We start from the raw sequence: 56900 nt of genomic DNA, 5'->3' as shown, positions 1-56900 counted from the left end.
TGCAGACCCGCCGACGGCGCGGCCACGGCCCCAATGTTCTTGGCGTAAATGGTCTGGTAGCGCTCCTTATCGGCCGCTTCGGTGTCGCGGGAAATGAAGTCCTTCGGGATGGGCGTTTCGCCCAGGTTGTAGAGGGCCTTGTAGAAGTCCTCATCGGGGCCGTCGTAGAGAAACTTGATGGTGCGGCCGCGCGAAGTGGTGTTGTCAATCACCTCGGCTACCATGTCCGACTCGCCGAAGTAGAGCTTGTTGCCCACCCGGATTTTGCGGGCCGGGTCTACCAGCACGTCCCAGAGGTGAATCTCCTTGTTCAGCTCGCGGAGCAGAAACACTTCAATCTGGGCCCCGGTCTTCTCCTTGTTGCCAAACAGGCGGGCCGGGAACACCTTCGTGTCGTTGACCACAAACACGTCGCCCTCATCGAAATACTCCAGAATGTCCTTGAACATACGGTGTTCGATCTTGCCGCTGTCGCGGTGCAGCACCATGAGCCGCGACTCGTCGCGGTTTTTGGCGGGATGCTGTGCCAGCAGATTTTCAGGCAATTCAAATTTGAACTCAGAAAGCTTCATGGGCCAGACAGGGCAATAGGAGGGGAACCTAGGAAAAAAATCGAACCGCGAAATTACGCAGCTTTGGGGGATTAATCGTTATTTTTCGCCCGAAATCTGCTTATTGCCCCTCTTACGCCCTCCGCTCAACCCCGGTTCCTATGAAAGCCCTGCGCCTGACCCTGGAGAGCTTCCGCTTCGCGTGGCAAGCCCTCAAATCCAATCTGCTGCGCACCATTCTATCGTTGTTGGGCGTTACGGTGGGCATTTTTGCCATTATCGCCGTGTTCACGGTGGTCGATTCGCTGGAGAAAAATATCCGCGACAGTATGAATTTCGTGGGCGACAAGGTGATTTACGTGGATAAGTGGCCCTGGGTGTTCGAGTCGAATTTTCCGTGGTGGAAATTTTTCAACCGGCCCGTGCCCACCGTGCGCGAGTACCGGCAGCTGCAAAAGCAGCTTGGACCCAACAGCCAGGGTATTGCCATTTTCGCCAACAACCAGGGCAACACCCTCAAAGCCGGCTCCAACAGCGTGAGCGACGCCATGCTCCAGGGCGTGAGCTACGATTTCCGCAAAATCTCCGATGTGCCGGTAGTGACCGGCCGCTACTTCACCCCCCAGGAAACGGACGGAGCCCGGGGCGTGGCCATCATCGGGGCCGATATTGCCAAAAACCTGTTTCCCAATGGCTCGGCCCTCGGCCAACAGTTCAAGGCCCGGGGGATGCGCTTCGTGGTGATTGGGGTGATGGAAAAGGCCGGTAAGAGCGTGCTCGGTATCAGCGGCAACGACAACAACTGCATCATCCCGTTCGGGGCCTTCAGCAAGATTTTCGCCATGAGCCAGGGCTCCGGCGGCGGGGTGGGGGCCACCATCGGCATCAAAGGCCGCGCCGACGACCCCGGCCTGCTCGATCTGGAATATGAAATCAAGGGGCTGATGCGCAATATCCGGGGCCTCAAACCCCGAGAAGACGACAGTTTTGCCCTCAACCGGCCCGAAATGCTGGCGAATGCCATTTCCGGCCTGTTCTCTATTCTGGGCGTAGCAGGCGGCGTTATCGGCTCGTTTGCCATGCTGGTGGGGGGCTTCGGCATTGCCAACATCATGTTCGTGTCGGTGAAGGAGCGCACCAACATCATCGGAATTCAGAAGTCGCTGGGAGCCAAAAACTACTTCATCCTGTTCCAGTTTCTGTTCGAGGCCGTGTTCTTGTGCCTGCTGGGCGGAGCCGCCGGTATTCTGCTGGTGTACCTGATTACGCTGGTGCCCCAGGACGCGCTGCCCCTGTTCCTGTCGGCCGGCAATATCACCCTGGGCCTCACCGTATCGGTGGTGATTGGGGTGCTGGCGGGCATCATTCCGGCCGTGCTGGCCGCCAACCTCGACCCCGTTATTGCCATCCGGGCGAAATAAGGGAGCCGGCAGGCGGGTAAGGGCCTGCGCCCGGCCCAGGATGACAATTTTTATTGAGTGCCCCCGGAGTGGTCGTGTGTTAACAAATTGTTATCTTGCGAGTCGCTACCTGGGGTCGCCTCTCTTCCGTGAGGCGGCTTTCTTTTTGCTATTTTCTTACCATGTACCCCGGTGCGGACTGTTCCCACCCTGGCGCGCCTGCCTTAGGCCGTCGGGCCGGTCCGCGCCCGTTTTTCACCCGCAGCTCCTATGTCGAAGCTCAAAAAAAACAGTAGAACCAAAGCCTCGGATGAGGCTTTGAACGCCGGTAGCGGCCAGACCATCATGCAGCCCAACGTCAATGATAACAAGGTGAAAACCATCAGCGACATCCGGGAGCAAACCCACGGCGAGCGGACCGTGCAGCTCGACGACGAGCAGCGCATCCGCCAGGCTTTTGTGGACAAGGACTGGAACGAAATCAAGATTGCCGACTCCTGGCAGATCTTTAAGGTGATGGCCGAGTTCGTGGAGGGCTTCGAGAAGATGTCCAAAATCGGTCCCTGCGTATCCATCTTCGGCTCGGCCCGCACCAAGCCCGATAACCCGTACTACCAGATGGCCGAGGAAATTGCGGCCAAGCTGGTGCGCCACGGCTACGGCGTTATCACGGGCGGCGGCCCCGGCATTATGGAGGCCGGCAACAAGGGCGCCCACTCCGAGGGCGGCAAGTCGGTGGGCCTCAACATTGAGCTGCCCTTCGAGCAGTTCAACAACATCTACATCGACCCCGACAAAATCATCAACTTCGACTACTTCTTCGTCCGCAAGGTGATGTTCGTTAAATACGCCCAGGGCTTCATCGGCATGCCCGGCGGCTTTGGCACCCTCGACGAGCTGTTCGAGGCCATTACCCTGATTCAGACCAAGAAAATCGGCCGCTTCCCCATCGTGCTGGTGGGCAGCAAGTACTGGCAGGGCATGTTCGACTGGATTCAGCAGGTGATGCTGGAGGACGAGCACAACATCTCGCCCGAGGACATGGACCTGGTGCAGCTGGTCGACACGTCGGAGGACGCGGTGAAGATCATCGACGACTTCTACAACAAGTACCTGCTCTCGCCCAACTTCTAAGCCCTGATTAGGGCTGAATACGCGTGATTTCGCTGATTTTTTGACTGGCCGTAGGGTGAAGCAGGTCTTCGTTCCGGCATTTTAGTAAGTCAGGCAAGAAAAGCCGCTGCTTCGGGAGCGGCTTTTTTGTTTGTAGTTTGGTCGGGTTTTCCGGCCCGAATTCCCGCTTATCGCCCATGCCCCGCCCGCCTGCTCCGTCTGCCCCGCCCGAAGAGTCCGCCCTGATCCGCGACTACGATTACCTGATTGTGGGCGGGGGAGCGGCGGGCCTGAGTCTGGCCTATCATATCAGCCAGGAGCCCCGCCTGGCCGGCAAGCGGGTGGTGCTGGTTGAGCCGGAAGAAAGCCCGCGCAACGACCGTACCTGGCGCTTCTGGTCCGATGAGCCTAGCCCGTATGAGGCCATTATTGCGCACCAATGGAACCACATGATGTTCCGCACTCCCCAGCTAACGCGGCGTATTGCTTTGGGCCAATACCGCTACCGAATGCTGCGGAGCCTGGACTTTTACCAGCTCGTGTACCGGACCCTGGACGAGCGGCCCACACAGTTTGTGCGCCTCGTGGGCCGGGTAACCGGCTTACAGGAAGTATTGTCAGGCTCTCAGGCCCGCGTGTTGGCAACGCTGGCCGACGGTACCCAGCTCCAAGCCCGGTATGCCTTCGATAGCCGGCTCCCCAAACTGGCTCCCGATCCCCGGCGGCATCTATACTTACAGCAACATTTCGTGGGATGGGAGATCGAAACGGACGAGGACACCTTCGACGTGTCGACTATGCAGTTCATGGATTTCGACATCGAGCAGCACCAGCAGGTGCGGTTCGTGTATTCGCTGCCCTTCAGCCCGCGCCGGGCCTTGGTCGAGTTCACCGTGTTTTCGCCCGAGTTGCTGGCTCCCGCCGAGTACGATGAGGCCTTGCGGCAGTACCTGACCCAGCACCTGTCGGGCCAGCGCTACCGCATAACGGGGCGCGAAAGTGGCTCCATCCCCATGACCAGCCACCCGCTGCCCGCGCGCGTGAGTGCCCGCATCCTGAACCTGGGCACCCGCGCCGGCCGGGCCAAACCGAGCACTGGCTACACCTTCGCCCGCATTCAGCGCCACTCTGCCCACCTCGTGGCGGCCCTGGCTGCTTCGGGCCACCCGCCCGCCAACCCCACTACCGATCAGTGGCAGTTTCCTTTGTTCGATACGCTGCTGCTGGACATCATGCAGCGGCGCGGCGAATCGGTGCGCGACATCTTCCAGCAACTGTTCACTCGTAACCCGGTTGAGCGCATTTTTCGCTTTCTGGATGAGCGCACTACGCCCCTGGAAAACCTCCAGATCATGAATTCCGTCACGCCCTGGCCCTTTCTGCGCTCCATCTGGCATTTGGTGCGCCGCCGCCCGGGGCAGCGCGGTGAATGACTGAGGCTCTTCGCACTCATTCACTCATTCTCCGGGTGAGCCAAACTTTCCTCACTTTCCAGAAAAGCGCGTTCGGTAGCGACCAGGGCGGCTGAAAGTACCTGCAACGTGGGTTCGGGGCGGGAGAGGTTGAGCAGGTAGCCGGGCAGCTCGGCCAGGTTGTCGAGGTCGTGGGTGATGCAGAGCACGGTTTTGTGTTCCTGCTGCACCCAGCGCAGCAGCAGCTGAAACACCCGGCGACGGTAGTACACGTCGAGCTGCTGGGTGGGCTCATCGAGCAGGTAGAGGGCCGCATCCTGAAGGCTGAGCTGGGCCAGCCACACCAGCTGCTGCTCGCCGCCCGAGAGCAGCGTAAAATCCTGGTGGGCGAGGTGGCTGGCCCCCACCTGGGCCAGGGCCGCATCGGCCCGGGCGTAATCGTGGGCGGAATAGGCCCCCAGGAAGCGGTGGTGGCGGAAGCGGCCCATGACCACCAGCTCGCGCACGGGCAGCGAGAACTCCACGCTGGCCCGCTGGGGCAAATGCGCCAGCAAGCCGCTGGCCGCCGGCCGCCGCACGGTGCGCAAATCCTGGCCCATGACCCGGGCAGTGCCTTCGTAGGGCAACTGGCCGGTGAGGGCACGCAACAGGGTGGTTTTGCCGCAGCCGTTGTGGCCTACCACGGCCACAAAGGCCGCCCCGGGCACCGTAAAACACAAATTGCGGAGCAGGACTCGTCGTCCATACCCCGCAATCAGGTTGTTTATCTGTAGTGCTTCGTGCATAGTGGTTAGTGCTTCAAATAAATGTTATCAGCGGGGTAGCAAAGCCAGTTCACTCTCCCCTAAGCACTAACAACGAAGCACTATCAACTAAACGCTAGTACTCGTCCTCGTTGAACATGAAGTCCTCCTTGGTCGGGTAGTCGGGCCATACCTCCTCGATATTCTCGTAGGGCTGACCGTCGTCCTCCAGCGCCTGGAGGTTTTCTACCACCTCCATCGGGGCTCCCGAGCGGATGGAGTAATCAATGAGTTCATCCTTGGTGGCAGGCCAGGGAGCATCTTCCAGGTATGAAGCAAGTTCCAGAGTCCAGTACATAGTCGTGTGTGCTACTAAAAAGAGTGGTCAAAAGTTGAAGCGCCGTCAGCAAAAATCCGGCCGATGATGAGGGCATGACACCATTACCGTTCCGGGGTTGCATCCTGCTGACGACAACGTAAGATACGGCGCAGGGTTGAGCCCGTCTACTGCGGCGGCTGGTACATGGCAATCAGGTCGTTCTTGGTGCGGATCTTCCGGTCGAATGCCCGAATCTTGCTCTGCAACATGCTCCGGAAGGCATCATTGGCCGCCGACTCACTAAGCTTGTTCAGGTTGGCGGTCAGCACGCCGCGCTCCTGCTCGTCGTACTTGATGAATTCGCGCAGGGCCTGAATCCGGAGCGTGGCCTGGTCGGCCCCGGCCTCGCTGACTTCGGCTCCGGGCTGCCGTTTGCGCATGTAGTGCTCCAGGGCACTCATTTCAAACACTTTGTCGCAGGCCAGGATAAACTGCTCCCACACCCGGTCCGACTCCTCGCCCCGCACGGGACCCACCTGTTTCCAGGCCGCCTGCAACTCCTTGGCCCGGGTTACGGCTTCCGACATGGGGCGCGTGAGCAGGGCCTGGGCCTCCGCTACCAGCGCCCGCTTGCGGCTCAGGTTATCCTCGCCGCTGCCGGAGCCGGGCGTATGTTGCTCCTGGCGCTTCTTGGTTTCGATGTGCACTTTCAGGCGCTCAAAAAAGTGGTTGTGCGCCGCCCGGAAGCGGGTCCAGAGGTCGTTGGCCTGCTTGCGGGGCAGGGTGCCTTCGATGTCCTTCCAGGCCTGCTGCAACTGCTTGAGCTTGCGGGTGGTGTCCTCGAATTCGGTGGAGTTCTGCAAGCCCTCCGACTTATGAATCAGGTCCTTGTACTGGTCGTACACCCGGTTGGTCATGGCCTTCTTCTCGGCCAGGAATTCCTTTTTGCGGGCGAAAAATTCGTCGGTAGCGGCCTGAAAACGCGCCTCCAGCTCCTCAATAAGGTGCTTGTCGACGGGGCCGGTCTTGATCCAGCCCTGGCGCAGATCCTTGAGCTTCTCGGTGCCTTCCTGCCAGTCGTAGGTGTCGCGCAGGGCCTCGGCTTCCTGAATAAGGCCGAGCTTGGTGGCCAGATTCTTCTCGCGGTTGCGGCCAATGGTGACGCTGATGGCCTCTTCGGCTGCGGTGAGACGCTGGTGCAGGCCGGCGAAGTCACCAAGCGCGTCGTATTTGCCCACCTGCTCGCGCAGGTGCAGGGCTTTCATCAGAAAAGAACCCTTGTTCTCAGACTCCTCAATTTTTTGGAGCAGATCCTCCACTTTGGCGCGGAAGAGGGAAAACCGCTGGCTGAAGTAGATGAGGGAGGCGTCAGCGGAGTCTTTTACCTGGCCCACCTGGCGGGCGGGAAGGTCGAGCAGGGGGCGAAGCCACACCTGGTCGCCCTCGATGTAGCCATAACGGCGGGCTTCGGCCAGCAAGTGGTCTTGTGGGTCCATAATCAGATAGTGGGAGCGAATAGGTGGAAAGGAGGGGTTCAGACCGGAAAGATGTACAAGTTTACGGGTTGTACGCTAATTATGACGCTTTCCCGGCCCGTGCGATGTTGGCAGCCCGTACCTACCTTTGGCCGGCGAACTGCCGCCGCCAGGCGGCGGGGCCGGTTACCGGTGGGCAGCGATGCTGCTGCCAGAAGCTACGAACGGGCCGCCCACGTGGTTCTGGTGGCCCCGGGGGCGGCCCGGATGACTATGCAAAATAGAAATCAACGCGGAACTCGCAAGTGCCCGACCCCGGCCGGGCTGCCCTCAACCACTGATTCTACCTAATCTGTTTTCCAGTTCCCCTTCCCATGAGCGACCAACCCACCATTATTTTCTCGATGGCCGGGGTCACGAAAGTGTACCCGCCCCAGAAACAGGTTCTCAAAAACATCTACCTCTCGTTCTTTTATGGGGCCAAAATCGGCGTGCTCGGCCTCAACGGCTCGGGTAAGTCGAGCCTGCTCAAGATTATTGCCGGCCTCGACAAGCAGATTCAGGGCGACGTGGTATGGTCGCCGGGTTACTCGGTGGGCTACCTGGAGCAGGAACCCCAGCTCGACGCCGCCAAAACCGTGCGCCAGGTGATTGAGGAAGGCGTGGCCGAAACGGTGGCCCTGCTCAAGGAGTTCGAGGAAATCAACGAAGCCTTCGGGGGCGAAGACCCCGACTTCGACAAGCTGCTCGAGCGCCAGGGCACCGTGCAGGAGCGCCTCGACCAGCTCGACGCCTGGAACCTCGACAACAAGCTGGAGCGCGCCATGGATGCCCTGCGCACGCCCCCCGAGGAGGCCATCATCGGCACCCTCTCGGGCGGCGAGAAGCGCCGGGTGGCCCTGTGCCGCCTGCTGCTCCAGGAGCCCGATGTGCTGCTGCTCGACGAACCCACCAACCACCTCGACGCTGAATCGGTGCTCTGGCTGGAGCAGCACTTGCAGCAGTACAAGGGCACTGTGATTGCCGTGACCCACGACCGCTACTTCCTCGACAACGTGGCCGGCTGGATTCTGGAGCTCGACCGGGGCGAAGGTATTCCGTGGAAGGGCAACTACTCTTCGTGGCTGGAGCAGAAAACCAACCGCCTCTCGCAGGAAGAGAAAACCGAGAGCAAGCGCCAGAAAACCCTGCAACGGGAGCTGGACTGGGTGCGCATGGCCCCCAAGGCTCGCCAGGCCAAGAGCAAGGCCCGCCTCGCCGGCTACGACAAAATGATTAATGAGGACTCGAAAGAGAAGGAGCAGAAGCTCGAGCTCTTCATCCCCGACGGCCCCCGCCTGGGCGCCCAGGTGATTGAGGCCGAGGGCCTGACCAAGTCGTTCGGCGACAAGCTGCTGTTCGAGAACCTGAGTTTCTCGCTGCCCCAGGGCGGCATTGTGGGCATTATCGGGCCGAACGGCGCCGGTAAAACCACCCTGTTCCGCCTCATCACCGACCAGGTGCAGCCCGATGCCGGCACGTTCGTGGTGGGCCCCACCGTGCAAACGGCCTACGTGGACCAGCAGCACGACACGCTGGAGCCCAACAAATCGGTGTTCGAGACCATATCGGGCGGCACCGAAACGATGCTGCTGGCCGGCCGGGCGGTGAACTCGCGGGCTTTCGTGAGCAACTTCAACTTTAGGGGCGGCGACCAGGAGAAGAAAGTCGGCTCCCTCTCGGGCGGGGAGCGCAACCGGGTACACCTGGCCACCACGCTCAAGCAGGGCGCCAACCTGCTGCTGCTCGACGAACCGACCAACGACCTCGACGTGAATGCCATCCGGGCCCTGGAAGACGCGCTGGAGAACTTCGCCGGCTGCGCCGTCATCATCAGCCACGACCGCTGGTTCCTCGACCGCCTGGCCACCCACATTCTGGCCTTCGAGGGCGACTCGCAGGTGGTCTGGTTCGAGGGCAACTTCTCCGACTACGAGGAGGCCAAGAAAAAGCGCCTCGGCGACGTGGAGCCCAAGCGCGTGCGCTACCGGAGTTTGGGGTAGGGGTTCGTTTTTCGTTGCTTGTTTTTCGTTATTCGGGCCTGTCGGGTGCACTTAGGTGTCATTCGGCAGGCCCGAATAACGAAAAACAAGCAACGAAAAACGAAACCATGACCTTTGCCGAATACGACCAGCTCGATGGCCTCGCCCAGGCCGACCGCTTGCGCCGGGGCCAGCTCACGGCCGCCGAACTGTGCGCCGCCGCCGTGGCCCGCGCCGAAGCCGTGAACCCGCGCCTCAACGCCGTGGTGCGGCCGCTCTACGAGGCGGCTGCGGTGCGGGCTGCGGCGGGGTTGCCGGCGGGGCCATTCGGGGGCGTGCCGTTTCTGCTCAAGGATTTCGGGGCCGCCTACGCGGGCGTACCGCACAGCTCCGGCAGCCGGGCGCTGCAAGGCTTCGTGCCGGCCCAGGATGCCGAGCTGGTGCGGCGCTGGCAGGCGGCGGGCCTCAACATCCTGGGCAAAACCAACACCCCCGAGTTTGCCCTGATGGGCGTGACCGAACCAGCGCTGTTTGGGGCCACGCGTAACCCCTGGAACCTGGACCACACGCCCGGCGGCTCCAGCGGCGGGGCGGCGGCGGCCGTGGCGGCGGGCATCGTGCCGGTGGCCGGGGCCGGCGACGGGGGCGGGTCCATCCGCATTCCGGCCGCCTGCTGCGGGCTGTTCGGCTTCAAGCCCAGCCGGGGCCGCAACCCCACCGGCCCCGAGCAGGGCGAAAAGTGGCAGGGCGCGGCCGTGGAGCACGTGCTCAGCCGCTCGGTGCGCGACAGCGCGGCTTTGCTCGATGCCACCGCCGGACCCGACCCCGGCGCGCCTTACTTCCTGCCCGGTCCGGCGCGTCCGTATCTGGAAGAAGTGAGTCGCCCGCCCGGCCGCCTGCGCATCGGCTTCAGCCTGGAGCACCCGCTGAGTGGCAAAACTCTGCACCCGGAGTGCGCCACGGCCGTGCGCGACGCGGCCCACCTGCTCGAAAGCCTAGGCCACGAGGTGGAGGAAGTGCCGCTGCCCTTCGACGGGCCGGCCGTGGCGCGGGCGTTTCTGATGCTGTACTTCGGCGAAACCGGGGCCAATATCGCGGCGCTGGCCCAGCACCTGGGCCGCCCCGCCCGCCCCGCCGACGTGGAGCCCACTACCTGGCTGCTGGGCCTGCTGGGTCGCACCTACTCGGCGGCCGACTTCGCCGCCGCCCGCCACTCCTGGAACGACTGCGCCCGCCGCCTCGGCCACTTCCACCACACCTACGACCTGCTGCTGACGCCCACCCTGGCCGTGCCGCCGGTGCGCATCGGGGAGCTGCAACCCAAACCCACCGAGCAGCTACTACTCAAGCTGGTAAATACCTTCGGGCTGGGTGGACTCCTGCGCCGCTCGGGCCTGGTAGAGCAGCTGGCCGAGCAGAGCCTCGAAAAAACGCCCTACACCCAGTTCGTCAACCTCACGGGCCAGCCCGCCATGTCGGTGCCCCTGCACTGGACCGCCGCCGGCCTGCCCTGCGGCGTGCAGTTTGTAGCGCCGCTGGGGGCCGAGGACGTGCTGCTGCGCGTAGCCGGCCAGCTGGAACAGGCCCGGCCGTGGTTTGGGCGGCGGCCGGCTTTATGAGCTTTTAGCTGACAGCTATTGGCAATTAGCTTTCATCGTGGATGAAGAGCCGTGCTATATCACTCGCGCAGTGGGTTATGAAAACGGCGTAGGGTGCGGGGCTTGTCCCCGCCCGCCATTGAAAAGTAACGCTTGGTTACGCTCAGTGGGGCAGGGTGCGGGCACAAGCCCCGCACCCTGCCCCGCGGTTAATCGTCAATAGGCTCAAAAGTCTTTGTAAAGAAAATGGCGTTTTCTTTACAAAGGCCTGGGTGAAATTGCCCTTCCTCAACCGTTTCCTCACCGATGAATACGCCCTGGCAACCTACCGCATTACCCCCATCAGAGGATTTGGAGACGCGGGCTGTGCTAAGGAAACTGCCGGCGGCCCGGAGTGCGCTGGCGGGGGCTCAACTACGGGGGCGGGACTGCTGCCCACGGTACCCCGCATGCGGCCACCGGCACCGCCACGTACTGTTTGGGGTCATAAAACAAGTATCCTTCCAAGCCCCGCAAAGAAGCTGTTCGCTTGATTCTGATGCTGTGTATAGGCCAGAAATAAAATAACGGGTGCTATACACGCTAAGTATAGAACTCATTTTTTAATCCCAGTACTATACCTGACGTGTATAGCGTCCGTTATTTTATTCCTGGCCCATCCATTCGGTTCGAGTATGCTCCAGCCCGCCTATTCCACTCATTTAGCGGCCGAAGTACGGCGCTTCTTCAGCCTGAGCCCGGCCGAACTGGGCCGCTACCTGGGCGTACCCGCCATGCAGGTAGCCCACGTAGAAGCCGGCCGGCGCGGCCTTACCACCCGCGCCGAAAGCCGCTTGCTCACCTTGGCCCAACTGCTGCCGCTGCCCCACGGGGCGGGTGCGCCGCTGGAGTTGCCCGTGAGGCCCGCCGAAGCACTGCCGGGCGACGGTGAGGCCGCCACCGGGCCGCTGACCGCCCGCCTGCGCCGCTGCGACTACCTGGCGGCTCGCGCCCGTTTCGAGCTGGAAAACCAGCAGCAGCGGACTGCCGCCGCCGCCCGGCGCCGGGCGGCCCTGGTGCGCCTGCGGGCCGATTTGCTGGCTGCTACCCCCGCCGCGCCCCCCGATCCGGCCTTTGACCCGGCCCACGCCGCCCGCTGGCTCGCCCGCCTGACCGCCGATACGGCCGCCGCGCCCGCTCCACCCACTGCCGCCGAGCTAACGCTGCTGGCCGTGCGCCTCGCCGCCCTGGAATTTGAGGCCGACCAGCTTCGGGAGGCGCTGGGCGGGTAGGGGGAATTGGCGGGCAGGTAAAAAGAGAACGTCATTCCGAGCATGTGGCGCATCAAGCCAGTGTGCGGAGCCACAGCCAAGGAATCCCGCGTGCTGACGTTGAGTTACCATTGCAACGGCAGCACGCGGGATTCCTCGGCAGCCTGGCTCGGAATGACGGTCTTCATGTCGAAGCTGTTTAGAAAGTCCGCTTTATTGGTCAGCGGTCATCCTGCGCGGGCGAAGGACCTTATTACGCGGGCGTATTCCGACGTATTTCCGAGTTGCGCGGACTTGACAAGGTCCTTCGCCCGCGCAGGATGACCGCCTTTTTGACTTGCTCACTAGCTTCATCAGCTAGTGAGCATACTAAAACCGGACGGGTAAGCGTTAAGCGCCTATCAATTCACTTAACCCCTTACCCTTATGAATTACTCCGTTGCTTTATTGACCACCCCCGCCGAGTGCGACGCCGCCCTCGCCCTGGCCCAGGACCGCCAGCGCGTACTCCGGCAGCGCGAGCTGGTAACCGGCTACCAGCGCGAGAACAAGGAGCTGAGCGCCACCGAAGTCAGTGCCGAAATGGCCAGCCTCGCCGCCGAAATCGACTACCTCACGCCCCTGATCCCCACGCTGCCCGTAAGCGTCATCCGGACCAAGCGCGAAGACACCCTGCGCCGCCTCACCGACCGCCGCGACGAGCTGGTGAGCCGCCAGGGCTCCGTAGGGCCGGTAGCGCTGCTCACCCGCGAGCTGGAACAAGGCGAAACCACCGCCCGCCTCGCCGAAATCGACGACTTCGTGGCCGCCGTCACGGCCCGCAAGGCGGTGTTGTAGTCGGTTTTCAGAAGCAATGCCCGTAACAACGGCCCGCTCCGGAGTATTCCGAGGCGGGCCGTTCTGGAGTTGGGGGAGGAGCATCTGACTGCGCTTCTTGTGAGGCCGAACATGAGTTGTCAGGCGGGCCGTTACCGGGTTGCAAAACGTTGGCCGTTCTGAATAGAGTATTTGATGCTGGATAATGCAAACACCTGCCCTCTCTGCTGACCTTGAGGATAGGTTTTGCCTAATCCAAATTCCAGCCAAAGCTTCTCAACCAGACGGGCTTCAACTCCGAACGCGTAGCTGTTCCACGTAGTGCTAAGCGTTTGGCCCGCAGTATTTGCTCCGTCTTTCGCCTCCTGCGAGTAAGAGAGGAAACGCTTCGAAAACTCGCCGGAAACCCGGAAGTATTGGCTGCCAATCAGCCAGCGTGCCCCTACCCAAAGTTGGGTACGGAGTGAGTCGGTTTGCGCCATTGGTTTGCGCTCAGCAAACCGAGGCTGATCATGATAATTATTGTAGCGCAACGTTGTAACCAGTAAGGCATGGTGGGCCAACGCATAGCCTAGCGGGGTTTTGCCTTTGCTACCAGTGCCCTTGCTATCAATGCCCGGCCGTAAAGCCATGCGGGCGAAAAAGCCGGTTGAATTCGCGGAAAGACTCGACCACTCCTGGGCTGTGCTGGCCCATATGGAGCCAACGCCTACCTGGATGATAGTGGCGTTCCAGGTCTGTCTATCGAACTCCTCATTTGCTTTCTTCACGGCGCTCGTGGTCTGAGTAACCAACGCGGTGTTTAGAGCGCGGTAAGAGCCATACATAAGCTGGCCTTGTAGGGCCAGTAAGCGGGCTCCAGTCATAATATCGGCAACAGCCAGCTTTGGCAGCAATCCATCGGTAGAACTTGGGTGGGCAGTTTGTAAAGAATCCAGGGTTTTTTGAAGTTGTGCCAATAGCTTTTTCTGACTTTCCTCAACTTCTGTCGCTGTTGGTATTTGCGCATTATCGCTTGGCGTTTCCCCCAGCGTCGCAATTCGAGTATTCAACGTTTTGTATATCGCATTAGTAGCGGATGCCTTGTCTGCTAGTGACTGCCGAATACCGTTCTTCGCTAACAATGAATCCGCGTAGGCTGATGCGCGCAGTGACGAAGCCCTTGTTAGCTGGCTCAAATCATGGCCTGCCTGTATAGCATCCAGTTCCCGGCTAAGTTTGCCGACGAACTTACTGACCCGCAATCGGTCGGTGCCGTCGTAAAGCGTTAGCGCCAGCCCGCCCGCTACCTTGGTGCCGGCTGAGTCGCTAACGGTGGCACCTGAAAGGGTCCAGTTGCGCAGCAGGGCATTGCCGAAATTCTGGTATTGCTTTAAGGATTCAGTGCCGGTCAAGGCTCTCGCATTGGGAAAAAACAGCACGGGGGCTACTTCCAGGGCCAAGCCGGAACTGACTTTGGGAAAGGATTTCGCGGGCTGAACAAGGCTGGCACTTAGTGCTTTTACGGTGCTGGGCTTGGATACTTTACTGGCATCCACCCCCAGCAGGGTAGCCGCCGTAAGATCAGCCGGCGCAAAGTCACCATACAGCTCATTGAGGGCTTGCTTATCGTTGGTTTGGGCTACGGCGGCAAACGGCTCACTCCATCCCAGAAAGAGCAGCGTGGTCAAGAGAAGTGTCGCGTTTCTCATTAGAGTACGAATTTGAGTCCTTCACTTAGATTACGCGGATTCGGTTTCGCTTCAGCGGTGGTACTAGGGTCGAACTCTACCTTCTTTTTGAAAACGTAGACATCCGTTTCCTGCCCTCCGGGTGCTACCTGGTAGATCCGCACCACTGCATCATAGGTGTGAGGGTTCTTGTCCAGATTGTTGATCAGTAAATTCCAGGCAGCAGTAGAACCAATTAGCGCCCCGGGCGCTGCTAACGGACGCTGGGCGGGGCCGTCCTGAATAGGTGGAATATCCTTGGTTACGTTGCGGGTCGCCGTCAGATCCATGTTGAAAACCCAATGGCATGGTCTCGGATCCTTATCAGTGGTGGCAGGTGTCACTCTGACTTCCAGCCATACCTCACCTTTGGCGAGATCGAGCACAATATTTTTCATTGGTTGGAGGCTTGCGGCAGTGAGAAGAGTATAAAATATTCTTTAGGAGAATCTGGCGAGGCATTTAGAGTGCACTTGAGGTAGCCATTTTACGGCCACGCTACCCCCAGCTTCTTTGCTGTGAGCGGCCCCACTACACCATCGGACACTAGCCGGTTGCGGGCCTGAAACGCCGCCACCGCCGCCACCGTGTGTGGTCCGTATTCCTCATCGAGCACTCCGGGGCTGAAGCCGGCGGCCTTCAATGCGTGCTGCACTTTACCCACCAGGGCACTTTTGATGTTGGGTTGTTCGAGCGTGAGCAGGAAGGGTAGCGGCTTGGAAGGTGTTACCACGCCCGTGTTCTGGTACGCGACGCCTGGAATCTGCACGCAATAGTGCCAGAGGCGGCCCTCCACCTTATCCCGCCGCACGTGAAGGCCCCGGCCGGCGGCCTCCACCGTGCCGCCTTTCCCGTCGGTCAAGGCTACATGGCCCATCTGCCCAGGTAGGGGCGGTTTGCGCAGTAGTACAATGCCGGCCATGGCGTTGGCCAGCGCTTGGGTGGTAGCAATAAGCAGCCCGGCCGCCGCATCGCGCACCCAGTAGCCGGAATAGGCATCAACCAGGGAGGGTTTGCCGTGATTGAGGTCGCAGCCGTAGAGTACGTGGGTTTGCTGGTATACTACCCAGGAAGCAAACTCCGCGCAATCCCAGGGACCGTGCCAGTGGGCGTTGTCTTTGGGCACGAGCACGTTTTCGTACTTCTCGCGGAGGCGTGTTTCGGCCAGGTGCAGAAGGTCGGTTCCGGTAGGCATGAGCTAGAAGGGAAGGAGGTGGATGAAGAACCGAGGCATCAGGCCAGTGGCGCGGCGTTTAAGAGCGGAGGCTCCGTAACCCGGCATCCTGACGGCAAACTTGTTCCTCGGCCTTACTCAGGCCCGGATTCAGCAAGCCATCCTCGTGCAGCGCCAGCCACAGTTTGGCTCGTACCAGCCGGATCGTTTTTTTTCGCAGCCAGGGCTCAATGGGCCAGGAATAAGCCAGTCGGAACAGTGGGTTGTCGGGCAGGTCCTGCTTCAGCAGGCGGGTAAGCCAGCCAATGTGCCGTGCCAGACTTGGTTCAATTTCCTGGCGCAGTTTTGCCTCGGGCATTCGGGCGGCCTGCCAGTTCGGGATGGCTATTTCTTCATTGAGTTTAGCCCCTATCAGCGGAATAATAGGTAGGTGCAGCTTCGCGTCTGGCCCTGTTTCGCCGGGGCGGAGGCGAGCCAGTTCTTTGCGCTTGTCGGTGGGCCAGTTGGCGAACAGCCAGTTGTTATCGGCCGTGTCGGGCAGCATAAACCACTCCCGCAGAAAGTGCTGGCAGTTGCGCTGGCCCAGCCAGAAATCGTGCTCCCGGAAAGGCTCGTGTAAAAAGCCCCCGAAAGCGTACACCGAACCACTGGCCAGACTGGGGAACACCGGGGCGGCGTTACCGGCCGTGCGGCGAACCGGAGCGACGGAAAAGCGGGAGTATTCTCCCAGGTTAAGAGCCTGTAACAAATCGCTCGTGCGGTAGCGGGCCTGGTTACGGAACACGGTGAAGAGCTTGGACAGTATTTCGTGCAGGCCACCTTCCAGCGGCTGGTAGTCTTGGGTGGCAGGAGAGTCCGGAAACGGATCAATCATCAGGAGCCCGTAGGAGCCCTTACGGGGTCTGTTTTTCCCACCAGGGTTGAGGGTAACGCGGACAAGCTCCAGGGGCTCATTATTCGTTACACCGCCGTCCACGAACAGAAAAGGGGCCGGATAGGCGTAGGGCGGTTGCGGCGGCTGACGTAACTGCTGCGGCTGTTTGCCCGCTGGCTGCGGCAGGCCGGCATACACAAACTGCACGCGGCGGTTCCGGGGCCTTTTCCCGAGGCGTTCTTCATAATATTCCTTGTCGAACCGGAGTTCCCGGTGCCGGAGTGCCACCGGGAAAGAGCCGGTAGCCAGCGCGGCTCTTCCCAGTTCCTGCCACGTCGCACGTTCAGCCTCAGAAAGCTGGGCTTTCGGCTCGGCGCGCAGAATCCGGAGTGATGGTAGGGAAGGGGTATTTTGTACATCAGGTACCGCAGCACCTGGTTTGAGTAATCGGTATTGAATCTGGTCGGCGTGGTCGGTGAACCGCTGGAGGGCCCCATTATGTTGCTTCACCTCGTATACCAGGCCGTTGAGGTTGGTCAGGGTGAGGTAGAAGTTCAGGTCATTACCGAGCCAGCCCGGCCACTGGGGCTGGTCGGGTAACTCCATCGCTTCTTGAGCAACCCGGTCCAGCTGGTCACAGTTAAGCAGGCTCGGCAAATCTGCCAGCGACGTGGGAGGAGCAGGATCTGTGTGCGGCCGCAATAGATGACGCACATCAATATCCTTTACCCAGGCCCGGTAAAACTGGCTGGTATCACCGCCTTTCAGCGCTGACACCGCCGTCAGGGCCGCACACATGCCGCCCGCCGAGGCCCCGGCCATCGTTTTGAGCTTCACCTGATGCGGCGGCTGGGGCATATCGGGCCAGCCATCCTGCTGCCGCTGGTCCTGGTCGTACCAGGCATTCAGGGCCTGGAACAGGAACGTGACCACCCCGGCGGTGTAGGCCCCCGCCGAAACAGCTCCGGCCATTACCAGCCCGATATCAAACGTTGGCTCAGCCAACGTTTCGGGAGTAGGCGGGCTCACGGGCGTAGTGGCACCTGCCGTAGCCGCAGTTGGGGCACTTTCTACCATGATAGTGGCCGGCCGTACTGGTTGGCTTTCAAAAGACATCTGCACCGGAGGGGGAGGAGGTGTAGTCATGGCAGGAAGACAGTGAATGGAAGATGATGAACACGGACTGTCGTGGCCAGTCGACGCGCCTACAGTGTCTAGTTGTTGTGGGTGCGCCGGTCCAGAATCAGCGGCATCCATTCCTGGGTCAGCACATAGCTCATAATGCACCCCCACACGAAGAAATAGGCCAGACTGAAGCTGATTGCCACGCCCCGCTCAACACCTTGCTGAGTAGGATCGAAGGGAATAGCCAGGCCTGCCCCTAGGTCAGTGGAAACCCGCAGGATAGTGTGAAGTATACTGTGGTATTGAGTCAGACCGGCCCCTAATAATAGCTTCAGGAGCCAATCGGCTATCTCAACCAAGTTGGAGGTGGAAGTCATAATGGTGGCCCGTTGGGCCACGGGTTCGGCAGTATTGGCTGCGGCAGTAACTCCTATTACCGCAGGAGGCGCTACCCTGGGCACGCCAAACAGGAATCCGAGAAAAGCACCACCCGCGAAAGCTGCGCCGGCGGCCAGAAATAAGAGTGAAATAGCTTTGATGGCTAGTTGCCAACTGTGATACACGCTATTGGCCGGGGAGTAGGCTGTGCACCCAAGAGACAGCAGGCAGAGCAAGCCAAAGGTTATTGGGCTGCCAAAAAACCACATCTCGTAGGAAGAAAGCTTAAAGGCCTGATTATCATCAACGTTTTTCATGATGAGAGGCAGTAGGCGTAATTGCTCTAACCAACTGGTCGACACCTGCTAAGCAGGCGATCAAATGAGGTAGCCAAAGGGCTTCCGAGTATAGGTGCCGCCCACTTGGTCGGAGCTTTTCACGCGAGGAGGCAGCAGAACAAGTGCTTAACGAAGATGCTCTTTCTGGTACCCGATTACCTCCGTGCCAGCACTGAACTTTACACCCCCACCCACCCTTCCCGCAGGGCCTGTACCACCAGGCCCACCAAAGTCTTCGCGCCGGTTTTATGGAGCAGGGCGCGGCGGTGGCTTTCCACGGTGCGCACGCTCAGGCAGAGCTGGTCGGCAATTTCCTGGTTGCAATGGTCGTCCACTACCAGGCGCAGTACTTCCAGCTCCCGGCGGCTGAAGGCGGTGGCGGGCCGGGGGTGGCGGGCCAGCGAAACTGGCGGAGTATCGGCCGGCCGGCCCTGGCCGGATAAGTAGGGCGTGAGGCCGGCCACTACGGCGGCCGGGGCTACGTGGCGGGGGAGCCACGAGAGCCAGGGGCCGGCCTGAACCAGGTACTGCCGCAATGCGGGGGGCAGGCGGCCTCCCGTAAAAAGCAGCAGTGGCTGGTTGCTGCGGATGGTCCGGAGCTGGCTCAGGTAACGGTTGGCCAGACAGGTCAGCAGTTCCGCATCGAGAATGACCACGGCATAGGCCCGCTGATAGAGCAAACGGGGCACCGTTGCGCAGTCGGTGGCCAGCGTGATGCCCAGGTTGGGCCAGACTTCCCGCAGGGTGCCCACCAACCCTTGCCGATACAACGTGGGCGGCGCGACTACCAGCGCCTCATAGGACGGGACATACATAACCACCTGACGTAAAGTGAATACGACACTACTGCAACGGGTAGCAACAGGTGGGAAGGGCCGGGGCGCGCAAAGCTGGGCGAACCCCTCAGAACAATAAGCTAAAGTAACCAGCCGGCACCGGGCAGGCAATACCTATAAATAGGTATATTAATAGAATAACTGCAAAAAAGACTGTGGTGTAACCGTGGCAGCAGGCAGGCCCAGGTGGGCAGTCAAGCAAAGCAGATACGACGCTCATCGTTGCAAGAAGCAGCAAAGTGGGGAAGGGCGCGCAGTAGCGGCCCGCCGCTACTGCGCCCCGGCTACCCGCATGGCCAGCAGATACACGCCCTCCGAGGCCGTAATGAACAGGGTTTTGCGGTTGGGGCCGGCGAAGCAGACGTTGGCGGTCCACTTTTCTGGCACCGCAATGTGGGCGATGCGCTGGCCGGCGGGGCTGAAGACCGTCACGCCCTCGCCGGTGAGGTACACGTTGCCGGCGCGGTCGAGGGTCATGCCATCGGAACCCAGGGGCGCGAAGAGGCGGCGGTTGCTGAGGCGGCCGTCGGGGCCGATGGCGTAGCGGTAGGTCTGGTTGGCTTCGATGTCGGCCACGTAGAGCATGCGGCCGTCGGGCGTGCCGATGAGGCCGTTGGGCTGGCGGAGCTGGTCGGCCACCCGCACGGGTGGCTGGCTGTGGTGGCCGGGGGGCAGGTAGTACACATGCCGGCCGCCGAGCAGGCTGTCGGGGGCCTGGCGGGTCCAGTAGGGGCGCGGGTAATAGGGGTCGGTGAAGTAGATGCCCTGGGTTTTGGGGTTCACCCATAGGTCGTTGGGGCCGTTGAGGGTATGCCTGCCCGCGTCGCGCAGCAGCACGGTTACGGTTTTGCCGGGCGCGCTGGACCAGAGCTCGTTTCGGCCGTCGGCGCAGGCCAGCAGGTGGCCGCGGGCATCGAAATACAGGCCGTTGGCGCGGCCGGCCGGTGCCAGAAACAGGCTCAGCTGTCCGGTGCCGAAGTCGTAGCGCCAGATCTGGTCGTTGGGCTGATCGGTGAAGAACGCATTGCCGGCCCGGTCGGGGGCGGGGCCTTCGGTGAAGCCAAACTGCCGGTCTACCACCCGGGGCGTGGCCCCCGCGGCTACCGGACTGGCGGCGGCGGCCATTTCGGCGGCCGTGGAGGTAGCGCGGGGTGTGCAGGCTGCTGCCAGCAACGGGAGCATGAGCGTGCCGCGCACGAGCAGGAAGTGGAAAGCCGCCATCAGTCAAAGACGGAGAAGAAGGAAAGCGGAACGCCCTAAATGTAGCACCCCCGGCGGCACCCCCGGCGGGCAGTGGCCTGGCAAGTTCGTATCTTCGGGTGCCGGCGGCATCGGGTGCCGCCGGGGCGGGGCATCCGCCAGAAGCTGCCTGGCCGGTGTCCTGAGGCCGCCTTCGCCGGCGCCCTCCCGAGTAGTGGAACTACTGCGGCGCAATGCAGTTGTGGGGGAAGCCCGGCTTTCCGAACCTGCGATTACCTCTTTTCCTGTCTGCCTGATGCATGCAACCGCTACGCCTTCTGCCACTGCCTTACTGGAGCCGCTGCTCCAACAAAGCCAGCAGCTTTTTTTTGTGTTCCATCTCGAAACCCACTGCCTGACCTACGTGAGTCCGGCCAGCGAAGGGCTGCTGGGCCAGCCGGCCGACGACTTTCTGGGGGGCGACGACGCGGCGGCGGCGGCCCTGGCGGCGGTAGTGGCCCGGGTGCATCCCGACGACCAGACCTATGCCGCCCGCTGCTTCCGCCACCTGCTGCGTAGCGGCTACCTCGAAGGCGTGGAGCTGCGCCTGCAACGCGGCCCCGACCGGGCGCCCCAGTGGCTTACCGTTTCGGTGGCCCGGGCGGAGTACGGCCCCGGCCAGACCTACCTGAGCGGCTCGGTACTCGACCAGACCGTGCTGCGGGAGCACCTGGACAATACCGACCGCTTCAACAAAAAGAAGAATGCCACCCTCGAAATTCTGGCCCACGACTTGGCCGGACCCTTCGCCATGATGCAGCAGCTCACGGATTTCGTGACCGATAAGGTGGAGCCCCTGCACGACCCGAAGCTGGAAGAGCTGCTCCAGGTGATGAAAACAACCTGCCAGGACAGCATTACCCTGATTCACGACTTTGTGGACAACGAGTTCATGGAGTCCTCGAACGTGGTGCTGCGGCGCGAGCGGGTAGACCTGGTGCCGGGTATGCGGGAGATGCTGGAGGAATACCAGCGGGCCGAGGCCAGCCTGGGCCGGCAGTTCCACTTTGAACCCCTACAGCCCACCATCTGCCTCGATCTGGACAACAACAAGTTCATGCAGGTGATGAATAACCTGCTCTCCAACGCCCTCAAATTTACGCCCCCGGGCAGCCGCATTACTATCCGCCTGGAAGAAGCCGGGCCGGACGTGCTGATCCGGGTTGCCGATAACGGGGTGGGCATCCCGGCCGCGCTGCTGCCCCGGCTCTACGAGCGGTTTACGCCCGCCCGCCGGCCCGGCCTGCGCGGCGAACGAACCACCGGCCTGGGCATGTCCATTATCAAAACCATCGTAGAGCTGCACCACGGCCGCATTTCGTGCCAGAGCACCGAGGGCCAGGGCACCACGTTCACCATCCGTCTGCCCCGGCCACTGGTGGTAGAGGAGGAGGAAACGGAACAGGGCTAGCCCAGACAGGCGCGCCACAACTACCCGGTTGTCCGCGCAACGGGCCGCCTGGTTGTTCCCCGGCGGCCCGGTTTGCGTAGGGGGTACGTATGATCCGACTACTGCTCTTGCTGAGTGGGCTGCTGCTTTCGCTGGCCCTGCCGGCCCAGCCGCCCACTACCCTGCCGCCCTCGCCCCGGCAGCTGTTTCCGGGCCTGTTCGAGGCCGTGCAGCTGGGCCGCGTGTTTCCCGACAATAAGACGTTCGTGGATGCCGAGCCCCGCGACGAGCCGGCCGTGATTCTGGCCGCCTACGCCCAGTTCAAGGATCAGCCTAATTTCCGGCTCCGCGACTTCGTGGAGGCCTATTTCCGGCTGCCCGCCACCACTGGCCCCACCTACCGCACCCACGTAGCGGCCGGCCTGCGCCACCACCTCGACACGCTCTGGACGGTGCTGCGCCGCCCGGGCCAGGATTCGGTAAGCCGCTACTCGTCGCTGCTGCCCCTGCCCCAGGCCTACGTAGTGCCCGGGGGGCGCTTCCGGGAGGTGTACTACTGGGATTCCTACTTCACCCTGCTGGGCCTGCGCGAAAGTGGCCGCCCGGAGCTTATCCGGGGGATGGTCGATAATTTCGCCTACCTCATCAGCCGCTACGGCTTTATTCCCAACGGCAACCGCACCTACTACCTCACCCGCTCCCAGCCGCCCTTCTTCGGGCGCATGGTGGCGCTGCTGGCCGGCCTGCAACCTCGCCCCGCCGCCGCCGACTCGGTGCGCCTGGCCTACCACCCGGCCCTGCTGCGCGAGTACCAGTTCTGGATGGCCGCCGCCGACTCGGTGGCGCCCGGCCAGGCCCGCCGCAGCGTGGTGCGCCTGCCCGATGGCACCCTGCTCAACCGCTACTGGGACCGGAGCGCCCAGCCCCGGGAGGAGTCGTACCAGGAAGACGTGGCCGTGGCCGCCCGCACTACCAGCCGCCCGGCCGCCGGGGTGTACCGCGACCTGCGCGCCGCCGCCGCCTCGGGCTGGGATTTCAGCAGCCGCTGGCTGGTACCGGGCCAGGGCCTGGAGTCTATCCGCACCACCGAGCTGGTACCCGTGGATCTGAACTGTTTGCTGTATGAGGTGGAGGGGCAGCTGGCCCACACCAGCCGCCTGCGCGGGGAGCCGGCGTTGGCCCAACGACTGGAAACCCGCGCCCGGGCGCGTCGCCGGGCTATCCGCCGCTACTGCTGGGACGAGCAGGCCAATTGGTTCGTGGATTACGACTGGGTCCGGCGGCAACCCGCGCCGGTGCGTACGCTGGCCGGCGTGGTGCCGCTCACGGTGGGCGTGGCCTCCCGGAGTCAGGCCCGGCACGTGGCCGCCGGCCTGCGTCAGAACTTCCTGCGGCCCGGCGGCCTCGTCACCACGCTCAGCACCACCGGCCAGCAGTGGGACGCGCCCAATGCCTGGGCTCCGCTGCAATGGCTGGCCGTTACGGGCCTGCGCCGCTACGGCGAGACGGCGCTGGCCCAAACCATCGTCGGCCGTTGGACCGGCCTCAACGAGCAGGTGTTCCGGCAAACCGGCAAGCTGATGGAGAAGTACGATGTGGACCACCCCGCCACGCCGGGCGGAGGCGGCGAGTACCCCCTCCAGGATGGTTTCGGCTGGACCAACGGCGTGCTGCTGGATTTTTTGCGCCCGGCCGCCCCGCCCCCGCGGTAGCTGCCCGGCCCCCGCACACAGGGCTTCTGCCGTAAGCGCAGGTAGCCAGCACGCCTGGTAGTATCCATCGTAAAACAGCCGTGCCCCGCAGCGGGGCCAGAAGTTTTTCCCAACTCCTGGCCCCGCTGCGGGGCACTCTTCCTTCGGCTGGAGGGGGATTCTGCAACCCGCCCACCGCTCACCGCTGTTGTCGCTGCTCCGTCACGCGCGCCGGCTACCGTCGGTCAGCGTGCGCTAGCGGAACAGTTCGTTGCGCTGGAGGGCCCGCACGTAGGCGGGCTGCTGCTGCTTGGCCTGCTTCTGCCGGATTTTGGCCATCAGCCCCGACGTCTTACGGGCCTTCTTAACCTTTTCGGCTTTCGTGGTAGCGGTGGTGGGGTCGGGAGTGACGGCGTGTGCCGGGGCGGCGGCCAGCAGGCCGGCCGTGCCCAGCATGAGCAGAAGCGAGAGGACGTTTTTCATGGACTGGGGCCGGAAGGAAGCTGGGAGAGTTGGAGCAAGTGGCGCGGGGCGGCCGCCGGTTAGTGGCGGCGCTTGCGCAGGCGCTGGTAAGCGGCCTGACGGCGCTTCTTGCGCTTGAGCTTGCCCCAGTCGGGGGTGTTGGCCGTGGTGGTGAGGATGGTGGAACGGGTGGCCGGAGCCGCAGTAGGGGCGGCGGGTGCGGCCAGGGCAACTTCGGCCGTAAGCAGGGCGGCTACGACCAGGAAGGAGGGTAGGAGAATTTTCATAAGCTGAATCATGGTTTTTATTATCTCGGTGCAAGTATAAGTTAAATTAATTATGGTTAAAATTATAAACAAAAATTATGCACGAAAAAACCCTCTCCCGGAAGGGAAGAGGGTTTTTGAAGGGCGACTAGGGTACCCGAAACAGTGGCTATTCTTCGTCGCTGGCGGCCTCGGCGGCTTTGGCGGCGGCAAATACGGCCACGCTCGCCAGCACCGCAATACCCACAATAAGCTGGGTGGTGGTGAAGCGGCGCGAAGCCTTGCGCAACAGGGCTCCACCATGCTTCAGCAGGTCTTCCAGCTGGTCGGCTTCGCCCTGGAAAACCTTATAACCGCTTTGCAGGGTGTTGATAATGTCTTCGGGAAGAATTTTTTCTACTTCGGAGGAGAGTTGATTGCTCATGGCTGAGAGAAAGGAGCGTCAGAATTAAAGATGAAATCAGATGAAGTGGCCGGCACCGGGCCAGCCGAAATCCTCTACGCAAGTTACCCGATTTTGATACCTGCCCGCGAAAAGAAGGCCCGGATGCTCTGGCGGCCGGCCGCCGGATCTGCCTTGCTTCGCCGCTCCGGACCCCGGCAACGAATCGGGCGGCAAGCCCAAAAAGCAGCCCTGGCGCGCGGGCACCAGGGCTGCTGACAGTCTTTCGGAAAAGGCGGGCGGCCTACTCGTACACCTTCACTACGAACACGTAGTCCTGGAGCTTGCGGATTTGCTGGGGGCGGGAGGTGCCACTGAGCTGGTTGCCCCGGGGCAGGTTGTAGGGCCGGCCGGATCCGGCCGCGCTCAGCGAATCAACCAGCCGCATGAGGTAAGATGATTTAGTAGCGAAGGCCGCGCTCTGCACGTCCATCTGCCGGCCGCTCACTACGCCAATCAGGTTGCCGCGGTCGTCGAGCAGGGGGCCGCCCGAGTTGCCGGGGTTCACCGGGATGCTCACCTGGTAGAAGCCCGTATCGCCCTCGAAGCCCGAGTGGGCACTCAGGGAGCCATCATTGAACACGAGGTCTTCGCGGGGGTAGCCCAGCGTATACACCTTCTCGCCCAGGTCCGATTCGCCGCGCTTGAAGGCGTAGGGCAGGCGGCCGAAACCGATGAAGTCCTTGTCTTTGATTTGCAGAATGGCCAGGTCGTGGGCCACGTCGGTAAACACGGGCTCGGCCCGGAAGCGCTGGCGGGCGCGGTTCTCAATCAGTAGCGAGTCGGCCCCCTGAATCACGTGGTAGCTGGTTACCAGGTAGCCGTCGGCGGTGAGGGCGAAGCCCGTGCCACTGAACTTACCGGGATTAATCCGCTCCCCGGGCTGGGTAACGTCAATCTGGTTGAGGGTACGGTTCATGGTGCGCTGGGTGCGCTTGATGCGCTCCACCTCGCGGCGCAGCACGGTGTAGCCGTACAGGGAAGGCTTCTGGGCCGTGCGGTACATTTCCATGCCCAGCAGCGTGGCGAATACGGCCAGTACGGCAACGGCGGCCGCCACCATCATGGTGGCGCGGTGGCCCTGCCAGAAGGCACGCAGCTTCTGCTCGGTGCGGGAAATGCGCAGCAGCGGCCGGGGGGCGCGGCCGGTGGCAAACTGTTCCCGGCGCTCATCCTCCTCGGCTACTTTGGCCAGGGGCAGGTGGGCGGCCTGGTCGGCTTCCATCGCGGCATGGATGGTTTGCAGGCGGCGGCGCAGGGCCAGCCGCCGCCCATAGGCCGTGAGCGTGCCGGTGAGGTCCTCAAATTCGCGCAGCCGCCGGGCCAGCTCCGGGTCGGCGGCGAGGCGGTGCTCCAGGGCGGTGCGCTCCTCCTCGGCCAGTTTGCCGGCCCGGTAGGCCTCGAACAGAGCGTAGTAGTCGGCTTCGGTTTTCATTCTTGGGGAGAAGTGAGCGGTGAGAGAGGAGAAGTGAGAAATACGGAGTGCGAAGTGAGCTTTCCGTGCTGCCGGCTGGGCCGTCGGAACGTAGTCTCATACCTCTCCTCTCTTACTTCTTCATTCTTTCACTTCTCATGTTCTAGTTCAGTTCCTGATACTGATTGAAAAAGAGCTTTTTCAGACGAACCAGGCACTTGTATTTTTGATTTTTGGCGTTGTCGGCGTTGGTGTAGCCAAACTCGGCCGTGAGCTGCTGCATCGATTTATCGAGCAGGTAGAAGCCTTCCAGCAAGGAGCGGCACGGCTCCCCGATCAGGTCCAGCGCCTGGCTCATGGTGCCCAGTTGCCGGTCCCGCTCCTCGGCCAACTCCAGGTCGGCTTCGGCTCCGGTTTCGAGGTAGGGCTCGTAGTCATCGAGGTGGCCGCCGAAGCGGGTTTTCTCGGTGAGCCGTTTGAGCCACAGGCGGCGGCACACGGCGTAGAGGTAGGTTTTGATCTGGCAGCTGAGCTCCAGGGAGCCGTCGCGGACCTTCTCATAGAATACCATCACGCCCTCCTGGTACACGTCCTTGGCTTCGTCTTCGGTGCCGCTGTTTTGCAGCACATAGTGCGAAATCATGGGAAAATGCAGCCGGTAGAGCTGAGCCAGCGCCCGGTCGTCGTCGCGGCGGATGGCCGCCACAAACTCCTCATCGGTGTAGGAAGCAAGTCCCTTACCCATTCGCTTTGTTGCTTAATACGTGAGGTCCGCTTCGGTAACCCGCAAAAAAAATATTTTTCAATGGGGGGTTACCTATGGTCGATTTCCGGATGAACGACGTTTTTCGGACTAAAAATTTCAAACTCCCCTCCCCATGAAGAATTTCCTGAAGGTATCCGCCCTGGCCGTTGTATTCGCCGCTACCCTCGCTTCGTGCGAGCAGAAAGCGGTGGAAACCACCACCACGACCGAGGTAACGGCTCCCGAGACTACCACCACGGTAACCGATACCACGGTAGTTGTGCCCGCTGATGCGATGGCTCCGGCGGCCACCACTACCACCGAAACCACCACCACGGAGGCTCCGGCAACCACCACTACTACCACGGAGGTTAAGTAATTGCCCGCCGGCCCGGCCGGTGCGCAGTGGCTATAGCCCGGATTCCGCCCAGCGGAACCCGGGCTATTTTTTGGCCCTTCGCCAAGCCGCAAGATACGGGTATCGGGCCTATTGGGCTGGGCCGGCGAACCGGGCAACCGCTGCCTCGTGCTCCGGCCCGGTTGCCGGGGGATTATAGTTTCTCCTCCAGCCATAAGAAGCCCGCCGCCAGCAGAAACAGGGCATAGCCCCACCAGCGGGGCCAGGTGGTGCGCCGGCCGGGCACCGCTACGGTAGTGGCCGCCTCGGCCCCCGGCCCGGCCGGGGCCAGCGCCGCCGCGCGCTGCCACTGCTGCCGTCTCGGCCCCGCCCACTGGGGAGAGCCATACACGTAAAACCACTGCCGTACCGTGCCCACCCGGGCCTGGTGCCACCCAGCGACGGCCGGCCAGTACGTGGCCGTGGCCCATTCCGCCACCCAGGCATCTGGCCGCTGAGCCAGCCGGAGCGTATCGGTGGCGGGGGCGGCCAGCCACAAGGACGCACTGCCGGCTCCCACGGTGCGCAGGTGCAGGGGCTCGTTGGGAGTGGGCCAGGAATTCAGCCCCTGAATGGCCCCGCTCATTCGCCGGACCGGGCGGGCGGCCGTGAGTAGCCGGCTCCAATACGCCGCGTAAGTGGCCGCCTTGTTTTGCAAAGCCCAGGGAAAGCTTTCGGTGATGGTGCTCACGACCACCGTGCCCAGGCCCAGGGCCCGGGCTGCCGCCACGGGTTGCCGGTCAGGGCCGCTGATGAGGGCGCGCAGAGCCGTGGTTGGGCGCAGGGTAGCGGGCACGAGGGCCGCCGCCGCCGGAGCCGCCGGCCAGCGCAGGGGCTGGGCCACGAGGGCAGCGGCGGCCGACCGGAGCTGCACCCGGAAAGCGCTGGCCCCGGGCAGCTGGCGGGGCAGGGTGGGAGTATCCGCTACCAGCAGAACGCCGCAGGTGCCTTCCCGCACGGCGCGTTGGAGGGTGGCGGCTTCCGCGCCGCCCAGGCCAGCCAGGGAGGCCGCATCGGTTACCACTACCTCGAAGCGGGCCAGCAGGGCGGGCGTGAGGCGGCCGAGGGCGGGCGGGTTGGGCAGGTTGAGGAATTCGGTCTGGGTGAGGCCCCGGCTCAGGCCCGTGCGCACCGCCACCGTGTGCTGGTGGGCGGCCAGATACTCCTTCAGAAACCGCAGCTCAAACGACGGGGCGGCCGCCAGCACCAGCACCCGCAGCGGCTGGGGGGCCTGCACCTCCACCGGCACCGGCTCCCGGGCGACAAGCCGCGCGCCTTGCCGCGCTTCCAGCCCGTACACGGCCCGCCCGGTGGCCCGGGGCACAAACCGCAACTCAAACGGGCCGCCGCCCGCCGGCAGCCGCACCGAGTCGCGGACTGCCCCGGCGGCGCGCAGCCGCACCCACACCGGCCCGTTGCCCACCTTGGCCAGCTGCCCGGCCACGCTCCAGGGTTGGCCCAGCTCGGGCTGGGCATCCCAGGTGGCCTGCTGAAAACCAGCGGCCGGCGCATCGGCGTGCAGCCGCAGGGGTAGTCCGGGCAGGGCCGGCACGTCGGCCGCTGGCAGGCCCCGGCCCAGCACATGCAGCTCGCGCAGGCCGGGTAGTAGCAGGCCGATGGCCGTGGCGTTGGGCAGCGTGAGCGTATCGTTGCCGGCCGGGGCGGCTGCGCCGTAGCGGCGGTACACGGGTGTGGTCGGGCCGAGGCGGCGCAGCAGGGCGCGGAGCGTATCGGGCGAATAGCTGGCCGTCAGCAGAATGGCCGTAGTGGGGCGGGCGGGGCCGGCCTGCTCCTGCACCGGCGGAAACGCGGCCAGCCCCAGCCCCGCCACGGCCCCCAGTCCGGCTGCCACGCGCCAAACCCGTCGCCGCGCATCGGGCCGGCGCAGGGCCAGCACCGTGAGCAGAAGGGCAAGCAGCAGACCGGAAATCAGGAACAGCATAGGGCGAAGCAGGCGGCAGGTTGATGTTGGGAGGAGAGGTGTTATCCGGCGGGAGTTACCTCATCACCGGTTCAGCTCCTGAAAATAGCGGCGGGTGAGGGCGCTGGCGGGCGTAGTAGTGCGGGTGGGCGCGGGCGGCGGCACGGGCAGCAGACTGGTAAAGGCCTGCTCCAGGGCGGGCAGCCCGGCCCGGTCCGGGGTTCGGTTGGCGCGCAGAGTGGCCGTGAGCGTCCGGAGCTGCCGCAGCGCCCCCAGGTAGCGGCCGGGCTGGTTCAGGGCGGCCCGGGAGAGCTCCGGCCCCGCCTGCTCCAGCACCGCCGCGGCCCCGGCGGGCACCGAACCGGCGGCGCGTAGCTGGGTGAGCACCCGCAACGCGGCCCGCACGGCGGGTTGGGTGGCCGGAGCCGGCCGCTGCCGCTGGCGGCGGGGGGCGGTGGCCCCCGCCAGGTCGCCGGTGAGGCGGGTGGTGGCCTCGGGCATGGGCGGGGGCGTGAAGCCGGCCTTTTTCACGTAGGCCCGGGTTTGCTGCTGCACCTCCTTGAGCAGGCGCAGCGCCCGGTACTCGTAGGGGCGGGCCTCCCGGAGCCGGCCGGTGCGCAGGCGCAGCTCGGCCTCCCACATTTCACTGAGCACGGCCTGGAGCTTGGCTTTCACGGCGGGCTCCAGGAAGTCGGCGGTTTCGGCGTCGTCGTGGCGGTGGATGTAGGGCTCCAGCAGCTCGGCGGTGCGGGCCTCGTAGCCCGACTGGCCCCCGGCGGTGGGGGCGTTGTGGCCGTGGTCGTGGCCGTCGTTGGCCGAATGGGCTTCGGTGGGCGCGGGCGCTGGTTCGGGTTCGGTGTGGTCCTCGGCCACTACGGAGCCCATGCCCGGCGGCTCGGCCTGGGCGGCTTCATCGGCCTCGTCGGGCCGGGTAGCCCCACCGATGCTTTCGTCGGTTTCCTCGCCCAGAAACTTGCCGTAGCGCATGCGCAGCAGCTTCTGGTCGACGCCGATGCTGTTGGCCCGGTCCTGCACCGTGGCGGCGGGCAGCTTGCTCTGCTCGGCCAGCAGCTTTTCGGTGTCGATGATAATCTGGCGCTGGCTGCGGAAGTAGGCCGGGGCCGTGCTCACGCCCAGGGAGGCATCGAGGGTGCTGGTCTGCACCGTCGTGTCTTCCCACTGCACCAGGTAAGTATCGGAGCGGGTGAGGTGCTGGTGGTTGTCCCAGGCCTGGAGGTAGAAGTACACCTCGTCGCCGTAGGTGAGGCCCAGGGCGGGCAGGTTGAGTATGGGCCGAAGGGTGGCGGTGGCGGGCTGGCCGCGCAGGGCGGCGCTCAGGTCGGTGACTACTTCCCGGAATTTCACGGCCTCGCCCTGGCCCTGGGCCACGGTGGCCACCAGGCGGGCCCGGATCAGGCCGTAATCGTCGCTGATGCGCGCATCAATCGTCACCCGGGGCGGCTGGCCGAATTCTATCAGCGTGTAGGCTTTGGGGCTGATGACGCGGATAACCGGAGCCTGGTCGGGCACCACTTCGATAGAATAATCCTCCGAAACCTGCCCCCCCAGCCGTAGCCGGTAAAGCGTGGAGGTCAGCAGCGTTTCCTCCCGCTCGAAGGCGGTGGAGTCGCCCGGCACCGGCCGCAGGGACAGGCGGCGCGCGCCCAGCTCCAGCACCGGGACCGTACGGGTGGCCCGGCTCACCGTCACGCGCCAGCGCACCCGGCTCTCGCGGGGGCAGCGGAACGAGGCCCCGGCGGGGGTAAAAGCGGCTTGGCGGGTGTAAGCGGGCGGCTGCACCCGCAACCGGGTGGCCACCATGCGCGGGGCCGCCGCCGGCGTGGCGGGTGGGGCGTTGAAGTGCATGGGCACCGGTGCGTCTTCGGTAACCGCAGCTGCCCGTGCCGCCGGGGGGCGCTGCCACCAGACCAGGGCCGCCAGGGCCAGCAGCAGGGCCGTGGTTCCCAAGGCCGGCCGGAAGCTCACGGGTAGCAGCGGGCCGGCCGCCGCCAGTTCGGGCAGGCGGGTAAGCAGGCGCTGCTGTTGCAGGTTTTCCAGCAGGTTCAGCTCCGAGGCCGGGCGCAGCAGTAGGGCGGTGCTGTCTTCGAGGGGCGGGTGCAGGCGGTTGAGGCGGGCGGCCACGGCGGCCGGGGTTTCGTGCCAGATTTGCCAGAGCCGCGCCCCCAGCAGTAGCAGGCCCGCCAGTGCCGCGCCCGCCAAAGCCGGTGCGGCTCCCGGCCAGGCCCGCGCCGCCGCCACCAGCAGCAGCACAATGGCCAGCGCCGGGAGCAATAGCACCAGAGTACGACGGCGGGCCTGGCTGCGGCCGGCCGCCGTCACGAGCCCGGCCGGAGCCGTTGGGGCCACGGAAATAACAGCGGCACTCATGGCGAAAGTGGGTTAGCAGGTGAAGTCGGGCGGGCGTTGCGGCGGGCCGCCAGCAGCCGCTCCAGCGCAAACAGCAGCCCGGCCCCCAGCACCAGCCACGGGGCCAGCGGCCGGGTCGGGCCAGCCGACGATAAGACCCCGGCCGCCGCCGCGACGGGGCTGTGGAGCTGTGCCAACGGCAGCTGGCGCGAATCGGGCTGGAAGGCGGGCGACGTTTCGGGCAGCACCAACGGCAGCAGCAGGGCGGGCAATTCGGGGCTGTCGGCAAGGCTGCTCCAGGCGGCATCGAGGCGGGTGTGCAGGTGGTAGCGGCCCGGGGCCTGCCAGCTCAGCAGGGGCCGCCCGGCGGCCGTGAGCCAGAGGGTGGTAGTGCCGCCCGCCGCAACGGTATCGAGGCGCGCAAGGGCCAGCGCGGTGCCGGAGCCGGCGGGCCGGAACCAGGTGGCCGTACCTTTGGCCGCCGTAGAAGCCTCCTGCCAGGTCCGCAGTCCGGGGGCGTTGGCCCAGCGGGCCGGCAAAGGCGCGTCGCGGAGCCAGAACAGCCAGTCGAGCGAATCAGGGGCGGCGGGCAGGGCGGGGCTGCTGCTGAAGCGGGGGCGCAGGGGCAGCACCGGGGCCAGGGCCCGCAGGGCCGCCGCCAGCACCCGGGCAGAGGCGGCGTGGGCGGCATCGTAGCTCAGCTGCCAGCGGGGGGCACGGGTGAGCAAAGGCAGCCGGCGGCGGCGGCCGCTTTCGGTCACTACTAGCTCCTGCTGAGTAGTCAGCTGGATTTCACTCCCCCCCCAGCGGCTCGGCAACATCTGCCCCACGGCCGGCCGCCGGAGACGCACCTTCTGGTAGGTAACCGCTGATTCCGAGCCCGTCGCCAGCAGCACCACCATACTATCGGGGTGGGGCTGCCAGGCAGCTACGGGCCAGCGGCTGGAATCGGGTGGGGGCAGGGGCAGCCAGCGCACGGCGGCGGGCAGGGCGGGCCGCGTGCCCCGGAACGAGGATACGTCGAGCGAAGTCACGACCACCACAGGCCGGCCGGGCAGCGAGTCGGTGGCCAGTTGCACGGTGTTCCAGAGGTTGGGTGCGGGGGCCAGAACGGTATCCATGGCGAGCCGGGCAACGGCCTGCGTGGTGTCGCCCAGCCCTACGGCCGCCCAGGCGACCGGAGCCCCCAGCGGCCGGCGCGCAAACAGCTGGCGCAACTCGTAGCCCTGGCGGCGCAGGGAATCGAGCACGTCACGGACGGGGGCCAGGGCCGTGGCCGTAACGCCCGGGGCCAGCAGCACCTGCCCGCGCCGGGGCGGGCGGGGCAGCTCCTGAACGGGTTCGGCCAGGGCCAGGGCGAGCAGGCCCAGCACGGCGGCGCGCAGCAAAAACAGCAGCAGCTGTTCGGGCCTGAGGCTGCGCAGGCGCTGGTTGGCCGCCGCTGCCAGCCACCGCACGCTGCCCACCCGCACCACCCGCCCCGGCCGGCGGTTCCAGAGGTAGATAGCCAGCGGCACCGCCAGCCCCAGCAGGGCCAGCCAGCCAGGGGCCGCAGAGGAGAAGAAAATCGGGAGCAAGGAGCAGCGGTAAGTTTCGGGAGAGCAAGGTGGCAACGCCGCAGTACAGACGCAACTTTGGGCGGGCAGTTGTTTTGAGCGTTGGTTTTTAGTGAGTGATTTTTGGTTGTTGGATAGTTAGGACGAGATTCTTCGCTCCGCTCAGAATGACGTTCTAACCATCCAACAACCAACCGGCTCACCCCCGGGCGCGGCGGCGCAGGAACTCGCGCAGGGCGTCGGTGAGCGGCTCGGCCGTGCTGAGCTGGTGGTAGTCGAAGCCGTGGGTGCGGGCGCGCTGGGCGGTGGCGCGCAGCCAGGGCTGCAATTGCTGCTGCCAGGCCCGGCGCTGCTGGTCGGCGTTGAGCTGGAGCTGCTGGCCGGTTTCGAGGTCCTCAAACGTAATGGCCCCCCGGTAAGTGAATTCCAGCTCATTGCGGGCCATCAGGTGGAGCAGCAGCACCTCACCCGAGGCAGCCCGCAGGCGGGTGAGCAGGCGCTCAATCTCGCCGTCGTCCTCGTACAAATCACTCACGCAAATGGTGAGGGCGGGTTGGCGGCGGGCGGTGAGGGGAGCCAGGGTGGCGGCGTCGGGGAAGCGGCCGGCGGCTTCGGTCGTTGCCAGGGCGTGGTAGAGGCGGGGCAGCTGGCGGGCGTCGGCGCGGGGCGGCAGGTGTAGCAGGCCGGCGGGCCGTAGTACCGTGAGGGCCACCGCGTCGGCCTGCTGGGTGGCCACGTAGGCCAGGGCCGCGCACAGCAGGCGGCCGTACTGGAGCTTGGTCAGGCCGTTGTCGTCCTGGTGGTTCATGCTGGCCGAGGCGTCCAGCACCAGGTGCACCGTCAGGCTCGTATCCACCTCCGATTCGCGCAGGTAGTAGCGGTCGGAGCGGGCGGCCAGGCGCCAGTCAAGGCGGCGCAAATCGTCGCCGGGCTGGTAGGGGCGGTACTGGCTGAACTCCATGCCCGCGCCCTTGCGCCGACTCAGGTGGGCTCCGTGCAGCAGCCCTTCGGCGGCCAGCTTGGCGGCCAGCGGCAGGTTGTGCAGGGCATGCAGGTATTCGGGGGTGAGCATAGTGAGTTGTCAGTTGCTAGTTGCCGGTTGTCAGTCGTTGGTGCCTTGGTTCAGGGGTTGACAAGCTGACAACTAACAACCGCCAACTGACAACTCAAACCGCCACCGCCGTCAGCAGCGCCGCTACGGCATCTTCCGTGGTCAGGCCCTCGGCTTCGGCGTTGAAATTGAGCAGGATGCGGTGACGCAGCACGGCCGGGGCCAGGGCGCGCACATCTTCCTGCGTAGCAGCGAAGCGGCCCTGGAGCAACGCCCGGGCCTTGGCGCACAGAATCAGGGCCTGGCCGGCGCGCGGGCCGGCCCCCCAGCGGCCGTAATCCTGGATAAACTTGACTTCCGACGTGGCCGGGCGGGTGGCCCGCACCAGCCGGTTCACCCGCTGCACCAGCTCCTCGCTGATACTGACCTGGCGGGTGAGGGCTTGCAGCTGGCGCACATCGTCGCCGCTGAGGATGGGCTGCACTTCGGGGCGGGCGGTGCCGGTGGTGCCCGTCAGCACGGCCAGCTCCTCCTGCTCGGTGGGGTAGCCGATGCGCACGTAGAGCAGGAACCGGTCGAGCTGGGCCTCAGGCAGCGGGTAGGTGCCACTCTGCTCAATCGGGTTTTGGGTGGCCAGCAGAAAGAACGGCTTGGGCAGCGCGTGCTCCTGGCCGGCATAGGTAACGTGGCCTTCCTGCATGGCCTCCAGCAGGGCGGCCTGGGTTTTGGGCGGCGTCCGGTTGATTTCGTCGGCCAGCACCAGACTGGCGAAAATGGGGCCGGGGTTGAATTTGAATGAGCGGTGGCCGGTGCCGTGGTCTTCCTCCAGAATCTCGGTGCCCAGAATGTCGGTCGGCATCAGGTCGGGCGTGAACTGGATGCGGCGGAAGGGCAGGTCGGTGGCCTGGGCGAGCGTGCGCACGAGCAGGGTTTTGGCCAGCCCCGGCACGCCTTCCAGCAAGGCGTGGCCGCCGGCCAGCAGGGCTACCAGCACTTCTTCCAGCACCTGCTGCTGGCCCACAATCACCTTCCCGATTTCAGCTTTGAGCAGCGGGATTTTGGCCAGCAGGCGGGTTACATCTTGTTCGGTCACGAAAGCGAAAGTTGAGAGTCAGGGAATCAGGCAAAACGAAACGGATCAGCCTAAAGTCTACCGGAGTGGGCCGGGGCTGCTTGCGTCCGGCATTTTCGGCAGATTTTTCTGGGAACGATAAAGTCTGATGAACCCGGCGAGTGGTTTGCCGATGACCGCCGCAACCGGCTATTTCGAACCATGATACGCAACCCACTCCGCATTCTTCGTCCCGGCTGCCTGCTGGCCGCCGCCCTCCTGTTCAATGCCGCCCTGGCCCGCCCGGCCAGCGCGCAGACCACGCCTACTACCGAGTCTGCGGCTCCCGTGGGTTTCCGCCACGCGGTGCGGCTGGATTTGGGAGGGGTTCTCGCCCGTAATATGGCCTATAACCTGCTCAACAACGAACCGCAGGTGCTACTGCCGATTCTGGTAGGGTACGAACAGCAACTGGGCCGGCGTACCAGCGGCAGCGTGGAAGTGTTGCTCAACGGCGGCGAGCCCGATGAACGGCTCAAGGGCCTGGCCTTGCAGGGGCGCTACTATTTTTACCAGCGCCGCCCAACCGGCCTGGCCGGGTTCTACGTGGCCCCCACGCTCAGCTACCGGGCGGTGCAGCTGAGTCCGTATTATGGCCCCACAATTGAAAAACGCCAACTGGGTGGGGCCGGCATGTTGCTGGGCGCTCAGGTGCCGCTGGGCCGTCAGCGGCGGTTTCTGCTGGATGTGGCCGCTGGCAGCATGAGCTGGACCAGACTCAGCCCCGAGCGGCCCAGCAACAGCGGTTCTTATTATTACCAGGAGACGTACTACGAGAACAATTCGGCCGTTTTCGATGGCCGCCTCAGCCTGGGCTACCGATTCTAGCCGGGGCGTCAGGCCAGGGAAGCGGATGCTTTAGTTTGATATCGAAATAAGTTAAGCGAATGATTATGAAAGTAGTATGCCTTGCATCTATTGGGGTAAGTAGCCTCGCAATCAGTCTTTTCAGTGGTGTCGTCCACTGTCAAACGGTACCTGCCGATTCGCTGACCCGCGGTAAGGTGCGGTACCAGAACGCGGTGCGCTTCGATGTGGGGGGAATAGTGGCGGGTACCGTCGCCAGCACGGCGCTGGGGGGCAGCAGCCTGATCTTCCCGCTGCTGGCGTCCTACGAGCGGCAACTGAAACCCCGTTTCAGCGTGGTAGCGGAGGGCCTGCTCAACGGCGGCGATGATTATGAGCGCAAAGCCGGAGTATCGTTGCAGAGCCGATACTATGTGCGCCCCCGCTGCGGCAGTAGCCTGGCCGGCTTCTACGCGACTCCCGCGCTGGCTTATCGGGTGGTGCGCCTGCGTAGCGATTATGCGCCTGAAGTGCGCCGCCGATTTGTGGGAGCCGGTGTGCTGGTTGGCTGGCAGGGAGCCCGTAAGGCAGACAGCCGCTGGTTCTGGGACGTATCGGCCGGCATTATGCGCTGGCAGAAAACAGGAGCCGACAAGGTAGCCGCCCCGGCCTACGGAGCCTTCCCGACAAGCAGCAAAGCGTACTACGAAACCCACCGCTCCGATTTCGACGGCCGCTTAGGGGTTGGCTATCGGTTTTAAGCCGTAAGCGCATACAGGATAATATTGACGCCGAACTTGGTGTTGTCTTCGGCCAGGAAGCGCTTGTTGCGGAAGTCATAGTCCCACTCGCAGCCGTAGTCCTTGTTGGAGTAGAGCACCCGCAGGCGGCCGTCGATTTCGATGCCCTTGAGGTAGTCGTGCACCAGGTCGTCGCCCCAGCCGTTGAGCTCGAAGCCGGTGTTGGGCGGGCCTTCGGGGAAGGGGAAGAATTGCGAGTAGATGGGGTGGGAGCCCGGCAGCTTCTTCAGCGCCCCGGTCCCGAAGCAGACGCGCATCTGCTCCTCAAAAGAGCGCGCAAACAGCCCGTCGATGTCGTGGTTGCAGTCATCCACAAACACGAAGCCGCCGCCGCGCACGTACTGCTCGAAGTTCTTTTTTTCGGCGGCCGAAAACTGCACCAGCCGGTGCCCCGAGAGGTAGCAGAACGGGTAGCGAAACAGCTCCTCCGAGTCCAGGGCCACCACTTTCTCCTTGGGCGCGACGGGCACTTTGGTGTACTGCACCAGCGAGTGCAGCAGGTTGGCCGGCATGCGCTCATCCACCGCGTCCCAGTCGCCGGATTGGTACTTGAGGCGCACGAAGGTGAAGGCAGCGGGCATGGGGCGGGGCAGGATAGCTTAGGGAAAACAGGGCAAAGACGCCGCCGGACCCGAAAGGTGGCTTCCCGCATTCGGGCCGGTGCAAAAAGAAGCGGGAACAGCCGCCCGCGCTTCATCTGGGGCCTGCATTCAGCAGGAAGTCGTTGTAGAGGCCCACCACGCGGGGCATGTCGTGGTAGCGAAATCCCTCCGCGCCCTGGGCAATCTGGGTACTTACGGCCAGGCAGTCGGCGGTGTATTCGGTCATCAGCTTCCGGAAATTGCCGTGCGTAACGGCCACCAGCTGCCCGTTGCGGCGCAGAAACCAGCGGTTGCGCTCCACCGCAAGCCCGCCCAGCTGCGCCATGAGGGTGGGCAAAGCCAGCGCCGGCAGCAGCACCGAGGGTAACAGCGGCACTTTATCGGCGGCCGAGCCTCCGAAGGCGAACAGCTCCACCGGGCCTTCCGTCAGGCGCAGGGCCAGCACCTTGGGGCAGCCGGCTGGCCGCATGTTTTCCAGGTAGAACCCGCGAATGATGACGGACGCCAGCTTGTCTACGTCTACATGCTGAATACGCGGAAATGGCCGCACTTCCGGGTTGCGGGCGAAGTAGTCCACCGTCTCCTCGAAGCCGATGGAGTTGACGGGGAAATACGCGCGGACCGTTTTGCCGGCGGTGGTAGTGGCTACGGCCAGGCCATGGGGCGTCTTCGGACCCGTATCGCGCCAGGCGCTGGAGTCCGGTAAGGTCTGGGCAAGCAGGGGGTGAGTCGTGGAAAGCAGCAGCCCGAAGATGCCGATGGCAAAAGTAAAGCGCAGGGAGTCATACATAGCAGCGGTAAGGTTAAGACGGGGTAAAGGAGATGGAATTGGTAGCGTACCCTCTTGCGATATGTCAACTTATGAAAGCAGCATACAATATTTCACAGGAAAGCCCACTCTGAAGTTCAGAATGGGCTTTCCTGTGAAATACGTAGCGGCCTATACCGCGTCCGACAAGCTGGTAAAGGTGAAGTCGCGGATTTTGAGCGGGGGCACCAGGTTGCCGCCGATGCGCACCGGGCGGCCAATGGCCTCCAGGTTGTTGAGCATGATGACCGGCGACTCGTTGAAACGGAAGTTTTTCACCGGGAACTTGATCTGGCCGTTTTCGATGTAGAACGTGCCGTCGCGGGTGAGGCCGGTGTAGAGCAGCGTCTGCGGGTCCACGTCGCGGATGTACCAGAGGCGCGTGACCAAAATGCCCTTGGCGGTACCTTTGATGAGGTCCTGCACGCTCTGGGTGCCACCCTCCATGATCCAGTTACCGGGGAAGGCAGTGGGCTGTTGGCCGGTTTTCTGGGCCCAGTAGCGGGAGGTGTACAGGTTCGACACTTTCCCTTTCTCGATCCAGGCCATACGTTTCACCGGCAACCCCTCGCCGTCGAATACCCCGCTGGGTACCTCGGCATTGAGCGGGTCGGAGTAAATGGACACGCGCTCATCGAAGAGCTTCTCGCCCTTGCGGTTGCCGCCCCCCTTCTTGCTCAGGAACGAGCGGCCCTCGTCGGCTTCGCGGGCCCCGAGGCTGTACATGAGGTTGTTGAGCAAACCTTCATCCGAAGCCAGGGCGGCGGGCTCCAGAATCACGGTGTACTTGCCGGGCTCCAGGGCCCGGGCGTTGCGCGAGCCGGCCGCTTTGTCGGCCGCAATCTGGGTCAGGTTTTTGGCGTTGAACTTGGCCGCGTCGGTGTAGTCGGCCGTGGCATAGCCCGAGCCGGTACCGTCGGGCGTGCGCACCGTGATGGAGAAGTCCACGTTGGTGCTCTGTTGGTAGGCTTCCAAACCCTTGTTGTTGCGCAACGCCTGGAAGTAGGTGCCGTCTTCGAGGTAGCCGGCGGCGGTCAGGTTTTTGGCCGTGCACAGGGCAATACTGTCGCCGGCGGCCTGGGCCCGGAAGTCGGGGCTGATGGCGGCGGTGCTGGCGGCGTAGGCAGTGGGCGTGAGGTACTGCTGGGGCCCGAGCAGGGGCATATACTCGGGGTCTTCGGGGGCGAGGCGGGCAATTTCCTCGGCCCGTTGCACGCAGCGGCGCAGCGTGGCGTCGTCGAACTCGTTGCAGGTGGCAATGCCGGCCCGCTTGCCGAAGCGTGCTTCCACGGCCAGGCTCACGTTGTCGGTGGCCCCGGCCGTACTCACCGAGTTGCGGGCGTAGCGCACGTTGCCGGTGGTGCGCCCGTTCAGGCTGGCCTGGCACTCATCGGATTTGCTGAACCCGAGTACCTTTTTGAGGATGGCCTGGGCTTCGTCTTTGGAAAGGATAGCCATGTTTTTTGGATTGAGCTGTTAGCTGATGATTTGATTGCTTCCGCCCCACGTTGCGCCTCACCCCCTAGCCCCCTCTCCGAAAAAGGAGAGGGGGAACTAGAATTTAAATTCTAGTCTAGTTACAATGGCTCTAGTTCTGTAAAACCGAAAGCTAGTTCCCCCTCTCCTTTTTCGGAGAGGGGGCTAGGGGGTGAGGCGCAACGCCAGAACAGCTTAAATTTTCCTTGCGGTATTAATCACGTTCACGGCATTGAAGCGCGTGGTGGCCGAGCCGTGGCTCACGGCCGAGCTCTGGCTGGGCTGGCCCTTGCCGTCGTTGAAGAAGCCCGCCAGCCGGTAGTCCGACGCGTCGCAGGAGCCGGCACAGGAACCCCAGAACTCCAGCGTGTTGGTCTGGTAGGCCACGTCTTCGAGCATCTCCGTGATTTTGCCCTTCTCGATGGCGTAGAACACCTGGCCCCCGAACTGGGAGTTGTAGCGCTGCTGGTCGATGGAGAACGAGCCGTTGCCGGCAATGTAAATGCCCTTATCCACCTTGCTGATCATCTCATCGACGCTCATTTTGCTGGTGCTGGGCTTGAGGCTCACGTTGGGCATGCGCTGGAACTGCACATCCTGCCACGACTGCGAGTAGCAGCAGCCGTCCGACTCCTTCTGCCCCACCTTCAGGGCCTGGTCGCGGATTTTCTGGTAGTCTACCAGCTTGCCCTGCTCAATCAGATTCCACTCCTTGGTTTTCACGCCTTCATCGTCCCAGCCCACGGCCCCCAGCGAGTAAGGCTGGAGCTTATCGGCCACAATATCGACTTGCTTTGAGCCGTAGGGCTGGCCCTTGGCCTTCCACTCCAGCGTGGCAAACGAGGTGCCCGCATAGTTGGCCTCGTAGCCCAGCACCCGGTCGAGTTCGGTAGGGTGGCCCACCGATTCGTGGATGGTCAGGCCCAGGTGGTGCGGGTCGAGCACGAGGTCGTACTTGCCGGCCGTAACCGATTTGCAGGTCAGTTTCTGCTTGGCCTGCTTGGCGGCCAGGGCGGCGTCGGCCAGCATGTCGTAGCTGTTGCGGTAGCCCACGAGGCCAGTGCCGGCCGGGCCGGCCACTTTGTCTTCGGCCTTGGGCTGGAGGTACTCGTAGCCCATGCCCATGGGGGCACTCAGGGCCGAGCGCGAGCGGAACTTGCCCGAGGCGCGGTCTACCACCGTCACGCCGAACGTGGGGAAGATGCGGTGGATGTCCTGGTCGATGTAGGAGCCGTCGGTGCTGGCGAAGTACTTCTGCTCGTTCACCTGAAACAGCACTGAGTTCACGAACGACGCGCCGTTATCCATGGCCGCCGCGTTGGCAGCCAGCAGCAGCGCTACCTTGTCTTTGATGGGTACTTCGAAGGCGTTGATTTTGATTGGCGCCTTCCACGAAACTTCGCCGTAGCCTTTCTGCACCGCCAGCTGCACCTGCTCCTTCTGCACCTTGCTGTTGGCCTTGGCAATCTGCACGGCCAGTTGGGCCGCTTTGGCGATGCCCGCATCGGTTACCGTGTTGGTGGCCGCGAAGCCCCAGGTGCCATTGGCAATCACGCGCACGCCCACCCCGAAACTCTCGGAGCTGACGATGTTCTGCACCTGCTTTTCGCGGGTGAACACGCCCTGGTTGAGGTAGCGCCCGATGCGCACATCGGCGTAGGTGGCGCCGGCCGATTTGGCCGCGTTCAGCGCCACATCGGCCAGGCGTTTTTTGGCCGCCACATCCAGGCCCGGCTCCAGCAGGCGGGCGGGGTCAACAAGGTCGCCGGCAAAACCGGGAATAGCGGGCAGCCACAGGGCACCGGCGGCCAGGCCCGTCAGGCCCACAAAGTCACGTCTTTTCATAAAATTAAATCACAGATTTTGCAGATGGTGCAGATGAAAAGGATTCTAAATCACAGATGTTACAGATGTTGCAGATAAAGGGGATTCGTGCTGATGAAATTTGGAATCAACCAGCCGAACAAATCCTTTTCATCTGCACCATCTGTAACATCTGTGATTCTAGACGGCGTCCGACAAGCTGGTGAAGGTGAAGTCGCGGATTTTGAGCGGGGGCACCAGGTTGCCGCCTACGCGCACGGGCTTGCCGATGGCTTCGAGGTTGTTGAGCATGATAATCGGCGACTCGTTGAAACGGAAGTTCTTCACCGGGAACTTGATCTGGCCGTTTTCGATGTAGAACGTGCCGTCGCGGGTGAGGCCGGTGTAGAGCAGCGTTTGGGGGTCGACGGGGCGGATGTACCAGAGGCGCGTGACCAAAATGCCTTTGGCGGTGCCCTTGATGAGGTCCTGCACGCTCTGGGTGCCGCCTTCCATAATCCAGCCGCCGGGGCGCGGAATGTCAGGAATACCGGCTTTCTGGGCCCAGTACTGGGAGCTGTAGAGGTTCTTCACCACGCCCTTTTCAATCCAGGTAGTGCGCTGCTGGGGCCGGCCGTCGCCCGAAAACATCAGGTCGGGCACCTCGGCGTTGGTGGGGTCGGAGTAGATGGTCACGCGCTCATCGAAAAGCTTTTCGCCCTTGCGGTTGCCGCCGCCCTTTTTGCTCAGAAACGAGCGGCCCTCGTCGGCGTTGCGGGCGTCGAGGGCGCTCATCAGGGCCTGGAGCAGCGAGGCATCGGTGTTGGCCACCAGGGCGGCGGGTTCCAGAATAACGGTGTACTTGCCGGGCTCCAGGGCCTTGGCGTTGCGCGAGCCGGCGGCTTTGTCGGCCGCAATCCGGGTCAGGGTTTTGGCGTCGAACTTGCTGGCGTCGTTGTAGTCGGCCGTGGCGTAGCCCGAGCCGGTGCCGTCGGGCGTGCGCACCGTAATGCTGAACTCGAGGCCCGAGAGCTGCTGATAGGCTTCCAGGCCCTTGCTGTTGCGCTTGGCCACAAACCCAGCCGAATCGTTGAGGAAGGCGGCCGAACTAAGCTTGCGCTCGTCGCAGATAACCATGCTGCTGCCCACCTGGGCGGCCCGGTAGTCGGGCGTGATATCGGCAGTGGCCTTGGCGAAAGTTGGGGGCAGGGGCAGGTATTTCTGGGGGCCGAGCAGGGGCATGTACTCGGGGCTTTCGGGGGCGAGGCGGGCAATTTCTTCGGCCCGCGTTACGCAGGTGCGCAGCGTGGCGTCGTCGAACTGGTTGCAGGTGGCCACGCCCGAGCGTTTGCCGAACCGCGACTCCACCGTGAGGCTTACGTTATCGATGCCGCCGCTGGTGCTGATGGCGTTGCGGGCCGAGCGCACGTTGCCGCCCGACTGGCCGTTGAGCGTCGCTTCGCACTCATCGGCTTTGCTGAAGCCCAGCACCTTTTTGAGGATTGCCTGCGCTTCGGTTTGAGAAAGTATGGCCATGTTTTTATTTTAAGCTGTTAGCTGTTAGCTATTAGCTTTTTGGCTGGGCCTCCTGAACGGAAGCTAACAGCTCTCAGCTAATAGCTAGCAGCTTAAATCTTGCGGGCGGTATTAATCACGTTCACGGCGTTGAAGCGCGTGGTGGCCGAGCCGTGGCTCACGGCCGACACCTGGGGCGGCTGGCCCTTGCCGTCGAAGAAGGAGCCGAACAGGCGGTAGTCCGACGCGTCGCAGATGGCGGCGCAGGAACCCCAGAACTCCAGGGTGTTGGTCTGGTAAGCCACGTCTTCGAGCATGCCGGCAATTTTACCCTTCTCGATGGCGTAGAACACCTGGCCCCCGAACTGGGAGTTGTAGCGCTGCTGGTCAATCGAAAACGAGCCGCGGCCCGCAATGTAAATGCCCTTGTCCACGCCCTTAATCATGTCGTCCACGCTCAGCTTTTGGGTACCGGGCTTGAGGCTGATGTTGGGCATGCGCTGGAACTGCACCGAGCTCCACGAATCGGCGTAACAGCAACCATCCGACTCGTTCTGGTTCACGATGTGGGCCTGGTCGCGGATTTTCTGGTAGTCCACCAGCTTGCCGTCCTTGATGATGTTCCACTCCTTGGTCGGCACGCCTTCGTCGTCGTAGCCCACCGCGCCCAGCGAATTGGCTTGCAGCTTGTCGGCCACAATGTTCACCAGCTTCGAGCCGTAGGGCTGGCCCTTGGCTTTCCAGTCGAGGGTGGCGAAGCTGGTACCGGCGTAGTTGGCCTCGTAACCCAGCACCCGGTCGAGCTCGGTGGGGTGGCCCACCGATTCGTGGATGGTCAGGCCCAGGTGGTTGGGGTCGAGTACGAGGTCGTACTTGCCGGCCGTAACCGATTTGGCGGTGAGCTTCTCTTTGGCCTGCTTGGCGGCCAGAGCGGCGTCGGCCAGCATATCGAAGCTGTTGCGGTAGCCCACGAGGCCAGTGCCGGCGGGGCCGGCAATCTTGTCTTCGGCCTTAGGCTGCAGGTATTCGTAGCCCATGCCCATGGGCGCGCTGAGCGCCTCGCGGGAGCGGAATTTGCCCGAGGCCCGGTCGATGGCCGTCACCGAAAAGTTGGGCCAGATGCGGTGCACGTCCTGGTCGATGTAGGAGCCGTCGGTGGAAGCGAAATACTTCTGCTCGTTCACCTGAAACAAAGCCGAATTCACGAACGACGCGCCGTTGTCGAGGGCGGCGGCGTTGGCGGCCAGCAGCAGCTCTACCTTTTCCTTCACCGGTACTTCGAAGGCATTCACCAAAATCGGAGTTTTCCACGATACCACGCCCTGGCCTTTCTGGGGGGCCAGCTTCACGGGTTCCTTCTGCACCTTGCTGTTGGCTTTGGCAATCTGCACGGCCAGTTTGGCAGCTTGGGCCATGCCCGCTTCGGTTACGGTATTGGTGGAGGCGAAGCCCCAGGTGCCGTTGGCAATAACCCGTACGCCGGCCCCAAAACTCTCGCCGCTGGCAATGTTCTGCACCTGCTTTTCGCGGGTAAACACGCTCTGGTTGAGGTAGCGCCCGATGCGCACATCGGCGTAAGTAGCACCAGCGGCTTTAGCCGTATTCAGGGCTGCGTCGGCCAGGCGTTTTTTCACGGCCACATCCAGGCCGGGTTCCAGCAGGCGGGCGGGGTCCACGAGGGTGCCACTGAAGCCGGGGAAGGAGGGCAGCCAAAGGGCGCCCGTCGCCAGCCCGGTGAGGCCCACAAAGTCGCGTCGTTTCAAATCAGTACGGGTTTGGGTGATAGGAGAAAGGAATTCGGCAAGAAGGTACGCGCTTCGTTACACTTCTGGCAACCTACCGACGCAAAACCCGTAGCGGGGCTGCATTATTGGGATGAAGAACTGTTCTTCCGACGAAGGAGGAATCTGGGGTGACGTCATTACGCGAAGACGCTGAATACGATTGACCCAGATTCCTCCTTCGTCTGAAGGACAGTTCATTCCGCCAGCAGCCCCAGTAAAGCCGCCGCAATGCCTTCCCAGGGTTGGTTTAAGTCGATGGTGACCACGCGCACGGGGTGGCCGCCGAGGGTGTAGCGCAAATTCACGGCCTGGGCGGCTGCCGGGTAAAGCAGGATGCCTTCGAGCTGCTGGCCGGGCCGGGCGGGCTGGTTCTGGAGGTAGGCGTAGAGCTGGTAGAGGTGGGGCGAAATCAGCCGGGCCTGGTCGTGGTGGCGCTTGAGGGCGGCGGCGTAGTACTTGGTGTCGAGGATGATTTTGCGGGCCGGGCATTCCAGGCTTGTATCCGTAATCATGGCTGGCAGCAGCGCCAGCGCCTCGGGCGTTTCGGCCGCCGCCTGCCAGGCAATGGTTTCTGATGATACCCGAAACAGCCGCTGTTCCAGCCGGTAAAAGTTGCGCACGAACTGCTCGAACAGCCGGGCCATTAGCGGCTCGTCGCGCCGGAAGTCGCGGAACCGGGCTTGGCCGGCGGCGTCGGGCATGGGCAGGGCGCTCCGGTGCAGCAGCTCGCACACGTTCAGCAGAAACCCGCCCAGCCCGCCCGGCCGCAACCGCCGCACCGTTCGCAGGCTGGCCGCGCTGAGCGGCACCGCCGCCACGGCCGCCGGAAACCGCCGTAGCGTCTGCCGGATTTCGCGGCGCAATTCCGGGGGCAGCGCCCGGCTGCGACCGAGCTGGTGCAGGGTGCCGCGCAACAGACCAGCCAGCGGCGTGTCGGGCGTCAGCTCATCAACGGCGCACACGGCCCGGCCCCGGCGCAGCAAATCCTGGCTCAGGGTGGGCGTGAGCAGCACCCGGCCCCGCAGCTCCGGCAGCTCGGCAGTGCGTTCGGCGTAGGCCGTGGGCAGGCCCAGGTGCAGCAGCCGGCGCGTACCGCTCAGCAGCACCCGGGCCAGCAGCGGCAACGGCCGCCGGAATGCCTGCCCGCTCACCGCCCGCGCCTCCGCTTCCTCGGGCAGCCGGTTCCAGGCGTAGCACAGCAGGTAGTACAGGTTCTGGATGGGAATCATGGCCGGGTTATAGCGCGAAAATCTGTTTCGCGACGAGTGAAGCGAGTTCCCACGCGTAAGCTGAAGTTGCCCAATTTTGGATCGATGAACCTAACGCGCAGGAACTCGCTTTGCTCGTCGCAAAACAGATTTTCGCGCTACAGCCCGGCCAGCAGCTGCTTTTTCTGCTGGGCGGCCTTGGCGGGCTGGTCGCGCCAGTAGTCGTCGAGCAGCGGGCCAATTTCCTGCTCCAGAATCAGGCGCAGCCATGCCGGGGCCTCCGTTGGGGTGGCGGGCGGATGGCAGAAGTAGCTGTGGCCCACGCAGAAATCGGGGCCCAGGTCGGGGTCGTCGGCAATGGTTTGGTTGAGGGCGGCCAGGCGGGTGGTGAGGTGGTGGCTGAGGGCCGCCGGCACGCCGTGGGCCGCCAGCAGCGCCCGCAGCGGCTCGCCGAACTCGGGCCGCAGGCTCACGAAGGCGAAACGGCGGCGCAACGCGTAATCGAGCGGGGCCAGGCTGCGGTCGGCCAGGTTCATGGTGCCGATAACGAACACGTTTTCGGGCACGAAAAACGGCGGGCTGCCCGCCGGGGCGTAGGGCAGGCGCAGGGCGTGGGCGGGTCCGCGCTTGTCGGCCTCCAGCAGCAACAGCAGCTCCCCGAAAATGCGGGCCACGTGGCCCCGGTTCAGCTCGTCAATCAGCAGAAAGTACGGCTGTTCGGGCTCCAGCGAAGCCCGCCGGCAGAACTCGACCAGCAACCCATCACGCAGCCGGAACGCGCCCTGTTCGTCGGGCCGGAAACCCTGCACGAAATCCTCGTAGCTGTAGCTGGGGTGAAACTGCACCAGCTCGACCCGGGCCGGGTCGGTGCTGCCCTGCGCCAGCCAGGCCAGCCGCCGGGCCAGAAAGGTTTTGCCCGTGCCGGGCGGCCCCTGCAGCAGCAGGTTGCGCCGCCGCGCCAAGGCTGCCCGCGCCGCTGCCAGCTCGTCATCAGCCAGAAACAGCTCGGCCCGCGCCATTTCTGGCGTGTAGGGCATGGGGGCCGGCCGTTGGTAAGCTGCGGCGGGCTCGTGGAATTCGGTCGGCGCGGGGTCCGCCGGAGCCTCGTCGGTTTCTTCTTCGGCAGCAGTGGCGGCCGCCGATCTGGTGGGGGCTTTTTTGGCTGGAACGGTTTCGCGGGGCGAGCCGGTGTAGAGGTCCTCCGCCTGCTGCTGGGCGGCCACGTCGCCGTCGAGCAAGGGCGAATTTTCGAGGGTGGGCCGCTTGGTGGCAATCGTGAAATCGAGGGCCTCCAGGGCCTGGTTGGTGGGGCCGCCGGCCCGTAGCGGCCATTTTGCGCCGGGCTGGTTCGCGGCCAGTTCGTAGGCCCGCTGCGCCACCTGCCGCGGGGCGTAGCGCCGGCCCCGGTACACAAGGTCGTAGACCGTGCTCAGGGGCATCTGCGGCCCTTCGGTGTCCAACTCATGCAGGGCCCGCAGTACCTGTTCGCGGGTGATAAGCGGGGTGTCGGGGACGGGAGTGGGCATCGAAGGCGAAAGTACAAAGTTGAGGTGAGGTGGTGCGCGTAACGCGAAAATCTGTTCCGCGCTACACTCGCTTGCTCATTCACTCACTCCCCCGCCACTATGGCCCGCTGCAAGCCCAGCTTTTTCATGCGGGCCTCCAGGGTTTTGGGGTTGATATCGAGCAGCAACGCCGCGCCCTGGGGGCCGCTGACGCGCCCGCCGGTGCGCTGCAAGGCCGCCAGAATATGGTCGCGCTCCTGCTGGCGCAGGGTTTTGAGCGGGCCGCCGGCTTCGGGCACAGTGGCCGGGGCGAGGGCGGCGGCGTTGGCCGCGAAGCCCTGGAACTCCAGAAACTGGCCCTGGCTCACAATCACGGCCTGTTCTACCACGTGTTCCAGCTCGCGCACGTTGCCGGGCCAGCCGTACTGTTGCAACGCCCGCAAATCACGCTCGCGCAGGCCCCGCACCGGCTTGCCCATCTGCTTGGTGAAGCGCTCCAGAAAGTGGCGCATCAGCGGCTCCACGTCCTCGGGCCGCTCGCGCAGGGTCGGCAGCCGGATCGGAAACACGTTGAGCCGGTAGTACAGATCGGCGCGGAAGCGGCCGGCCGCTACTTCCTCTTCCAGCACCCGGTTGGTGGCCGCAATCACCCGCACATCCGACCGGATTACGCGGCGTCCCCCGATGCGCTCAAACTCTTTTTCCTGGAGCACCCGCAGCAGCTTGGCCTGCAAATCGAGGGGCAACTCGCCCACTTCATCCAGAAAAATGGTGCCCCGGTCGGCCAGCTCGAACTTGCCGATGCGCCGGTCGTGGGCTCCGGTAAAGGCACCCTTCTCGTGGCCGAACAGCTCGCTTTCGATGAGCTGGGCGGGCAAGGCGGCGCAGTTGAGCTTGATGAGGGCCCGCTCGCGGCGGGGCGAGAGGTGGTGCAGAGCCCGGGCCACCAGCTCCTTGCCAGTGCCGGTTTCGCCCGTTATCAGCACCGTGGTATCGGTGGGCGCCACTTGGGCCAAGCGGGTGTGCACCTGCTGCATGGCCGCGCTGCCGCCCACAAAATCGTCGAGGCGGGCGGCGGCGGTGGTGTTGATTTCGTCGATGAGGTAGGTGCGCTCCCGCTCCAGTTGGGTGCGCAGGGCCTCAATCTGCTCGAAGGCCAGCACGTTCTGCAGGGCCAGCCGGATCTGGGGCACCAGGTGCTGCATGAGCTCCAGGTCGGCCCCGCTGAAAGCGTCCGGCTCGTGGCTGGCCAGAACCAGGGCCGTGGTGGGCTCGCCGCTGGTTTCGAGGGGCGTGCAGAGCAGGGCCCGGGTGCCGCGGTGCTCGCGGATGTGGCCCAGCAGCGCGTACTCGTCGGCCAGGGCCGCGAAGGCCGGGCCGTCGTACACGCCGGGGCGCACAAATAGCCCGGCCACGGCCTGCTGGGCCGCTTCGAGCTGGTCGAGGCCCTCGTAGCGCTTCTCGTTGAGGGCCTCGAAGGTGCCGTCGGCCTGCTTCTTGAACTCGGCCAGGGCCCGCGCCGGTGAGTCGGGGGCGCGCACCCGCAGTCCGAAATAGTCGCAGGGCACCACGCGGTTGATTTCGGTGGCAATCGTGCGAAACAGTGCGCCGCGTTCCCGGGTGCTGAGCAGCGCGTGGCTCAGGGCCAGCTGCATGGTTTTCTCCCGCTCGCGGCGGGCAATGTCCTCGAAGGCCAGCGTGTTGGTAACGGCCACGGCCACCAGGCTGCCGATTTTCTCGAGCAAGTCGGTGTCCGTTTTCGAAAACTCGGGCTGCCGCCGGGCCACCATCGACAGAAGGCCGATGAGCCGGCCACCGGTGCGCAGCGGCACCACCGTCAGGTAGCGCATGCGGGCTTCGAGCAGGGCCCGGAAGGGCTGAAAATCGGGGTATTCGGCCAGCAGCTCGCGCAGGTCGGGCTGCCGGAGGCGGGGCGAGCGGATGAACTGCTCGATGGGCGTGTTGGCGATGCCCGCGCCGGCGGCCGGCTGGGCGGCCGTGCCGGCTGGCAGCAGCACCTCGCCCAGGTAATCGCGCAGAAATACGCGGCGGTAGCGCAGTTCGGCGTCGAGGGTGAGGATGGTGATGGCGTCGAAGGGGAAAATCAGGCGCAGCTTTTCCGTGACGCTCCGAAACAGGTCTTCCTTGTTGCGGGTGGTGGCAATGGCCTCGTTGAGGTAGAGCAGCAGCGAATCATCGTGGTCGGGCATCGGGCGGGCAGCAGGTTTTCCTGAAATAGCAGCAAAGAGATTGAGGAATTTCTCAAATATGAGGAATAACCGCCGGGCCAAGGATATGTTGGGTAAACCCACCGGGAATAAAAAACGGCCTTGACTGGTGGCAGCGGCTGATTTCAAGTGACATTAAAACGTTTTTAATGTCCTGGCACAACTTTCGGATGTGGCCCGGCACTACTACGCTGCCTGATTCTATGCTTTTCCGCTTTACTTCCGCCCTGCCCCTGGTTACCCTGGGGTTGCTGCTGGCCGGCCCGGCCCGCGCCCAGCAGGGCCCGGTGATTTCCGATTCGCTGAGCCTCGACGGCACCGTGCGCTCGGTGCTCGATGCCAACCCGGCCGTGACGACCCTGGAGGAGGAGCTGAACGCGGCCACCAGCCGCGTGACGCAGACCCGGGGCGGGTTTTTGCCCCAGGTAACCGGCACGGCCACCTACACCCGCCTCGATCCGGTGGTGAAGCTGCAACTGGCCCCCGATGCGCCCGCTTTCCAGCTGGCCCCCAACAACAACTACGACGTTCACCTGACGGCCCAGTACGGCCTCCTCGATTTCGGTAAGCGCGAGGCCACCTACAATCTGGCCGAGAGCCGCCGCCTGACGGCCGCCGACCAGATTGCCGTGGCCCGCCGCGACCTGGCCTACGCGGCCTCGCAGGCCTATTACAACATCCTGTTTGTGCGCGAGAGCCTCAAGGTGCAGGATGCCCAGATTACCTCGTTGCAGGCCCACGCCAACGAAATGCGCAAGCGCGTGGAGGCGGGCGTGAGCACCGGCTTTGATGTGACGACGACGCAGGTCCGCATCACCCAGGCCCAGAACTCGCGCATCGATCTCGTCAACCAGCTCCTCAACCAGCAGGTGGCCCTGGCCCGACTGCGGCACCGCCCCGAAGCGGCCGAAGCGCCCGTGCGCGGTACGTTCGCCTATCAGCCCCAATCTGTTAACCTGGAGGAGGCGCTGGCCCGGGGCCTGGCCAACCGCCCCGAAGTGAAACTGGCCCGCGACGCCGAGCAGACCGCCAACCTCAACCTGAAGCTCATTGAGCGCAGCAACATGCCCCTGCTGGGGGTGGGGGCGCAGGTAGGCGGCAAAAATGGCTACCAGCCCAACCTCGACCGGTTCCGGCCCAACACGGTGGGCGTGGTGCAGCTGTCGGTGCCGATTTACGACGGCAACAAGAACAAGAACCAGCGCGTGGAGGCTGCCGCTACCATCCGCGGCGCTCAGGCCCGCATCCAGGACACGGAGGAACAAATCCGGGCCGATGTACGCCAGGCGGCCAACAACCTCAACGCCGCCACCCAGCGCTACGATAACTCGCTCCAGCAGATCAGCCAGGCCACCGACGCGCTCAGCCGCGCCCAGGGCCGCTACCGCTACGGCGTGGGCAGCAACCTCGACGTGCTCGACGCCGAAACCCAGCTGCTGCAGGCCCGCCTGGCCCGCCTCCAGGCCATCTATAACTACACCCTCGGCCAGTACCAGCTCAAACGCGCGACGGGGGAAATGACATGGTGAGGGGGTGGATGAGTGACTCGGTGAATGAGTGGGATGGGTGGGTAAGACAAAAGCCCATTCACCAAGTCGCTCATCCACCAACTCACACATTCACTAAGTCGCTCATCCACTCACTCACTCACTCACTCACTCACTCGCCGCCTCCATGACCATCCTGTGTCCGATTGATTTTTCTGCCGTGACCCAGGAGTTGGTGAGCTGCGCGGCGGCGCTGGCGGCCGGGGCCGGGGCCGAGCTGCGGCTGCTGCACGTGCTGGAGCCCGGCGCGCCCGTTGCGGCCCCACGGCCCGGTTTGGGGGTGGCCCGCCAGCTGGTGCGCTGTCGGCAGGCTGCCCGGCGGGCCGGGGCCTGCGTTTCGGCGGCCGTTGCCCAGGGCGACGCAGTGGGCGAGATAGTGGCCGCTGCCCGCCGCCACCCGGCCGATATAATCGTAATCGGGGCCCACGGCCAGACGGGCCTGACCCGGTTTCTGATGGGCAGCACCGCCGAAAGCGTGCTGCGCACCGCCCCCTGCCTCACGCTGCTCGTGAAACCGGGCTGCCCCCGCGTGAAGCAGGCATAAGCCGGGGCGGGCGGGTAACGGGCCGTCAGCGCGTAACCGGGCGTGCCCGTTTTGGCATTCTGTCCCCGAATCCTTGTTCCGGCATCTTTCCTTTCCAGTTCTACCTAACGCACTCCTTTACCGCTTCACCTCATGGCAACTCCCGTTCAGCCCGACCCGGCCGTCGCAACTCCCCCCGCCGCTTATGAGCCGGTGGCCGAGGAGCAAGCCGGCAGCTCCAAGCGTCCTTTCATTCTCATTCTGCTGGCCCTGGCCCTGCTCGTGGGCGGCTACTTTGGCTGGCAGCGCTACCAGTTCGGCCAGGCCCACGAAGAAACCGACGACGCCCAGGTCGAGGGTGACGTGTACCCGATTCTGCCCCGCGTGAGCGGCCCGGTGCTGGAAGTGAAGGTGGAGGACAACCAGCGCGTGAAAAAAGGCGACGTGCTGGTAACCGTGGACCCCGCCGACTACCAGCAGCGCGTGAATGCGGCTGAAGCGGCCCTGGCCGCCGCCCAGGCCAACGTGGCGGCCGCCCGCGCTGGCGTGGGCACGGCCCAGGCCGGCGTGGGGGCCGCCCGCTCCGCCATCGGGGTGAGCGATGCCAACCGCGCCCGCCTGCAAAAGGACCTCAAACGCAGCGAGTTTCTGCGCCAGCAGGACATCATTCCGCAGAGCGAGTTCGATGCCGTGCAGGCTAACCTCAAATCCACTTCCGCCCAGCGCGCCACGGCCCAGCAGCAGGTGGGCGTGGCCCAGCAGCAGGTAGCGGCCGCCCGGCAGCAGATTCTGGTGGCCGAAGCCGTGGTTAAGCAGCGCCAGGCCGACCTCGACAATGCCCGGCTCCAGCTCAGCTACACCACCATCACGGCCCCCGCCGCGGGCATCGTGAGCAAGAAGAACGTGCAGCCCGGCCAGAACATCAGCCCCAACCAGGCGCTCATGGGCCTGGTGGCTTCCGGCAACACCTGGATCGTGGCCAACTTCAAGGAAACCCAGCTCGGCAATATGCGCGAAGGCCAGCCCGTGCGCGTGGAGGTCGATGCCTACCCCGACCAAGAGTTCGAAGGCAGAATTGAGTCGCTCTCGGCTGCCACTGGTGCCCGCTTTGCCCTGCTGCCCCCCGACAATGCCTCGGGCAACTTCGTGAAAGTAGTGCAGCGCGTGCCCGTCAAAATCAGCCTCACCAAAACCGACCCCACCCACCCCCTGCGCGCCGGCATGAGCGTGCGGGCAATTGTGAAGGTGAAGTGAGGAGCTGGCCGAGTTGAGCAGTTGAAAAGAACGTCATTCTGAGCAGCGCGAAGAATCTCGCGTGCTGACGTTGCCAAATCATTCAAGGGCCGAAAAATTGCCACTGCAACGTCAGCACGCGAGATTCTTCGCGCTGCTCAGAATGACGTTTCTGTTACCCCCATCACCATTTCACCTCATGGAAACCGGAGCTAAAAAGTGGATTATCGTTATCACGGTGGTGCTGTGTACGCTCCTGGAGCTGATCGACACCAGCATCGTGAACGTGGCCCTGACCCAGATGATGGGCAACCTTTCGGCCACGCTTTCGGAAGTGAGCTGGGTGATTGCGGCCTACGCCATTGCCAACGTAATTGTAGTGCCCATGACGGGCTTTTTGTCGGAGCAATTTGGGCGGCGCAACTACTTCGGCTTCTCGGTGGTGTTGTTTACGCTGGCCTCCATTGCCTGCGGGCAAAGCACCAACATCTGGGAGCTGGTGGCCTTCCGCTTCATCCAGGGCATCGGGGGCGGCGCGCTCATGGCCACTTCGCAGTCGATTCTGATTGACACTTTCCCGCCCAAGCAGCTGGCGTTGGGCCAGGCCCTGTTCGGGATGGGCGTCATCATCGGCCCCACCATCGGCCCCACGCTGGGCGGCTACATTGTGGATAACTACGACTGGCCCTGGATTTTCTACGTGAACGTGCCGGTGGGCGTGCTGGCCACCGTCTTCACGTTCCTGTTCATCAAGGACCCCGAGTCCATTGCTAACGCCATTCCGCGGCCGTTGCGGGAGCTCGACTGGGCGGGTATTTTCCTGTTGATTCTGGGCGTAGGCTCGTTGCAGTACGTGCTCGAAAAAGGGGAAACGGAGGACTGGTTCGAGTCGGGCCTGATTCTCACGTTTACCGCGCTGGCCCTGGTGGGCGTGGTGGGCTTCATCTGGCGGGAGCTCACGGCCAAAAACCCCATCGTAGACCTGCGAGTGCTCACGCGCAGCCGCAACCTGGCGCTGGGGGCCATTCTGTCGTTCATTCTGGGCTTCGGACTGTTTGCGTCGGTGTTCATCTTCCCGATCTTCACCCAGCGCATTCTGGGCTTCACGGCCGCCCAAACGGGCTTTATGCTGCTGCCCGGCGCGGTAGTGGCCGGCCTGATGATGCCCCTGATCGGGCGGGCCTTGCAGGCGGGGGTGCCGCAGAAGTACATGCTGCCCTTCGGCTTCGGCATCTTCTTCCTGTTCACGTTCTGGATGAGCCAGAAAATTTCGCCCACCGCCGGCGAAGACGACTTCTTCTGGCCCCTGATTCTGCGCGGCGTGGGCCTGGGCCTGCTGTTTCTGCCTATCACTACCATGTCGTTGCAGGGGCTGCGGGGTAAGGATGGGGCCCAGGCGGCCGGCCTGACGGGCATGCTGCGCCAGCTCGGCGGCTCGTTCGGGGTGGCCATCGTGGGCACCTACCTGGAGCGCAACGTGGCCTACAACCGGGTGGCGCTGCTACCCAACGTGTCGCTCTACGACCCCGAAACCCAGCAGCGCATCCAGGCCTTCACCCAGAACTTCATGAGCAAGGGCTTCTCCTTCGAGCAGGCCCGGCAGCAGGCCTACCAGGTCCTCGATTTTACCATCATGAAGCAGGCCTCCCTCATCACCTACGCCCAGACATTCACCATGCTGGGCCTGTTCTTCCTGGCCTGCATCCCGCTCCTGATTTTCATCAAGCGCATCCGCAACGCCGGCCCCATCGACCTGAACGCCGCGCACTAGTAGTGCACATTAGATTAGTGGTGAATTTGCTAGTTGGTGGCAGGGGCGTGCATCGATAGCGCCGGCCCGTCGGGCATGGTGGTGCGCCCCCAGCTTGAAACCAGCTTCTGCCCAAACCCCGCCAGACTGCCAAGGCCTCCGCTTCCTAGGGCGCATATATCACGGTGGCCTTCGTACCTTCCCCACCATGAACCGCTTTGACCGTATCACGGCTCTACTGGTGCAGCTGCAAGCCCGCCGCGTGGTGAAAGGCTCCGAACTGGCGGCCCGTTTTGGCGTTAGCCTGCGCACCATTTACCGCGACTTGCGCACCCTGGAAGAGGCCGGAGTGCCCATCTGCGGCGAGGCTGGCGTGGGCTACTCCCTGGCCGAAGGCTACCGGTTGCCGCCCGTCATGTTTACCCGCGAGGAGGCCACCGCCCTGCTCACTGCTGAGAAGCTGGCCACCCGCCTCACCGATACCGAAATGGCCCGCCTCAGCCAGCTGGCTATGGATAAGCTGCGCGCCGTGCTGCGCCGCCCCGACCGCGACTACGTGGAGGCTCTGAGTACGCGCCTACTTGTGCTGGCGCCACCGCGCCACCGTCCGGCCCTGCCCGACCTGCCCGCTAGCGGCACCCAGCAGCCGCTGCTCGATGCTATTGCCCACCAACGCGTAGTTCGTCTCGATTACCGCGCCGGCTACCACGGCACACCCTCCCGCCGCGACGTGGAGCCCATTGGCCTGTATTTCGGGCAGTATTGGCACATGGTGGCTTTTTGCCGGCTGCGCCAGGACTTCCGCGACTTTCGCCTCGACCGCATTGTGGGCTTGCAGCGGCTCGATGAGGTGTACGCCCCTCGCCCCGACACCTTACAAACCTACTGGGCCCGGCTGGCAGCCGAACGGCAGGACTCGGTGGCCGTTGTCCGTTTTGGCCCCGAGGCTCTGCCGCAAGTGCATGAAAATAAGCACCTACTCGGCTGGCGGCACGAGCGGGCCTGGCCTGATGGGTGGGTGGAAATGACCCTGCAGCCGGGCTGCCTGGAACGGCTTAGCCGCTGGCTGCTGCTGTTTGCCGGGCAGGTGCAGGTAGTGTCGCCGCCGGAGCTGCTGGGCCTGGTGCAGGCTCGCGCCCAGGCCACCTTTAATTTTTTTTGCGCCCCGGTCAGGGCCTGCTGACATAGGGCTGTCACCAAGTGTCCGGAAGTTTGGATCATCAATTCACCAACCCCCAACTTCCCTATGGAAACGCCCCTGGCAACTACCCCCGCCCAGACCTTCTTGGCCGAACTTACCGCCGAAGCCGACCTCACCCGTCGCGTGCTGGCCCGTGTGCCGCTGGCCGCCTCGGCCGACTGGCAACCCCACCCCAAGTCGATGACGCTGCGGCAGCTGGCCCGTCACACGGCCGAACTGGCCGGCTTCATCCAGGACACGCTCGACAACAGCGAAATCGACCTGGCCGCCTTCGAGCACCAGCAGCCCGCTCCCCTGACCGACACCGAGGCCCTGCTGACTTTCTTTGCGGAGCGCGTGCAAGCGGCCCAATCCTCCTTACGCACTTTCCCGCCCGATGCCTTGGGCCAGCGCTGGGTACTGCGCCACGGCCCGCAGGTGCTCATCGACCAGACGCGCGCCGAGGTGATGCGCCAGCTCATCAGCCACCTGATTCACCACCGCGGCCAGCTCACCGTGTACCTGCGCCTGCTTGATGTACCCGTGCCTGGCACCTACGGCCCCTCTGCCGACGAGCCAAGCTGACTGGGCCCAGCTATGAAGCCGCAGGCCGTAAGCGGCTAGCCGAACTGGTGTCCCGACTTAAAATCGGGGCATCACTATCTTCTTCCAACCACTGGCAGTGGCCGCCAGCCATCCCAAACCCATCAACATACCCGATTCGGCGGTGGTATAATGCGGGGTGAGTAGTATCTTACTCCCATGCTTCAGACCACGTTGACGTGTGGCAAGTGCAGCAGTGCTGACTTGCGCAAGAAYGGCAGCCGCCACGGCCAGCCCAAATACCAGTGCAAAGCCTGCCGCCACCAAGCCCTATTCGAGCCGGCCGCCGCCCGCAAGGCGGCCCAGTACGCGCAGGTGGAGAAGCTGCTGGTCGAGCGCGTCTCGCAACGAGCCATCGTGCGCCT

General features: G+C 63.9%; 49 protein-coding genes (1 of these 49 running past the window's edge). 19 read left to right on the top strand and 30 right to left on the bottom strand.

Annotation, left to right across the window (positions count from 1 at the left end):
* Nucleotides 1–572: the 5' portion of a tRNA preQ1(34) S-adenosylmethionine ribosyltransferase-isomerase QueA gene (queA, locus tag D0T11_RS15785; RefSeq protein ID WP_119656770.1), read on the bottom strand. It extends 478 nt beyond the left edge of the window; the window shows 572 of its 1050 coding nt (coding positions 1–572); it begins with the start codon at nucleotides 570–572; its stop codon lies beyond the left edge, outside the window.
* A gap of 140 nt (nucleotides 573–712) precedes the next feature.
* On the opposite strand from queA, the gene D0T11_RS15780 reads away from it, so the two are divergent.
* From D0T11_RS15780 to D0T11_RS15770, 3 genes are all read left to right on the top strand, one after another.
* Entirely contained in the window at nucleotides 713–1972 is a 1260-nt protein-coding gene (locus D0T11_RS15780) for an ABC transporter permease (RefSeq protein ID WP_119656769.1), read from the top strand.
* Between the two features lie 249 nt (nucleotides 1973–2221).
* Nucleotides 2222–3085, top strand: a complete 864-nt coding sequence (locus D0T11_RS15775) for an LOG family protein (RefSeq protein WP_119656768.1) — start codon at nucleotides 2222–2224, stop codon at nucleotides 3083–3085.
* Nucleotides 3086–3261: 176 nt separating this feature from the next.
* Nucleotides 3262–4497, top strand: coding sequence for an FAD-dependent oxidoreductase (locus D0T11_RS15770; RefSeq protein WP_119656767.1), 1236 nt, complete (start codon nucleotides 3262–3264; stop codon nucleotides 4495–4497).
* Nucleotides 4498–4517: 20 nt separating this feature from the next.
* On the opposite strand, the gene D0T11_RS15765 is transcribed toward D0T11_RS15770, so the two are convergent.
* The 3 genes from D0T11_RS15765 to D0T11_RS15755 all read right to left on the bottom strand — a co-directional run bounded on the left by D0T11_RS15765 (nucleotide 4518) and on the right by D0T11_RS15755 (nucleotide 7034).
* Entirely contained in the window at nucleotides 4518–5261 is a 744-nt protein-coding gene (locus tag D0T11_RS15765) for an ABC transporter ATP-binding protein (RefSeq protein ID WP_245990923.1), read from the bottom strand.
* A 94-nt stretch (nucleotides 5262–5355) separates the two neighbouring features.
* Nucleotides 5356–5577 carry a DUF2795 domain-containing protein gene (locus D0T11_RS15760; protein WP_019948259.1) on the bottom strand — a complete coding sequence of 74 codons (222 nt, stop codon included), beginning with the start codon at nucleotides 5575–5577 and terminating at the stop codon, nucleotides 5356–5358.
* Between the two features lie 146 nt (nucleotides 5578–5723).
* Entirely contained in the window at nucleotides 5724–7034 is a 1311-nt protein-coding gene (locus D0T11_RS15755) for a DUF349 domain-containing protein (RefSeq protein ID WP_119656765.1), read from the bottom strand.
* Between the two features lie 353 nt (nucleotides 7035–7387).
* On the opposite strand from D0T11_RS15755, the gene ettA reads away from it, so the two are divergent.
* The 4 genes from ettA (at nucleotide 7388) to D0T11_RS15735 (ending at nucleotide 12719) form a co-directional block, all read left to right on the top strand.
* Nucleotides 7388–9055: an energy-dependent translational throttle protein EttA gene (ettA, locus tag D0T11_RS15750; RefSeq protein WP_119656764.1), complete on the top strand. Its 1668-nt coding sequence runs from the start codon at nucleotides 7388–7390 to the stop codon at nucleotides 9053–9055.
* Nucleotides 9056–9162: 107 nt separating this feature from the next.
* On the top strand, nucleotides 9163–10653 hold the full coding sequence (locus D0T11_RS15745) for an amidase (protein ID WP_119656763.1): 1491 nt from the start codon (nucleotides 9163–9165) through the stop codon (nucleotides 10651–10653).
* 653 nt (nucleotides 10654–11306) lie between these two features.
* Nucleotides 11307–11903: a hypothetical protein gene (locus D0T11_RS15740; RefSeq protein WP_119656762.1), complete on the top strand. Its 597-nt coding sequence runs from the start codon at nucleotides 11307–11309 to the stop codon at nucleotides 11901–11903.
* Nucleotides 11904–12308: 405 nt separating this feature from the next.
* Complete coding sequence (locus D0T11_RS15735) at nucleotides 12309–12719, top strand: hypothetical protein (protein WP_147374687.1); 411 nt, start codon at nucleotides 12309–12311, stop codon at nucleotides 12717–12719.
* Between the two features lie 131 nt (nucleotides 12720–12850).
* Here the strand turns inward: D0T11_RS15735 and D0T11_RS15730 are convergent, their stop codons facing one another.
* From D0T11_RS15730 to D0T11_RS15700, 7 genes are all read right to left on the bottom strand, one after another.
* Nucleotides 12851–14368 (bottom strand): hypothetical protein, encoded by a 1518-nt coding sequence (locus D0T11_RS15730; RefSeq protein ID WP_147374686.1) that lies wholly within the window; start codon nucleotides 14366–14368, stop codon nucleotides 12851–12853.
* Nucleotides 14369–14388: 20 nt separating this feature from the next.
* Nucleotides 14389–14805, bottom strand: coding sequence for a hypothetical protein (locus tag D0T11_RS15725; protein WP_119656759.1), 417 nt, complete (start codon nucleotides 14803–14805; stop codon nucleotides 14389–14391).
* A gap of 89 nt (nucleotides 14806–14894) precedes the next feature.
* Complete coding sequence (locus tag D0T11_RS15720) at nucleotides 14895–15602, bottom strand: peptidoglycan-binding domain-containing protein (RefSeq protein ID WP_119656758.1); 708 nt, start codon at nucleotides 15600–15602, stop codon at nucleotides 14895–14897.
* 58 nt (nucleotides 15603–15660) lie between these two features.
* Complete coding sequence (locus tag D0T11_RS15715; RefSeq protein WP_182888445.1) at nucleotides 15661–17571, bottom strand: patatin-like phospholipase family protein; 1911 nt, start codon at nucleotides 17569–17571, stop codon at nucleotides 15661–15663.
* A 98-nt stretch (nucleotides 17572–17669) separates the two neighbouring features.
* Nucleotides 17670–18275, bottom strand: a complete 606-nt coding sequence (locus tag D0T11_RS15710; RefSeq protein WP_119656756.1) for a hypothetical protein — start codon at nucleotides 18273–18275, stop codon at nucleotides 17670–17672.
* A 200-nt stretch (nucleotides 18276–18475) separates the two neighbouring features.
* Nucleotides 18476–19111: a helix-turn-helix transcriptional regulator gene (locus D0T11_RS15705; protein WP_119656755.1), complete on the bottom strand. Its 636-nt coding sequence runs from the start codon at nucleotides 19109–19111 to the stop codon at nucleotides 18476–18478.
* Nucleotides 19112–19402: 291 nt separating this feature from the next.
* Nucleotides 19403–20353 carry an SMP-30/gluconolactonase/LRE family protein gene (locus D0T11_RS15700; RefSeq protein WP_119656754.1) on the bottom strand — a complete coding sequence of 317 codons (951 nt, stop codon included), beginning with the start codon at nucleotides 20351–20353 and terminating at the stop codon, nucleotides 19403–19405.
* Between the two features lie 274 nt (nucleotides 20354–20627).
* On the opposite strand from D0T11_RS15700, the gene D0T11_RS15690 reads away from it, so the two are divergent.
* Nucleotides 20628–21782 carry a PAS domain-containing sensor histidine kinase gene (locus tag D0T11_RS15690; protein ID WP_182888444.1) on the top strand — a complete coding sequence of 385 codons (1155 nt, stop codon included), beginning with the start codon at nucleotides 20628–20630 and terminating at the stop codon, nucleotides 21780–21782.
* Between the two features lie 89 nt (nucleotides 21783–21871).
* Nucleotides 21872–23473 carry an alpha,alpha-trehalase TreF gene (treF, locus tag D0T11_RS15685; RefSeq protein ID WP_119656751.1) on the top strand — a complete coding sequence of 534 codons (1602 nt, stop codon included), beginning with the start codon at nucleotides 21872–21874 and terminating at the stop codon, nucleotides 23471–23473.
* A 234-nt stretch (nucleotides 23474–23707) separates the two neighbouring features.
* Here the strand turns inward: treF and D0T11_RS15680 are convergent, their stop codons facing one another.
* The 5 genes from D0T11_RS15680 to D0T11_RS15660 form a co-directional block, all read right to left on the bottom strand.
* Entirely contained in the window at nucleotides 23708–23935 is a 228-nt protein-coding gene (locus D0T11_RS15680; RefSeq protein ID WP_119656750.1) for a hypothetical protein, read from the bottom strand.
* A 59-nt stretch (nucleotides 23936–23994) separates the two neighbouring features.
* Nucleotides 23995–24201: a hypothetical protein gene (locus D0T11_RS15675; RefSeq protein WP_147374684.1), complete on the bottom strand. Its 207-nt coding sequence runs from the start codon at nucleotides 24199–24201 to the stop codon at nucleotides 23995–23997.
* 148 nt (nucleotides 24202–24349) lie between these two features.
* Nucleotides 24350–24604, bottom strand: coding sequence for a hypothetical protein (locus tag D0T11_RS15670; protein ID WP_119656748.1), 255 nt, complete (start codon nucleotides 24602–24604; stop codon nucleotides 24350–24352).
* Nucleotides 24605–24866: 262 nt separating this feature from the next.
* Nucleotides 24867–26057 (bottom strand): S1 family peptidase, encoded by a 1191-nt coding sequence (locus D0T11_RS15665; RefSeq protein WP_119656747.1) that lies wholly within the window; start codon nucleotides 26055–26057, stop codon nucleotides 24867–24869.
* 142 nt (nucleotides 26058–26199) lie between these two features.
* A complete protein-coding gene (locus tag D0T11_RS15660) occupies nucleotides 26200–26781 on the bottom strand; it encodes an RNA polymerase sigma factor (RefSeq protein ID WP_119656746.1) in 582 nt (193 codons plus the stop codon).
* 133 nt (nucleotides 26782–26914) lie between these two features.
* Here D0T11_RS15660 and D0T11_RS15655 point away from each other — a divergent pair, with 133 nt between their 5' ends.
* The gene (locus D0T11_RS15655) at nucleotides 26915–27160 is read left to right on the top strand and encodes a hypothetical protein (RefSeq protein WP_119656745.1); all 246 of its coding nucleotides are present in this window, start codon (nucleotides 26915–26917) and stop codon (nucleotides 27158–27160) included.
* Between the two features lie 172 nt (nucleotides 27161–27332).
* Here D0T11_RS15655 and D0T11_RS15650 read toward each other — a convergent pair whose 3' ends face one another.
* The 5 genes from D0T11_RS15650 to D0T11_RS15630 form a co-directional block, all read right to left on the bottom strand.
* Nucleotides 27333–29120 carry a hypothetical protein gene (locus D0T11_RS15650; protein ID WP_119656744.1) on the bottom strand — a complete coding sequence of 596 codons (1788 nt, stop codon included), beginning with the start codon at nucleotides 29118–29120 and terminating at the stop codon, nucleotides 27333–27335.
* Nucleotides 29121–29183: 63 nt separating this feature from the next.
* Nucleotides 29184–31487, bottom strand: a complete 2304-nt coding sequence (locus D0T11_RS15645; RefSeq protein WP_119656743.1) for a DUF4175 family protein — start codon at nucleotides 31485–31487, stop codon at nucleotides 29184–29186.
* A complete protein-coding gene (locus tag D0T11_RS15640; RefSeq protein ID WP_147374683.1) occupies nucleotides 31484–33043 on the bottom strand; it encodes a BatA domain-containing protein in 1560 nt (519 codons plus the stop codon). The genes D0T11_RS15645 and D0T11_RS15640 overlap by 4 nt, the downstream gene beginning before the upstream one ends.
* Nucleotides 33044–33221: 178 nt before the next feature.
* Complete coding sequence (locus D0T11_RS15635; protein WP_119656741.1) at nucleotides 33222–34094, bottom strand: DUF58 domain-containing protein; 873 nt, start codon at nucleotides 34092–34094, stop codon at nucleotides 33222–33224.
* Between the two features lie 94 nt (nucleotides 34095–34188).
* A complete protein-coding gene (locus D0T11_RS15630) occupies nucleotides 34189–35166 on the bottom strand; it encodes an AAA family ATPase (protein WP_119656740.1) in 978 nt (325 codons plus the stop codon).
* Between the two features lie 180 nt (nucleotides 35167–35346).
* On the opposite strand from D0T11_RS15630, the gene D0T11_RS15625 reads away from it, so the two are divergent.
* Together D0T11_RS15625 and D0T11_RS15620 are read left to right on the top strand one after the other, a co-directional pair.
* Nucleotides 35347–36012, top strand: a complete 666-nt coding sequence (locus D0T11_RS15625) for a hypothetical protein (RefSeq protein WP_119656739.1) — start codon at nucleotides 35347–35349, stop codon at nucleotides 36010–36012.
* Nucleotides 36013–36188: 176 nt separating this feature from the next.
* The gene (locus tag D0T11_RS15620; protein WP_119656738.1) at nucleotides 36189–36731 is read left to right on the top strand and encodes a hypothetical protein; all 543 of its coding nucleotides are present in this window, start codon (nucleotides 36189–36191) and stop codon (nucleotides 36729–36731) included.
* On the opposite strand, the gene D0T11_RS15615 is transcribed toward D0T11_RS15620, so the two are convergent.
* From D0T11_RS15615 to D0T11_RS15575, 9 genes are all read right to left on the bottom strand, one after another.
* The gene (locus D0T11_RS15615) at nucleotides 36728–37351 is read right to left on the bottom strand and encodes a DUF4159 domain-containing protein (protein WP_119656737.1); all 624 of its coding nucleotides are present in this window, start codon (nucleotides 37349–37351) and stop codon (nucleotides 36728–36730) included. The genes D0T11_RS15620 and D0T11_RS15615 overlap by 4 nt on opposite strands.
* Nucleotides 37352–37463: 112 nt before the next feature.
* Complete coding sequence (locus D0T11_RS15610; RefSeq protein ID WP_119656736.1) at nucleotides 37464–38162, bottom strand: hypothetical protein; 699 nt, start codon at nucleotides 38160–38162, stop codon at nucleotides 37464–37466.
* Between the two features lie 150 nt (nucleotides 38163–38312).
* Nucleotides 38313–39638 (bottom strand): TldD/PmbA family protein, encoded by a 1326-nt coding sequence (locus D0T11_RS15605; RefSeq protein WP_119656735.1) that lies wholly within the window; start codon nucleotides 39636–39638, stop codon nucleotides 38313–38315.
* A 213-nt stretch (nucleotides 39639–39851) separates the two neighbouring features.
* Complete coding sequence (locus D0T11_RS15600; RefSeq protein ID WP_119656734.1) at nucleotides 39852–41501, bottom strand: TldD/PmbA family protein; 1650 nt, start codon at nucleotides 41499–41501, stop codon at nucleotides 39852–39854.
* Between the two features lie 159 nt (nucleotides 41502–41660).
* Nucleotides 41661–42995, bottom strand: coding sequence for a TldD/PmbA family protein (locus D0T11_RS15595; protein WP_119656733.1), 1335 nt, complete (start codon nucleotides 42993–42995; stop codon nucleotides 41661–41663).
* Between the two features lie 92 nt (nucleotides 42996–43087).
* Complete coding sequence (locus tag D0T11_RS15590) at nucleotides 43088–44737, bottom strand: TldD/PmbA family protein (RefSeq protein ID WP_119656732.1); 1650 nt, start codon at nucleotides 44735–44737, stop codon at nucleotides 43088–43090.
* Between the two features lie 215 nt (nucleotides 44738–44952).
* The gene (locus D0T11_RS15585) at nucleotides 44953–45987 is read right to left on the bottom strand and encodes a 5-methylcytosine restriction system specificity protein McrC (RefSeq protein ID WP_119656731.1); all 1035 of its coding nucleotides are present in this window, start codon (nucleotides 45985–45987) and stop codon (nucleotides 44953–44955) included.
* Nucleotides 45988–46124: 137 nt separating this feature from the next.
* Nucleotides 46125–47492, bottom strand: a complete 1368-nt coding sequence (locus tag D0T11_RS22615) for an McrB family protein (RefSeq protein WP_182888443.1) — start codon at nucleotides 47490–47492, stop codon at nucleotides 46125–46127.
* An 83-nt stretch (nucleotides 47493–47575) separates the two neighbouring features.
* The gene (locus D0T11_RS15575; RefSeq protein WP_119656730.1) at nucleotides 47576–49681 is read right to left on the bottom strand and encodes a sigma 54-interacting transcriptional regulator; all 2106 of its coding nucleotides are present in this window, start codon (nucleotides 49679–49681) and stop codon (nucleotides 47576–47578) included.
* Nucleotides 49682–49902: 221 nt separating this feature from the next.
* Here D0T11_RS15575 and D0T11_RS15570 point away from each other — a divergent pair, with 221 nt between their 5' ends.
* The 7 genes from D0T11_RS15570 to D0T11_RS15540 form a co-directional block, all read left to right on the top strand.
* Nucleotides 49903–51228, top strand: a complete 1326-nt coding sequence (locus tag D0T11_RS15570; protein ID WP_182888442.1) for a TolC family protein — start codon at nucleotides 49903–49905, stop codon at nucleotides 51226–51228.
* Between the two features lie 145 nt (nucleotides 51229–51373).
* Nucleotides 51374–51790: a universal stress protein gene (locus tag D0T11_RS15565; RefSeq protein WP_119656728.1), complete on the top strand. Its 417-nt coding sequence runs from the start codon at nucleotides 51374–51376 to the stop codon at nucleotides 51788–51790.
* Between the two features lie 132 nt (nucleotides 51791–51922).
* A complete protein-coding gene (locus tag D0T11_RS15560; RefSeq protein ID WP_119656727.1) occupies nucleotides 51923–53023 on the top strand; it encodes an HlyD family secretion protein in 1101 nt (366 codons plus the stop codon).
* A gap of 178 nt (nucleotides 53024–53201) precedes the next feature.
* Entirely contained in the window at nucleotides 53202–54773 is a 1572-nt protein-coding gene (locus D0T11_RS15555) for a DHA2 family efflux MFS transporter permease subunit (protein WP_119656726.1), read from the top strand.
* A gap of 187 nt (nucleotides 54774–54960) precedes the next feature.
* The gene (locus D0T11_RS15550; RefSeq protein ID WP_119656725.1) at nucleotides 54961–55935 is read left to right on the top strand and encodes a helix-turn-helix transcriptional regulator; all 975 of its coding nucleotides are present in this window, start codon (nucleotides 54961–54963) and stop codon (nucleotides 55933–55935) included.
* A 63-nt stretch (nucleotides 55936–55998) separates the two neighbouring features.
* Nucleotides 55999–56517, top strand: a complete 519-nt coding sequence (locus D0T11_RS15545) for a DinB family protein (protein ID WP_119656724.1) — start codon at nucleotides 55999–56001, stop codon at nucleotides 56515–56517.
* A gap of 177 nt (nucleotides 56518–56694) precedes the next feature.
* A partial coding sequence (locus D0T11_RS15540) for a transposase-like zinc-binding domain-containing protein (RefSeq protein ID WP_449547811.1) occupies nucleotides 56695–56900 on the top strand: 206 nt, incomplete at its 3' end.

It is taken from the genome of Hymenobacter rubripertinctus, assembly GCF_003583925.1.
GTDB lineage: Bacteria > Bacteroidota > Bacteroidia > Cytophagales > Hymenobacteraceae > Hymenobacter > Hymenobacter rubripertinctus.
The sequence above is the reverse complement of the archived record's forward strand: the minus strand, read 5'-3'. Positions and strand labels throughout refer to the sequence as shown.

Excerpts from the sequence above, each read along its gene's own strand:
- D0T11_RS15780 (WP_119656769.1), top strand. The coding sequence starts at position 713 with ATGAAAGCCCTGCGCCTGACCCTGGAGAGCTTCCGCTTCGCGTGGCAA.
- D0T11_RS15775 (WP_119656768.1), top strand. The coding sequence starts at position 2,222 with ATGTCGAAGCTCAAAAAAAACAGTAGAACCAAAGCCTCGGATGAGGCT.
- D0T11_RS15770 (WP_119656767.1), top strand. The coding sequence starts at position 3,262 with ATGCCCCGCCCGCCTGCTCCGTCTGCCCCGCCCGAAGAGTCCGCCCTG.
- D0T11_RS15765 (WP_245990923.1), bottom strand. The coding sequence starts at position 5,261 with ATGCACGAAGCACTACAGATAAACAACCTGATTGCGGGGTATGGACGA.
- D0T11_RS15760 (WP_019948259.1), bottom strand. The coding sequence starts at position 5,577 with ATGTACTGGACTCTGGAACTTGCTTCATACCTGGAAGATGCTCCCTGG.
- D0T11_RS15755 (WP_119656765.1), bottom strand. The coding sequence starts at position 7,034 with ATGGACCCACAAGACCACTTGCTGGCCGAAGCCCGCCGTTATGGCTAC.
- ettA (WP_119656764.1), top strand. The coding sequence starts at position 7,388 with ATGAGCGACCAACCCACCATTATTTTCTCGATGGCCGGGGTCACGAAA.
- D0T11_RS15745 (WP_119656763.1), top strand. The coding sequence starts at position 9,163 with ATGACCTTTGCCGAATACGACCAGCTCGATGGCCTCGCCCAGGCCGAC.
- D0T11_RS15740 (WP_119656762.1), top strand. The coding sequence starts at position 11,307 with ATGCTCCAGCCCGCCTATTCCACTCATTTAGCGGCCGAAGTACGGCGC.
- D0T11_RS15735 (WP_147374687.1), top strand. The coding sequence starts at position 12,309 with ATGAATTACTCCGTTGCTTTATTGACCACCCCCGCCGAGTGCGACGCC.
- D0T11_RS15725 (WP_119656759.1), bottom strand. The coding sequence starts at position 14,805 with ATGAAAAATATTGTGCTCGATCTCGCCAAAGGTGAGGTATGGCTGGAA.
- D0T11_RS15720 (WP_119656758.1), bottom strand. The coding sequence starts at position 15,602 with ATGCCTACCGGAACCGACCTTCTGCACCTGGCCGAAACACGCCTCCGC.
- D0T11_RS15715 (WP_182888445.1), bottom strand. The coding sequence starts at position 17,571 with ATGTCTTTTGAAAGCCAACCAGTACGGCCGGCCACTATCATGGTAGAA.
- D0T11_RS15710 (WP_119656756.1), bottom strand. The coding sequence starts at position 18,275 with ATGAAAAACGTTGATGATAATCAGGCCTTTAAGCTTTCTTCCTACGAG.
- D0T11_RS15705 (WP_119656755.1), bottom strand. The coding sequence starts at position 19,111 with ATGTATGTCCCGTCCTATGAGGCGCTGGTAGTCGCGCCGCCCACGTTG.
- D0T11_RS15700 (WP_119656754.1), bottom strand. The coding sequence starts at position 20,353 with ATGGCGGCTTTCCACTTCCTGCTCGTGCGCGGCACGCTCATGCTCCCG.
- D0T11_RS15690 (WP_182888444.1), top strand. The coding sequence starts at position 20,628 with ATGCATGCAACCGCTACGCCTTCTGCCACTGCCTTACTGGAGCCGCTG.
- treF (WP_119656751.1), top strand. The coding sequence starts at position 21,872 with ATGATCCGACTACTGCTCTTGCTGAGTGGGCTGCTGCTTTCGCTGGCC.
- D0T11_RS15680 (WP_119656750.1), bottom strand. The coding sequence starts at position 23,935 with ATGAAAAACGTCCTCTCGCTTCTGCTCATGCTGGGCACGGCCGGCCTG.
- D0T11_RS15675 (WP_147374684.1), bottom strand. The coding sequence starts at position 24,201 with ATGAAAATTCTCCTACCCTCCTTCCTGGTCGTAGCCGCCCTGCTTACG.
- D0T11_RS15670 (WP_119656748.1), bottom strand. The coding sequence starts at position 24,604 with ATGAGCAATCAACTCTCCTCCGAAGTAGAAAAAATTCTTCCCGAAGAC.
- D0T11_RS15665 (WP_119656747.1), bottom strand. The coding sequence starts at position 26,057 with ATGAAAACCGAAGCCGACTACTACGCTCTGTTCGAGGCCTACCGGGCC.
- D0T11_RS15660 (WP_119656746.1), bottom strand. The coding sequence starts at position 26,781 with ATGGGTAAGGGACTTGCTTCCTACACCGATGAGGAGTTTGTGGCGGCC.
- D0T11_RS15655 (WP_119656745.1), top strand. The coding sequence starts at position 26,915 with ATGAAGAATTTCCTGAAGGTATCCGCCCTGGCCGTTGTATTCGCCGCT.
- D0T11_RS15650 (WP_119656744.1), bottom strand. The coding sequence starts at position 29,120 with ATGCTGTTCCTGATTTCCGGTCTGCTGCTTGCCCTTCTGCTCACGGTG.
- D0T11_RS15645 (WP_119656743.1), bottom strand. The coding sequence starts at position 31,487 with ATGAGTGCCGCTGTTATTTCCGTGGCCCCAACGGCTCCGGCCGGGCTC.
- D0T11_RS15635 (WP_119656741.1), bottom strand. The coding sequence starts at position 34,094 with ATGCTCACCCCCGAATACCTGCATGCCCTGCACAACCTGCCGCTGGCC.
- D0T11_RS15625 (WP_119656739.1), top strand. The coding sequence starts at position 35,347 with ATGATACGCAACCCACTCCGCATTCTTCGTCCCGGCTGCCTGCTGGCC.
- D0T11_RS15615 (WP_119656737.1), bottom strand. The coding sequence starts at position 37,351 with ATGCCCGCTGCCTTCACCTTCGTGCGCCTCAAGTACCAATCCGGCGAC.
- D0T11_RS15610 (WP_119656736.1), bottom strand. The coding sequence starts at position 38,162 with ATGTATGACTCCCTGCGCTTTACTTTTGCCATCGGCATCTTCGGGCTG.
- D0T11_RS15605 (WP_119656735.1), bottom strand. The coding sequence starts at position 39,638 with ATGGCTATCCTTTCCAAAGACGAAGCCCAGGCCATCCTCAAAAAGGTA.
- D0T11_RS15600 (WP_119656734.1), bottom strand. The coding sequence starts at position 41,501 with ATGAAAAGACGTGACTTTGTGGGCCTGACGGGCCTGGCCGCCGGTGCC.
- D0T11_RS15595 (WP_119656733.1), bottom strand. The coding sequence starts at position 42,995 with ATGGCCATACTTTCTCAAACCGAAGCGCAGGCAATCCTCAAAAAGGTG.
- D0T11_RS15585 (WP_119656731.1), bottom strand. The coding sequence starts at position 45,987 with ATGATTCCCATCCAGAACCTGTACTACCTGCTGTGCTACGCCTGGAAC.
- D0T11_RS22615 (WP_182888443.1), bottom strand. The coding sequence starts at position 47,492 with ATGCCCACTCCCGTCCCCGACACCCCGCTTATCACCCGCGAACAGGTA.
- D0T11_RS15575 (WP_119656730.1), bottom strand. The coding sequence starts at position 49,681 with ATGCCCGACCACGATGATTCGCTGCTGCTCTACCTCAACGAGGCCATT.
- D0T11_RS15570 (WP_182888442.1), top strand. The coding sequence starts at position 49,903 with ATGCTTTTCCGCTTTACTTCCGCCCTGCCCCTGGTTACCCTGGGGTTG.
- D0T11_RS15565 (WP_119656728.1), top strand. The coding sequence starts at position 51,374 with ATGACCATCCTGTGTCCGATTGATTTTTCTGCCGTGACCCAGGAGTTG.
- D0T11_RS15560 (WP_119656727.1), top strand. The coding sequence starts at position 51,923 with ATGGCAACTCCCGTTCAGCCCGACCCGGCCGTCGCAACTCCCCCCGCC.
- D0T11_RS15555 (WP_119656726.1), top strand. The coding sequence starts at position 53,202 with ATGGAAACCGGAGCTAAAAAGTGGATTATCGTTATCACGGTGGTGCTG.
- D0T11_RS15550 (WP_119656725.1), top strand. The coding sequence starts at position 54,961 with ATGAACCGCTTTGACCGTATCACGGCTCTACTGGTGCAGCTGCAAGCC.
- D0T11_RS15545 (WP_119656724.1), top strand. The coding sequence starts at position 55,999 with ATGGAAACGCCCCTGGCAACTACCCCCGCCCAGACCTTCTTGGCCGAA.